General features: G+C 40.2%; 54 protein-coding genes (1 of these 54 running past the window's edge). 20 read left to right on the top strand and 34 right to left on the bottom strand.

Features of this window, described 5'->3' with window-relative positions; genetic code table 11:
• Positions 1-396, top strand: partial view of a response regulator gene (locus QQK09_RS04365; RefSeq protein WP_284202907.1) — the final stretch only. 1,239 nt of this gene lie to the left of the window's left edge; the window shows 396 of its 1,635 coding nt (coding positions 1,240-1,635); its start codon lies off the left edge, out of view; it ends in the stop codon at positions 394-396.
• On the opposite strand, the gene hrpA is transcribed toward QQK09_RS04365, so the two are convergent.
• From hrpA to QQK09_RS04300, 13 genes are all read right to left on the bottom strand, one after another.
• Positions 393-4,283, bottom strand: a complete 3,891-nt coding sequence (gene hrpA / locus QQK09_RS04360) for an ATP-dependent RNA helicase HrpA (RefSeq protein ID WP_431312579.1) — start codon at positions 4,281-4,283, stop codon at positions 393-395. The two genes, QQK09_RS04365 and hrpA, sit on opposite strands and share 4 nt — an antisense overlap.
• Before the next feature lie 111 nt (positions 4,284-4,394).
• On the bottom strand, positions 4,395-4,622 hold the full coding sequence (locus QQK09_RS04355) for a zinc ribbon domain-containing protein (RefSeq protein WP_284202905.1): 228 nt from the start codon (positions 4,620-4,622) through the stop codon (positions 4,395-4,397).
• A gap of 40 nt (positions 4,623-4,662) precedes the next feature.
• Entirely contained in the window at positions 4,663-6,129 is a 1,467-nt protein-coding gene (gene der, locus QQK09_RS04350; protein WP_284202904.1) for a ribosome biogenesis GTPase Der, read from the bottom strand.
• 151 nt (positions 6,130-6,280) lie between these two features.
• A complete protein-coding gene (gene bamB / locus QQK09_RS04345) occupies positions 6,281-7,477 on the bottom strand; it encodes an outer membrane protein assembly factor BamB (RefSeq protein WP_284202903.1) in 1,197 nt (398 codons plus the stop codon).
• Positions 7,478-7,491: 14 nt separating this feature from the next.
• A complete protein-coding gene (locus tag QQK09_RS04340) occupies positions 7,492-8,169 on the bottom strand; it encodes a tetratricopeptide repeat protein (RefSeq protein WP_284202902.1) in 678 nt (225 codons plus the stop codon).
• 27 nt (positions 8,170-8,196) lie between these two features.
• Positions 8,197-9,468, bottom strand: a complete 1,272-nt coding sequence (gene hisS / locus QQK09_RS04335) for a histidine--tRNA ligase (protein ID WP_284202901.1) — start codon at positions 9,466-9,468, stop codon at positions 8,197-8,199.
• Between the two features lie 104 nt (positions 9,469-9,572).
• On the bottom strand, positions 9,573-10,682 hold the full coding sequence (gene ispG / locus QQK09_RS04330) for a flavodoxin-dependent (E)-4-hydroxy-3-methylbut-2-enyl-diphosphate synthase (protein ID WP_284202900.1): 1,110 nt from the start codon (positions 10,680-10,682) through the stop codon (positions 9,573-9,575).
• A gap of 22 nt (positions 10,683-10,704) precedes the next feature.
• On the bottom strand, positions 10,705-11,718 hold the full coding sequence (locus QQK09_RS04325) for a RodZ domain-containing protein (RefSeq protein WP_284202899.1): 1,014 nt from the start codon (positions 11,716-11,718) through the stop codon (positions 10,705-10,707).
• 2 nt (positions 11,719-11,720) lie between these two features.
• Positions 11,721-12,503 carry a type IV pilus biogenesis/stability protein PilW gene (pilW, locus tag QQK09_RS04320; RefSeq protein WP_284202898.1) on the bottom strand — a complete coding sequence of 261 codons (783 nt, stop codon included), beginning with the start codon at positions 12,501-12,503 and terminating at the stop codon, positions 11,721-11,723.
• Positions 12,504-12,621: 118 nt separating this feature from the next.
• Positions 12,622-13,740 carry a dual-specificity RNA methyltransferase RlmN gene (gene rlmN, locus QQK09_RS04315; RefSeq protein ID WP_284202897.1) on the bottom strand — a complete coding sequence of 373 codons (1,119 nt, stop codon included), beginning with the start codon at positions 13,738-13,740 and terminating at the stop codon, positions 12,622-12,624.
• Positions 13,741-13,859: 119 nt separating this feature from the next.
• Entirely contained in the window at positions 13,860-14,090 is a 231-nt protein-coding gene (locus QQK09_RS04310; protein WP_284202896.1) for a FeoC-like transcriptional regulator, read from the bottom strand.
• Between the two features lie 166 nt (positions 14,091-14,256).
• On the bottom strand, positions 14,257-16,542 hold the full coding sequence (feoB, locus tag QQK09_RS04305) for a Fe(2+) transporter permease subunit FeoB (RefSeq protein ID WP_284202895.1): 2,286 nt from the start codon (positions 16,540-16,542) through the stop codon (positions 14,257-14,259).
• Complete coding sequence (locus tag QQK09_RS04300; RefSeq protein WP_284202894.1) at positions 16,539-16,769, bottom strand: FeoA family protein; 231 nt, start codon at positions 16,767-16,769, stop codon at positions 16,539-16,541. Before QQK09_RS04300 ends, feoB begins: the two co-directional genes overlap by 4 nt.
• Positions 16,770-16,947: 178 nt before the next feature.
• On the opposite strand from QQK09_RS04300, the gene yciH reads away from it, so the two are divergent.
• A complete protein-coding gene (gene yciH / locus QQK09_RS04295) occupies positions 16,948-17,274 on the top strand; it encodes a stress response translation initiation inhibitor YciH (protein ID WP_284202893.1) in 327 nt (108 codons plus the stop codon).
• An 11-nt stretch (positions 17,275-17,285) separates the two neighbouring features.
• A complete protein-coding gene (locus QQK09_RS04290) occupies positions 17,286-19,325 on the top strand; it encodes an AsmA family protein (RefSeq protein WP_284202892.1) in 2,040 nt (679 codons plus the stop codon).
• Between the two features lie 95 nt (positions 19,326-19,420).
• Here QQK09_RS04290 and QQK09_RS04285 read toward each other — a convergent pair whose 3' ends face one another.
• Positions 19,421-20,386, bottom strand: a complete 966-nt coding sequence (locus QQK09_RS04285) for a TDT family transporter (RefSeq protein WP_284202891.1) — start codon at positions 20,384-20,386, stop codon at positions 19,421-19,423.
• A 162-nt stretch (positions 20,387-20,548) separates the two neighbouring features.
• Between QQK09_RS04285 and QQK09_RS04280 the strand changes: the two genes are divergently transcribed.
• Positions 20,549-21,439, top strand: coding sequence for a LysR family transcriptional regulator (locus tag QQK09_RS04280; protein ID WP_284202890.1), 891 nt, complete (start codon positions 20,549-20,551; stop codon positions 21,437-21,439).
• Positions 21,440-21,576: 137 nt separating this feature from the next.
• On the opposite strand, the gene QQK09_RS04275 is transcribed toward QQK09_RS04280, so the two are convergent.
• The 6 genes from QQK09_RS04275 to prmB form a co-directional block, all read right to left on the bottom strand.
• Positions 21,577-22,854 carry a carbohydrate porin gene (locus QQK09_RS04275; protein ID WP_284202889.1) on the bottom strand — a complete coding sequence of 426 codons (1,278 nt, stop codon included), beginning with the start codon at positions 22,852-22,854 and terminating at the stop codon, positions 21,577-21,579.
• A 55-nt stretch (positions 22,855-22,909) separates the two neighbouring features.
• The gene (locus tag QQK09_RS04270; RefSeq protein ID WP_284202888.1) at positions 22,910-23,962 is read right to left on the bottom strand and encodes a helix-turn-helix transcriptional regulator; all 1,053 of its coding nucleotides are present in this window, start codon (positions 23,960-23,962) and stop codon (positions 22,910-22,912) included.
• 53 nt (positions 23,963-24,015) lie between these two features.
• Positions 24,016-25,416 (bottom strand): metal-dependent hydrolase family protein, encoded by a 1,401-nt coding sequence (locus tag QQK09_RS04265; protein ID WP_284202887.1) that lies wholly within the window; start codon positions 25,414-25,416, stop codon positions 24,016-24,018.
• Positions 25,417-25,800: 384 nt separating this feature from the next.
• Positions 25,801-26,463, bottom strand: a complete 663-nt coding sequence (locus tag QQK09_RS04260; protein WP_284202886.1) for a DUF3299 domain-containing protein — start codon at positions 26,461-26,463, stop codon at positions 25,801-25,803.
• A 390-nt stretch (positions 26,464-26,853) separates the two neighbouring features.
• Positions 26,854-27,942, bottom strand: coding sequence for a chorismate synthase (gene aroC, locus QQK09_RS04255; RefSeq protein ID WP_284202885.1), 1,089 nt, complete (start codon positions 27,940-27,942; stop codon positions 26,854-26,856).
• Positions 27,943-28,009: 67 nt separating this feature from the next.
• On the bottom strand, positions 28,010-28,921 hold the full coding sequence (gene prmB, locus QQK09_RS04250; RefSeq protein ID WP_284202884.1) for a 50S ribosomal protein L3 N(5)-glutamine methyltransferase: 912 nt from the start codon (positions 28,919-28,921) through the stop codon (positions 28,010-28,012).
• A gap of 54 nt (positions 28,922-28,975) precedes the next feature.
• Here prmB and smrB point away from each other — a divergent pair, with 54 nt between their 5' ends.
• Positions 28,976-29,509, top strand: coding sequence for an endonuclease SmrB (gene smrB / locus QQK09_RS04245; RefSeq protein WP_284202883.1), 534 nt, complete (start codon positions 28,976-28,978; stop codon positions 29,507-29,509).
• 61 nt (positions 29,510-29,570) lie between these two features.
• Here smrB and QQK09_RS04240 read toward each other — a convergent pair whose 3' ends face one another.
• Positions 29,571-30,473, bottom strand: coding sequence for a LysR family transcriptional regulator (locus QQK09_RS04240; protein WP_284202882.1), 903 nt, complete (start codon positions 30,471-30,473; stop codon positions 29,571-29,573).
• Between the two features lie 130 nt (positions 30,474-30,603).
• On the opposite strand from QQK09_RS04240, the gene QQK09_RS04235 reads away from it, so the two are divergent.
• Complete coding sequence (locus QQK09_RS04235) at positions 30,604-31,125, top strand: NADPH-dependent FMN reductase (protein WP_284202881.1); 522 nt, start codon at positions 30,604-30,606, stop codon at positions 31,123-31,125.
• Between the two features lie 153 nt (positions 31,126-31,278).
• Here QQK09_RS04235 and QQK09_RS04230 read toward each other — a convergent pair whose 3' ends face one another.
• The 4 genes from QQK09_RS04230 to QQK09_RS04215 all read right to left on the bottom strand — a co-directional run bounded on the left by QQK09_RS04230 (position 31,279) and on the right by QQK09_RS04215 (position 36,126).
• Positions 31,279-32,421 (bottom strand): DUF1513 domain-containing protein, encoded by a 1,143-nt coding sequence (locus tag QQK09_RS04230; RefSeq protein WP_284202880.1) that lies wholly within the window; start codon positions 32,419-32,421, stop codon positions 31,279-31,281.
• 3 nt (positions 32,422-32,424) lie between these two features.
• Positions 32,425-33,429, bottom strand: a complete 1,005-nt coding sequence (locus QQK09_RS04225) for an imelysin family protein (protein ID WP_284202879.1) — start codon at positions 33,427-33,429, stop codon at positions 32,425-32,427.
• A gap of 8 nt (positions 33,430-33,437) precedes the next feature.
• Positions 33,438-34,820, bottom strand: a complete 1,383-nt coding sequence (locus QQK09_RS04220; protein WP_284202877.1) for a di-heme oxidoreductase family protein — start codon at positions 34,818-34,820, stop codon at positions 33,438-33,440.
• A 61-nt stretch (positions 34,821-34,881) separates the two neighbouring features.
• Positions 34,882-36,126, bottom strand: coding sequence for an imelysin family protein (locus tag QQK09_RS04215; protein ID WP_284202876.1), 1,245 nt, complete (start codon positions 36,124-36,126; stop codon positions 34,882-34,884).
• A gap of 151 nt (positions 36,127-36,277) precedes the next feature.
• Here QQK09_RS04215 and QQK09_RS04210 point away from each other — a divergent pair, with 151 nt between their 5' ends.
• From QQK09_RS04210 to QQK09_RS04195, 4 genes are all read left to right on the top strand, one after another.
• Complete coding sequence (locus tag QQK09_RS04210) at positions 36,278-37,675, top strand: multicopper oxidase family protein (RefSeq protein WP_284202875.1); 1,398 nt, start codon at positions 36,278-36,280, stop codon at positions 37,673-37,675.
• Between the two features lie 65 nt (positions 37,676-37,740).
• A complete protein-coding gene (locus tag QQK09_RS04205) occupies positions 37,741-38,793 on the top strand; it encodes an aldo/keto reductase (RefSeq protein WP_284202874.1) in 1,053 nt (350 codons plus the stop codon).
• A gap of 168 nt (positions 38,794-38,961) precedes the next feature.
• Entirely contained in the window at positions 38,962-40,197 is a 1,236-nt protein-coding gene (gene pepT / locus QQK09_RS04200) for a peptidase T (protein WP_284202873.1), read from the top strand.
• The gene (locus QQK09_RS04195; protein ID WP_284202872.1) at positions 40,194-40,430 is read left to right on the top strand and encodes a DUF3389 domain-containing protein; all 237 of its coding nucleotides are present in this window, start codon (positions 40,194-40,196) and stop codon (positions 40,428-40,430) included. Before pepT ends, QQK09_RS04195 begins: the two co-directional genes overlap by 4 nt.
• 42 nt (positions 40,431-40,472) lie before the next feature.
• Here the strand turns inward: QQK09_RS04195 and QQK09_RS04190 are convergent, their stop codons facing one another.
• Positions 40,473-41,228 (bottom strand): DUF3307 domain-containing protein, encoded by a 756-nt coding sequence (locus QQK09_RS04190; protein WP_284202871.1) that lies wholly within the window; start codon positions 41,226-41,228, stop codon positions 40,473-40,475.
• Entirely contained in the window at positions 41,221-41,871 is a 651-nt protein-coding gene (locus QQK09_RS04185) for a hypothetical protein (RefSeq protein ID WP_284202870.1), read from the bottom strand. The genes QQK09_RS04190 and QQK09_RS04185 overlap by 8 nt, the downstream gene beginning before the upstream one ends.
• Before the next feature lie 189 nt (positions 41,872-42,060).
• On the opposite strand from QQK09_RS04185, the gene QQK09_RS04180 reads away from it, so the two are divergent.
• On the top strand, positions 42,061-43,458 hold the full coding sequence (locus QQK09_RS04180) for an MBL fold metallo-hydrolase (RefSeq protein WP_284202869.1): 1,398 nt from the start codon (positions 42,061-42,063) through the stop codon (positions 43,456-43,458).
• Positions 43,459-43,612: 154 nt separating this feature from the next.
• Here QQK09_RS04180 and QQK09_RS04175 read toward each other — a convergent pair whose 3' ends face one another.
• Positions 43,613-44,212, bottom strand: coding sequence for a GTP cyclohydrolase II (locus QQK09_RS04175; protein WP_284202868.1), 600 nt, complete (start codon positions 44,210-44,212; stop codon positions 43,613-43,615).
• Positions 44,213-44,598: 386 nt separating this feature from the next.
• On the opposite strand from QQK09_RS04175, the gene QQK09_RS04170 reads away from it, so the two are divergent.
• Positions 44,599-45,729: a M14 family metallopeptidase gene (locus tag QQK09_RS04170; RefSeq protein ID WP_284202867.1), complete on the top strand. Its 1,131-nt coding sequence runs from the start codon at positions 44,599-44,601 to the stop codon at positions 45,727-45,729.
• 24 nt (positions 45,730-45,753) lie between these two features.
• Here QQK09_RS04170 and QQK09_RS04165 read toward each other — a convergent pair whose 3' ends face one another.
• From QQK09_RS04165 to QQK09_RS04140, 6 genes are all read right to left on the bottom strand, one after another.
• Positions 45,754-46,122, bottom strand: a complete 369-nt coding sequence (locus QQK09_RS04165; protein WP_284202866.1) for an MmcQ/YjbR family DNA-binding protein — start codon at positions 46,120-46,122, stop codon at positions 45,754-45,756.
• A gap of 39 nt (positions 46,123-46,161) precedes the next feature.
• Positions 46,162-46,734, bottom strand: coding sequence for an SET domain-containing protein (locus QQK09_RS04160; RefSeq protein ID WP_284202865.1), 573 nt, complete (start codon positions 46,732-46,734; stop codon positions 46,162-46,164).
• Positions 46,735-46,783: 49 nt separating this feature from the next.
• On the bottom strand, positions 46,784-47,278 hold the full coding sequence (locus QQK09_RS04155) for a GNAT family N-acetyltransferase (protein WP_284202864.1): 495 nt from the start codon (positions 47,276-47,278) through the stop codon (positions 46,784-46,786).
• A 228-nt stretch (positions 47,279-47,506) separates the two neighbouring features.
• Positions 47,507-47,740 carry a hypothetical protein gene (locus tag QQK09_RS04150; RefSeq protein ID WP_284202863.1) on the bottom strand — a complete coding sequence of 78 codons (234 nt, stop codon included), beginning with the start codon at positions 47,738-47,740 and terminating at the stop codon, positions 47,507-47,509.
• A gap of 319 nt (positions 47,741-48,059) precedes the next feature.
• The gene (gene sixA / locus QQK09_RS04145) at positions 48,060-48,527 is read right to left on the bottom strand and encodes a phosphohistidine phosphatase SixA (protein ID WP_284202862.1); all 468 of its coding nucleotides are present in this window, start codon (positions 48,525-48,527) and stop codon (positions 48,060-48,062) included.
• A gap of 183 nt (positions 48,528-48,710) precedes the next feature.
• Entirely contained in the window at positions 48,711-48,851 is a 141-nt protein-coding gene (locus tag QQK09_RS04140; RefSeq protein WP_284202861.1) for a TIGR02808 family protein, read from the bottom strand.
• Between the two features lie 198 nt (positions 48,852-49,049).
• Between QQK09_RS04140 and QQK09_RS04135 the strand changes: the two genes are divergently transcribed.
• From QQK09_RS04135 to QQK09_RS04100, 8 genes are all read left to right on the top strand, one after another.
• Entirely contained in the window at positions 49,050-50,009 is a 960-nt protein-coding gene (locus QQK09_RS04135) for an AAA family ATPase (RefSeq protein ID WP_284202860.1), read from the top strand.
• Positions 50,010-50,036: 27 nt separating this feature from the next.
• Entirely contained in the window at positions 50,037-50,969 is a 933-nt protein-coding gene (locus QQK09_RS04130) for a DUF58 domain-containing protein (protein WP_284202859.1), read from the top strand.
• On the top strand, positions 50,953-51,438 hold the full coding sequence (locus QQK09_RS04125) for a DUF4381 domain-containing protein (RefSeq protein ID WP_284202858.1): 486 nt from the start codon (positions 50,953-50,955) through the stop codon (positions 51,436-51,438). The genes QQK09_RS04130 and QQK09_RS04125 overlap by 17 nt, the downstream gene beginning before the upstream one ends.
• Positions 51,431-52,414, top strand: coding sequence for a vWA domain-containing protein (locus tag QQK09_RS04120; protein WP_284202857.1), 984 nt, complete (start codon positions 51,431-51,433; stop codon positions 52,412-52,414). The genes QQK09_RS04125 and QQK09_RS04120 overlap by 8 nt, the downstream gene beginning before the upstream one ends.
• Positions 52,404-54,290 carry a vWA domain-containing protein gene (locus QQK09_RS04115; RefSeq protein WP_284202856.1) on the top strand — a complete coding sequence of 629 codons (1,887 nt, stop codon included), beginning with the start codon at positions 52,404-52,406 and terminating at the stop codon, positions 54,288-54,290. The genes QQK09_RS04120 and QQK09_RS04115 overlap by 11 nt, the downstream gene beginning before the upstream one ends.
• Positions 54,290-55,966 (top strand): BatD family protein, encoded by a 1,677-nt coding sequence (locus tag QQK09_RS04110; protein WP_284202855.1) that lies wholly within the window; start codon positions 54,290-54,292, stop codon positions 55,964-55,966. Before QQK09_RS04115 ends, QQK09_RS04110 begins: the two co-directional genes overlap by 1 nt.
• A gap of 334 nt (positions 55,967-56,300) precedes the next feature.
• Positions 56,301-57,314 carry an amino acid ABC transporter substrate-binding protein gene (locus tag QQK09_RS04105; protein WP_284202854.1) on the top strand — a complete coding sequence of 338 codons (1,014 nt, stop codon included), beginning with the start codon at positions 56,301-56,303 and terminating at the stop codon, positions 57,312-57,314.
• 71 nt (positions 57,315-57,385) lie between these two features.
• Complete coding sequence (locus tag QQK09_RS04100; protein WP_284202853.1) at positions 57,386-57,631, top strand: hypothetical protein; 246 nt, start codon at positions 57,386-57,388, stop codon at positions 57,629-57,631.
• Positions 57,632-57,671 lie beyond the last annotated feature (40 nt).

Below are 57,671 nucleotides of genomic sequence, written 5' to 3'. Positions count from 1 at the left end.
CCCTATTTAGCAGAGCTAGAGCAGCGTGATATTATAGATCCAAGCACGCAATTAGCGATTAGGCAAAAAACAGGTAACCGACTTGAACAGCGTATGGATAATTTCAAAGCCTATAATAAGCTTGGCATTCAAGAGTTTGAAGCAAGAAATTATAATTCAGCATTAAAACACTTTAACCGAGCGATCGAATTTGAGCCGTTAAATTCAGGTGCTCTGCTCAACCGCATTCATGTGTATATTTTAATACTCAAACAAAACAGTCGCGATCAACGTAAACAGCATATCATCAACTGTCAAAGTAGCTTTAAGCTACTTAGCAATACTCAGTTACCTCCTGAGCATGCTAAGCGCTATAAAGAGTTACAAGCAGAATTTACAGAGTTTACTGGGCGTTAACCCTTTAACTCGGTTAATTTTTGTTTAACGCGTTTCGCTGAAATCGGATAAGCCGTACCAAGTTGCTGCGCAAACAATGAAACGCGTAACTCCTCGATCATCCAATACACTTCTGCCAATTGCTCATTTTCGTTCTCGTTACTGAGCATGGTTTTACACAACGCTAAATAGCGTTGCTCTAACTCATGCAACTCAATCGTATTTAAGCGGTCTTGATTTGGGCTAACTGGTAATTTTTCTAAACGTTTTTGTAGCGCTTGCAGATAACGTTTCAAATCAGGCAGCTTTTTCTCACCCACCTGACAAGCAAAACCAGGGAAGATTAAACGCTCAAGTTGCGATTTGATATCGCCCTGTGCAACTAACATGGTTAAGTCTATTTTTCCTTTCAGTTTTTTATTCACGCCATGTGCAAGGGTTAACACCTGCTCCACGAGCTGGGTGATTACCAAGGTTCTATCAGCAAGCTCAGCGCGCACTTTCTCTTTTTGTACTTCAAAAGCATTAGCGTCCTGAGGCGTAATTTCAGACTCTAAAATCGAATCTACCGCACAAGCGATACAATCATCAATTAGGTCTTTAACCTGTCCAAAAGGATTAAAATAGAGACCTAATTTCGCTTTGTTAGGTAAACTTTGTTGTAGGTACTTAATCGGCGAAGGCACATTCAACAGCACTAAGCGACGTAAACCATTTTGATTAGCTCGTTGCGCTTTCGCTTCGCTATCAAACAGTTCAATGGCAACACTTTTATTTTTATCGACCAATGCTGGGTAGGCTTTAACTTCATATCCACCGTGATCTTTCTTGAAAGAAACTGGTAATTTACCAAAATTCCATTCCAACAAATCTGTTTTTTCGATGCCCTGCTTAGACACTTTAGAAAGTGTTTGCTTCACAGCCCCTTTGAGATCATGTTGTAACTGTAAAATATCCGTACCAACAGCAACCACTTTTTTATTATCATCAATAACATTAAACTTGATACGCAAGTGTGTCGGTAAAGATGAAACATCCCATGATTTATCAGGAATTCTAACCCCTGTCATGCGTAAAAGTTGTTTCTCAAAAGCTTCATAAAGCGGTACTTTTAATGGCTCTAGATTAGCCATCGCCGCTTGGGCATAGTTTGGTGCAGGCACAAAATTACGGCGAATAGGTTTCGGTAGTGTTTTAATCAGTGCAATTAATAACTCTTCACGTAACGCAGGAATTTGCCATTCAAAACCGTCTGGTTTTATTTGGTTCAGTAGGGCTAATGGCACATTCACTGTCACACCATCTTGTGCAGTGCCCGGCTCAAAGGCATAGCTCAGTTGCAGTTTAAAGTCGCCCTGCTGCCAATAATCAGGATAAGCATTCTCAGTCACGTGAGTCGCATCATGCGCCATTACATCATCGCGTTGATAATTTAACAGATCCGGCTGTTTTTTCTTCTCACGATTCCACCAACTATCAAACTGTTTAGCGCTACATACATTTTGTGGTACCTGTTCATCATAAAAAGTAAACAGGGTTTCGTCATCCACTAAAATATCGCGGCGGCGAGACTTATGTTCAAGTTCTTCAATATCATTTAACAGTGCTTGGTTATCTTTAAAAAATTGATGGCGAGTATTAAACTCCCCCTCTACCAATGCATGACGAATAAACAGTTCACGACATAAAATCGGATCGATATTGGTATAAGTCACTTTACGCTTGGTCACAATCGGCAAACCGTATAAGGTCTGATTTTCAAAGGCGCCAACGACGCCTGACTTTTTCTGCCAATGCGGCTCTGCATAACTACGTTTGATCAGGTGTTGCGCTTGCTGCTCTACCCATTCAGGCTTAATACGCGCACTGATTCGACCAAACAGCTTTGAAGTTTCAACCAACTCAGCAAACATGCCCCACTTTGGCTGTTTTTTAAATAAACCAGAACCCGGGAACATAAAGAACTTACTGTTACGCGCGCCTAAATAGTGTTGCTCTTTATCTTTAAAACCGATGTGTGAGAGTAGACCAGCTAATAACGCCTGGTGAATACTGTCAAAATCCGGCTCTTTTTGATTTACTTTAATATCAAGTTCATCAATCACTTGTTTGATCTGTGCGTAGATATCTTGCCATTCACGCACACGCATATAGGCCAAAAACTCTTTTTGACACATCTTTCTAAACTGATTACTTGAAAGTGCATTACGCTGCTCTTTGATATAACCCCACAGGTTAACAAAGGCCATGTAATCGGAATCTTTATCATAGAAACGGCGGTGTTTCTCATCACTCGCTTGCTGTTTTTCCATTGGGCGTTCGCGTGGGTCTTGAATACTCAACGCAGCACTGATCACCATCACTTCATGCACACAGTCATGTTCTTGCGCAGCTAATATCATACGTGCTAAACGTGGATCTACTGGCAGTTTTGCTAACTGACGACCAAGCGGGGTTAGCTTATTACGTGCATCCGTCGCCTGTAAATTTACCGCGCCTAACTCTTCGAGCAAGCTTAAACCATCTTTAATATTTCTATCTTCAGGGGGTTGCACAAAGGGGAATTGGTTTAACTCACCGAGTCCAAGTGCCAACATCTGCAGAATAACTGACGAGAGATTAGTACGTAGAATTTCAGGGTCGGTAAACTCTGGACGTGAGATAAAGTCATCTTCGCCATATAAACGGATACAAACACCCGCACTAACACGTCCACAACGGCCCATACGCTGATTTGCACTTGCTTGCGATATAGGTTCAATTGGTAGACGTTGTACTTTTGTACGGTAACTATAACGGCTAATTCGCACTGTACCTGTATCGATAACATATTTGATACCAGGAATCGTCAGCGAGGTTTCTGCTACATTGGTCGCCAGTACAATACGTTGCCCACGATGGGATTGGAAAATACGATTTTGTTCTGCACCACTTAAGCGTGCAAACAGCGGTAATACTTCGGTATCACGTAAATTACGTTTAGTTAACGCCTCTGCGGTATCGCGGATTTCACGTTCACCATTCATAAAGATAAGAATATCACCACGACCTAGACGCTGCAGTTCCTCAACGGCGTTGAAGATACCCTCGATTTGATCCCCGCCAGCATACTCTTCCAGTGGGCGATATAGTGTTTCAACGGGGAAAGTACGCCCCGACACTTCAATTATCGGTGCATTTTTACCGTTTCTATCGGCAAAGTGAGTAGCAAAACGTTCAGGATCAATGGTTGCTGAGGTGATAATGACTTTTAAGTCAGGACGACGCGGTAACAGGCGCTTTAAATAACCTAAAAGGAAATCGATATTGAGACTACGCTCATGCGCTTCATCGATAATAATGGTGTCATACTTTGTTAAAAATCGATCGTTCTGAATTTCCGCTAATAAAATACCATCGGTCATCAATTTGATGTAAGAGTTGTCGCTGACTTTATCGGTAAAACGAACACGATAACCAACAACCCCACCGAGCTCTGAATCAAGCTCTTCAGCGATACGATTAGCAACCGTGCTCGCTGCAATACGTCTTGGTTGTGTATGCCCGATCAAACCACTGACGCCTCGCCCAAGTTCTAAACATATTTTAGGGATCTGAGTGGTTTTACCCGAGCCTGTTTCACCCGCAATAATGATCACTTGGTTTTCTAAAATAGCTTTGGCTATCTCATCTTTCTTTTGGCTAACGGGTAGATCAGGATATTCAATGTCAGGTCGGTTATCAAAGCGCCACTGACGTTTATCCATTGAAGCTTGGATATCACAGGCGATTTTAACCAAATTTAATTCTGCTTTTTCAGCATCTTTGATTTTACTGTTATTTGCTAAGCGACGTGAAAACTTAAATTGATCTTTAATGAGTACTTCGGGAAGATGTTTTTTAAGGGCGTTTACGGAGAGCGTCAAAATAGTTACCTAGCAAGAATCAAAAAACAGATCCTAGCAAGTGCAACAAAAAAGCGCAACGAGTTGCCTCGTTGCGCTTAGTAAAACTGACTTAAAGTTTAATAGGAACTGAAATTAGCCATCATTTTGTAATGTATAAACAGCAGATGACTTACTTTTCATCTCATTACATTCGTTGCACCAAAAACTGACTGCGCCACAGGCTTTAAGACGTTCAATCTCATCACCGCATGTACTGCATGTAATATGTAATTTAAAATCACTTTTACAGCTTTCACAATGGCGCTTTAATTCACCACTACGCACTAATTCATGTTCACATTTTGGACATTGCAATTCCATACTAAACCTCTTCTATCAATAACATTGCTATTGCTAACAATTATTTTTTCTTATGATGACCCATCATACGCTTACGTTTGTGCAATTGATTTGGCGTCAACTTCTGACGACGACCTTCAAATGGGTTACTACCTTCACGGAACTCGATACGAATCGGTGTACCCATGATTTGTAATGAACGACGGAAGTAGTTCATTAAGTAACGCTTATATGAATCAGGTAATTTTTTAACTTGGTTACCATGAATCACGATCAACGGTGGATTGTAACCACCGGCATGTGCATAACGTAATTTAACACGACGATTTTGAACCATCGGTGGATTATGATCGTCTGTTGCCATGGTCATAATACGCGTTAGCATAGAAGTCGAAATACGCTTAGTTGATGAGTCGTATGCTTCTTCAACCGATTCGTATAAATGGCCAACACCTGTACCGTGCAATGCTGAGATAAAGTGAATTTTAGCAAAATCGATGAAACCAAGACGACGATCTAGTTCGCTTTTAACACGCTCTTTATCGTAATCGGTCATACCATCCCATTTGTTAACTGCAATCACTAATGAACGGCCTGCATTTAGGGTATAACCTAATAAACACAGATCTTGCTCAGCGATACCATCACGTGCATCGATAACTAATAAAACAGTATTACTGTCTTCGATCGCTTTTAGCGTTTTGATTACTGAGAATTTTTCAACGGTTTCGTTTACTTTTTTACGCTTACGAACACCAGCGGTGTCAATAAGGACATATTCTCTGTCATCACGCGTCATCGGAATGTAGATACTGTCACGTGTCGTTCCCGGCTGATCGTAAACAACAACACGTTCTTCACCAAGAATACGGTTAGTTAGTGTTGATTTACCTACGTTTGGTTTACCGATGATAGCAAGTTTAATTGGTAATGCAGCAAGACGCTCTTGCTCTTTTAACAGTTTCTCTTCGTCATCTTCGATGTATTCTTGGCCAAGCTCAAATTCATCATCATCTTCATCGCTTTCAACAGTTGGTTCAAAAAAACCATCGAGTGCAGTATCGATCATCTGACGCACACCTTTACCGTGTGCTGCAGCGATATGATAAACTTCACCTAGACCTAGGCCATAAAATTCAGCACAAGCACTATCTGCGTCGATACCATCTGTTTTATTTGCAACAAGGAATACTTTCTTTTCTTGCTTACGTAGATGTTCTGCGATTGCTTGGTCGGCAACCATCATGCCTACACGTGCATCAACCATGAATAGAACTGCATCAGCTTCATCAATTGCAAGCAAAGATTGCCCAGCCATTACAGCGTCTAAGCCCTCTTCATCACCAGTGATACCACCTGTATCGATAACAATGAACTCATCTTCATCGATTTTTGCTTGTCCATATTTACGGTCACGAGTTAGACCTGGAAAATCCGCCACTAACGCATCTCGTGTGCGTGTTAAACGGTTAAAAAGAGTGGATTTACCCACATTTGGGCGACCCACTAAGGCGATCACTGGTAACATAAATTGTGTATCCTATAAAACTAAAAAAGCCCCTCGTCAAAAAAGGCGAGGAGCTATTATACTTGCTAAGCGCAATATTACTATTGCTTAATTATTTCGTCACGACTTAAACACTTTTGAAGTGACTTTTATTCAAAAAATATCTTAAATGCTACTTGTTGATTGATGGTTTTTCAATTGCAACCAAGTCACCACTGCGTGTTTGTAAATACAAATATTGGCGTGCTTCGAAAGGTTGCATATATATGCCATCAGAATCGAGTTCTTGCTGCGCAACAAATTCCCCCGTATCACGATCTACCCAATGCAGATATCCTTCGCCATCACCCACAACAATATACTCATTAGCCACCGTCACACCGGTCACATTACGATAAGCAAGTTGCTTATTAGCCCAAATTTCTTCACCGCTAGTTCTATCAACTGCATATAAATAACCACGATAATCGGTTAGATAAAGAGAACTGCCCGATAAAGCAATATCACTATAACCCGAGTATTTTCGTTCCCAAAGTTGCTGACCTTTTAGCAGATCAATCGCCACTAAGTTACCGTTATAAGCTAAGACGTAAATAATACCGTTGCGTATCACTGGTTTCATGTCAGCATCAACGATACGATCTAACTCAGTTGCACCGTAAGGGCGCGCGACAGGAAGTTGCCAAAGTGGCTGACCAGACTCTAAAAGCGCAGCGGCAACAAAACCATCAGCACGACCATAAATAATGCCACCTTGAGAGATTGACGGGGTCGCACTGCCACGAAGCGTTAAATTAGGTTGCTTGTTATTTAGCGTCCATTCTTGTTCGCCATTTTCACTATCTAGTGCAATCAACTCACCACGACTAGTATGAACAACAACAAGCCCATTTGAATAAACCGGACTAGCAATCACTTCACCAGAGACTTTAACTAACCAAATCAGCTCACCGTTACTTTTATCAATCGCTAAAACTTGCGCATTTTCAGTACCAATATACAGCGTATCAACCGCTAAATGTATACCACCAGAAAAGCGTGCCGAACGATTAAGCTTATTGCTTTCATGATCACTAAAATCGTTAGACCAAAGGAGCTTGCCACCTTTTACAGAAAAAGCTTTGACTTTACCATCACGTGAAGCAACATAAACAGCCTCATCATCTGCTGTAGGTTGTAGCTGTGAATAATATTTATCAACACCATTACCGATACTTTGCTGCCAAGCAATTTTCGGTTGGTAAGTGGCTTCAAAAGCAGGGAGCTCCGACATAGTAACAACATCTTCTTCGCTTGAGAAAAGCGAACACCCCGTTAATAACAGAGTTGATGTTGCTAATAGGACAAGCTGTTTAAGGCTTTTCTTCATTATTATCTCAACTATTAATTAACGTCTAACACTGGCTCAGTTGCTTCGTTTTGAGCCGCTAACGCAAGATCATCAAATTGCAGTTGCAGAATAGGATCAATACGCCCATTACTTGCATCAATTGCACTTTGGAATGCAACACGTGCATTATTAGTGTCACCCTGTTTTAGATAAACAGTGCCTTTCACTTGCTCAGCTTTAGCAATAAAGCCTTCTTCAGTGATCATCGTTAATGTGGTTAACGCTTGTGCATATTCACCTAACTCCACTTCAACACGCGCTAAACGTAAATTGATAAGAGGATTAAGTGGCGCATATTTATTTTGGTCTTGTAACTGCGTTAACTGTGTTTTCGCTAATTCAAAATCTTGCTTTGCAACGGCTTCTTTAGCTAATAATAAAGAGGCTAATACTGCATAGTTGCTGCTGCTATTACCATCGATAAATGCTTGAACGTTCGTCGTATCAGCATCCGCGCCCTGTGCTTCAAATTGCACAAGCATATCGCTGTAAGCTTGTGATGCTTTCTCTTGTCCTTCAACAACAGAATCATTATAAAAACGCCAGCCCCAAAGGCCCGCTAAACCAACAACAGCACCGATAACTAATGTATTGCCGTTATCTTTCCACCACTGTTTAATCGCATCAACTTGTTGCTCTTCTGTTTCATAACCTTCAATAATATCAACCACAAATACTTCCTTAATAAATTATTTTTCTTATAAATAAGTAGGTAATACAGCAATCAGCTGATCCATTGCAACTGTTTGTTGCTCAGCTTTACCTTGTAAATCTTTAATTGTGACACAGTTATCTTGAAGCTCTGTTTCACCAATAATCAGCGCAACCTTTGCACCACTTTTATCTGCACGTTTCATCTGCTTTTTGAAATTACCCGCGCCACAATGATGCATCATTTTCACATTAGGTAATTCACTGCGGATAAGTTCAGCCATTTTAAAGCCAGCAATATCAGTATCTTCACCAACTAGCACGCTGTAAACATCAACATCCGCTTTAACGTCACTATTAAGCTCAAGTTCATTCAGCATTAATACGATACGTTCCATGCCCATCGCGAAGCCCACAGCAGGTGTTGCTTTACCGCCAAGTTGCTCAACTAAACCATCGTAACGACCGCCTGCACAGATTGTACCTTGTGCGCCGAGACTCGATGTAACCCACTCAAATACCGTACGGTTATAATAATCAAGACCACGTACTAAACGCTCGTTAATCACATATTGAATGCCTGCAGCATCAAGATATTGTTGCAGTTTTGCAAAATGAGCAACTGATTCGTCATCAAGATGTTCAGAAAGTTTCGGTGCATCAACTAAAACAGCTTGTACATCCGGGTTTTTACTGTCTAAAACACGTAATGGATTGGTTTTCATACGACGCTTACTATCAGCATCTAACTTATCTTCATGTAGTTCTAGATAGCTTACTAATGCTTCTTTGTATAAAGCACGTGCTTCATTCGAACCTAATGAATTTAATTGCAACTCAACATGTGAGTCTATTCCAAGCGCTTTCCATAAACGTGCTGATAATAAGATAACTTCAGCATCGATATCAGGCGTTGCAATACCAAATGTTTCAATCGCAAATTGATTGAATTGACGGTAGCGCCCTTTTTGAGGACGTTCATGGCGAAACATCGGCCCCATGTACCACATACGGCGTTCTTGGTTATATAACAAACCGTGTTCATTGCCAGCACGCACACAAGAAGCTGTTCCTTCTGGTCGCAGTGTTAAACTGTCACCGTTATCATCAAAGGTGTACATCTCTTTTTCAACAATATCCGTTACTTCACCAATTGAACGCTTGAATAGCGCCGTGCTTTCTACGATTGGCATACGGATCTCAGAGTAACCATAGCTGCTAACTACGTCTCTTAATAATGATTCTAATTTTTGCCAAACAGGTGTTTGCTCAGGAAGGGTATCGTTCATGCCACGAATAGCTTGTATCTTTTTTGCCACGATGAATTCTCAATGCTGTTAATAATAAAAAAATAAGTAACTATTATACTCAAAAAGCCCGTAATGTGTACCATAACGGGCTTTCTAAAATGATAAGTTGCTGATTAAACTTTCAAGATTATGTTGCTCGGATCGTCACGGCTAACGCGCGCGCGTATTTTAGCTTCTAACTGATCGATCACATTGTCATTATCAAAGCGTTCTTTCTGACGTTTCCCATCTTCATAGAAGCCGCTCTTAGTTTTACCACCAGTGATGCCAATATCTGAAATTAATGCTTCACCCGGGCCATTAACCACACAGCCAATAATCGATACATCTACCGGAGTGATAATATCTTCTAAACGCTCTTCTAATGCATTAACCGTTGCAATGACATCAAACTCTTGCCGAGAACAGGTCGGACAAGCGATGAAGTTAATACCACGACTACGAATTCGCAGTGATTTTAAAATATCAAAACCCACTTTTATCTCTTCAACAGGATCAGCGGCTAATGAAACACGTAACGTATCACCAATACCTTGCGAAAGAAGCATGCCCATACCCACAGCAGATTTAACACTACCACTGCGTAGGCCGCCCGCTTCAGTAATTCCTAAATGCAAAGGTTGAATAATCTGTTTAGCAAGCAGTTGATAGGATTCAACCGCAAGTAATGCATCGGAAGCTTTAACACTAACTTTAAATTGTTCAAAGTTAAGCCTGTCTAAAATATCAACGTGACGAAGTGCTGAATCCACTAACGCTTGTGCTGTAGGTTCACCATACTTTTCTTGAATATCTGCTTCGAGTGAACCGCCGTTTACACCAATTCGGATGGGGATGTTATTGTGGCGAGCACAATCAACGACGCTACGAATACGTTGCTCATTACCGATATTACCTGGGTTAATACGCAAACAATCGACACCATACTCTGCGACTTTTAAAGCGATACGGTAATCAAAGTGGATATCAGCAATCAATGGGATATTAGTTTGCAGTTTGATCTCTCTGAATGCTTCAGCAGCATTCATCGTTGGTACCGACACACGTACGATATCAGCGCCAACAGCCTCTAGGCGTTTTATTTGCGCAACAGTGGCAGCAACATCAGTAGTTAATGTGTTAGTCATTGATTGCACTGTAATAGGTGCATCACCACCAACGGGTACATTACCCACCATAATCTGTTTCGAAACTCGACGAATAATTGAAGAGGTATGACTCATATAAAAGCGACTCGTTGTAAAATTAAGAGAGTGGCACGCTAAATTGTGCGCTACGTCCGGGTGTAAATTCACCTTCGATAATTTGATCTTGGTATTGTATCTCGACAACACTTGGATCACCTAATTTTAGCTTGAATGGCGCAACACCAGCTAAAGATAGAACACGACCATTTTGGTATAAACCAAAAGCAATACGCTTACCCGTTGCATCAAATACTTCAGTCCAACAGTCCGCAGTAAAAGCCAAAGATAATGTTTCTAAATTTACTTGCGCGGTTTGTACTGCTTGCTCTGCGCTATTATCTATGACCGCAGAGTTGCTGACATCAGTACTCTCAACCGGTGCTTCAGGTATTGAGTTATTAACCTCATCCATCTGTTTTTCTGTTTCAGGTACGATTACCGGTTCAGGTGTCGTGATTACAGTTGTTGGCGCAACGCCCGATTCAAGTAAATTGCTTTCGCTAACTGTTGTTGGTGCTTCAACAATATTATTGCTCACCTCTGGTGTAGGATTTTCACTGCTCAACTCACCTTTTGCGATCAATACATTGCTATTTTGATCGGCAGGTTGCTGCACAACAGACTCTGACACAGGGGGTGTTTGTTCAGTGGAATTAAATAACTGTTTTTGAAACACGTAGATAACTGCGACAACCAACACCACAAAGAACAAAAACAGTGGCAACGCTTTCGAGCGTTTCTTGGTATGGGGGATAATTAAATCCGAAGGCGGGAGTGTTTTTGCCTTTTTTTGAACACTGGCTAGTTGCTGATATTCAACAAATAGCTCTAGGGTATTAAGCCCCACTAACTTTGCATAGTTAGCAAGGTAACCACGCAGGTAAATAACAGGATACTTTTTGGTTTCTAGTATCTGCGTTAAATTATCTTCAAAGTCACGCACAGTAGAAGGAGCGAAATTAAGTTGTTCTGCGACCTCATCAACTGATAATGAAGCTGCGATACGTGCATCTTTTAATGCTTGCCCTAATGGCACAATAATCTCGGTCGGTATATTGCTCTCGGTTTTCATTGTTAATAATACTCATGGTTTAGATAGTCTAATGCGCGCTGTGAATCTGGGAACTGTTCCAATAGTTGCCCAGCATATTTACTCAAACTTGCTCCTTTCTGAGTCGCATAACTTAGTCGAATCCATTGCCATAAGCTTTCTGCGCTAGTTTTACTCTGTTTTTGATAATTAAAAAGATTTAAACGCGCAGCACTGTAATCCTGTTTATCTATATTAAGTTTCGCTAAAGAGAGGTTAATATAAGATTTATTAGGGTTATGTGAAAGTGCATATTGATAATAAAAAATTGCTTTTTCAGTCGCCATTGCCTGCTCAGCACAAACGGCAGCGTTCTCATAGGTATTAGCAACACCGGTATAAGTAGTTTGGTCGACCGCCTTTAAAAAGGCTTTTTCAGCTTCTTCATAACGCGTTAACGAACAAAGAAAGGTACCGTAGTTATTATACGTATCGGCATTTTTAGAATCAATTCGCAGTGATTTTTTATAGTATTCTTCTGCCGTCTCATTTTCATTTACGCGCTGATAATAATAAGCAAAGATACGTAACACATTCGCACTATTAGGTTGATACTCTAGTGCCTTATCTAGGTTCTGTTTCGCTGACTGCATATCGTCTTTACGAAGGTAAACTAATGCCAGCTTAATGCGTGTTTCAGAAGCCCCTTTTGGATCAAACTGGGTGGCGATTCCCGAACCACTATTTTTAGTGGTTACCGATGATTCACTGGAAACACATCCACCTAAAAATAGAGCTGATGCAAGAACAACAAAAAATAAGCGCATATTTGCCTTAAAAAATGTAAAAAAGTAGTCCAACATTGTGACCTAAATGATACGCTTTTTCATGCTATTTAATACGGTTATCCTACTTCGATCGGCATCAACAATATTTTTTTTACATTTAAGCTTCAGTAATGCTTATATTTTCACCTTGTTGACGTTTTTTTATCACACGTTTTGTTCTGTCAATCACATCGCCAACTAACTGCCCACATGCAGCATCAATATCATCACCACGTGTTTTACGTACAATCACGGTAAAACCGTATTCCATCAATACCTTATTGAAACGATCAACACGACTATTACTTGGTTTTTCATAATCATTACCCGGGAATGGGTTAAATGGAATCAAGTTAATTTTACACGGTGTATTCTTCAATAACTGTGCTAATTCATGTGCTTGATCCGTTGAATCATTAAAGTGATCTAGCAGTAAATATTCAATCGTTACCTTGCCACGATTTGCTTTTGATTTTCCGATGTAACGTTCTACACCAGCAAGAAAATCAGCAATATTATATTTATCGTTAATTGGCATCATTTGCGAACGTAAAGCATCATTTGGCGCATGCAGAGAGATCGCTAATGCGACATCAATCTTATCACCTAAAATATCTAACGCAGGTACAACACCTGATGTAGAAAGTGTTACACGACGTTTAGAAAGTGCATAACCAAAATCATCTAACATTAGCTCCATTGCAGGAATGACATTGTTCAGATTTAAAAGCGGTTCACCCATCCCCATCATCACAACGTTAGTAATTGGACGTTTACCCTGTTCGCCCATCACGCCAACAATTTTAGCAGCACGCCATACTTGACCAATAATTTCAGAAACGGTTAGGTTACGGTTAAAGCCTTGTTGAGCAGTCGAACAGAAGTTACATGCAAGCGCACAGCCTACTTGAGATGAAACACACAATGTTGCGCGATCTTTCTCTGGAATATATACGGTTTCAATATCTTGATTACCAACCGTCATTACCCATTTAATAGTACCATCGCTGCTGCGTTGCTCTACTTTTACTTCTGGTGCAACAATTTCAGCACGCTGCTTTAATTTTTCGCGCAATTTCTTATTAATGTTATCCATCTTATCGAAGTCGTCACAACCAAAATGGTAAACCCATTTCATCACCTGCTCAGCACGGAACGCTTTCTCGCCTAACTCAACAAAAAACGCACGTAACGATTCACGGTTTAGATCTAATAGGTTTACTTTTTTAATACTCATAGGAGCCTCGATAGTACAAATTGCTAAAAAGGAGGGATTTTACAAGATTTGTTGAAGATAGCTACTCATAAAAACAGCTGCTTTTTAAACCTAAACGGGTAGTAGCTGCTGTTTTATATTTAAACAATTGTTATCGAGGCTATTTGTTGTCTTGCAGGACAACTGTAATAGATAATCGGCGTAAGGTTTTCACCGCGTTGATGCACCGTTTTGTGTATTTTACTGCGTTTCAAAAGCGGCGCGAGCAATGTATCTAATCCCTCTTTGCGCAGATGAAAGTGTGTTAGTAGTGCAGATTCTTCAATCCGCCCTGTTTGTTTCACGTATTCATAAATTGATTGAAGAATCATACAAGGTCCACTTGTGCTAGGAGTCAGCACTTTTTATACAAATATTTTTTGAACTTCGAAGCTCGCCACTCATAGCTCAAAGTTTCAACATTAGTTTCGGACTTCGGGCTAAGAGCAGCGAACTACAGATACTTTTTGTTTAAGCAACTCAGGCTAACAGCTTGCCTTAAGCCAAACTAACGGCCAGTACATTACCACGACGTCTCAACAGGTATATCACGATAGCGACAATCAACAACGAAGCAGCGACATAGAGCATATGGCTATTCGGCTGTATCGAAAAAGTAGCTATTTGGTAATAGGAAACTGAAACGATATAAGCAACAGCAGTTGTCCAGATCGCGATAAATTTAGCCCATTGCCCACCTACCTCACGTACGATTGCGCCCATTGCAGCAGCACAAGGTGCGTACAGAAGAATAAAGAGAAGATAAGCAAACGCAGCTTCGGGGGTAACAAAAGCATCTTGAATATTTTTGAAAATCGTTAAATCAACACCTTGATCTTCAGCAACGCCCTCTAAGTCGGCTAAATCGCCAACATCTAACCCTAACGGATCACTGACACTAATACCCATCAAGTTTTCAGGAATAGTTGCTACGGCTTCATTTAGTTTTTCAAGCAGGGTTAAATCGGCTTCATCACCCGCTTGTTGCGTTGAATAAAGGTTATTCAACGTACCAACCACAGCCTCTTTAGCAAATAACCCGGTCACAATACCCACGGTTGCAGGCCAGTTTTCTTGAGTGACACCAAGAGGTGATAATACAGGCGTGACAATTTGAGCGCCTTTACTCAGTAGCGAGTCCGCGCTGTCTTGATGACCAAAACTACCGTCTAACCCAATTGAATTAACCACGTTTAGTAGTGTGACAACAATAACAATCGTTTGCCCTGCACCAAATAGGAAACCTTTTAGTTTCTGCCAAGTTTTCATTAAAATATTACGTAGCGTTGGTAATTCGTAATCAGGTAACTCTAGGAATAGATTTTCACTTTTACCCGGTAATAACGTTCGGCTTAATACAAACCCCGTTAATACGGCCACAGCGATACCAATCAAGTACAAAAGAAAAACAATATTTTGGCCGCTATCAGGAAAGAATGCACTCGCAAACAAGGCATATACAGGTAACCGCGCACCACAGGACATAAATGGCGACATTACTACCGTTAATAGACGTTCACGCTCTTTTTCAAGCGTACGTGCAGCCATTACAGCGGGCACGGTACAACCAAATCCGACGATCATTGGTACAAATGACTTTCCTGGTAAACCGATAAATTGCATCGCTTTATCAATCACTAACGCAGCACGTGCTAAATAACCAGAACTTTCAAGTAACGCTAAAAAGAGATACAAACATGCAATTACCGGAATAAAGGTCATCACCGTTTGAATACCATTACCCACGCCGTAAGCTAATACATTAATTAACCAGTCAGGTGCCGATATTGCCGACAATAATTGTGCGCTACCATCAACAAAAATGGCACCGGCGCTAATATCAAAAAAGTCGATAAAGGCGCTACCAATATTGATAGAGAACATAAACATCAGGTACATAACAAACAGGAAGAAAGGAATACCAGTGAAGCGGTTCATCACTAACGCATCAATTTTGTCAGTAATCGAACGGCCGAGTTTACCCTCTGTACGCACTGCTTGCTGTACCGCTTGATAGATAAAGGTGTAACGTGTATCGGCAATCTGTAGATCGATATCAAAGGCATCATCTGCTTCTAGTTGCGCTTTTTTATTTAATATCAGCACTTGATCTGATTCAGAAAGACGGCTTAAAACGGCAACATCACCCTCTAATAACTTAATTGCAAGTGCTCTATTTTCAAGATGGTTTGTTTGTTGACCTAATAACAACGTACTGCTTTCAATTAATGGGCTTAATTGTGAACCGTAGTCAAGCGTAAGCGGAGAAGTCAGTGTTTGCTGAGCAAAACCAGTTAACTGTTCAGTTAACTTAATAACAGACTGTTTATCATGTGCTGACAGAGTAACGACCGGACAACCTAGTTGTTTCGCTAAGGTTTTTTCACTGATAACCAATTGCTTTTTAGCCGCAATATCCATCTTATTGATAACAGCAACAACGGGTAAACCTAACTCTTTTAATTGTGCAGTTAAATACAGGCTGCGCTCTAGACAACTCGCATCGATAACATTAATAATCAGGTCTGGACTATTTTGCATAATATAATCAAATGCAACACGTTCATCTAACGAACTGCCATCAGCATCAGAATCAAGACTATATATCCCGGGTAAATCGATAATACGTACTTCAGTATTATCCTCTAAGTTAAAGTAACCGGTCTTCTTTTCAACTGTCACGCCACTCCAGTTACCAACATTCTGATTTGCACCGGTTAACATATTAAATAGGCTGGTTTTTCCTGAATTAGGGTTGCCAATGGTCGCTATTGATAAACTCATACGATTAGCTCCACCTTAATCTTCCCAATGACCGCTTTACGCAACGCGATACTACTATTGGCACAACGAATCACAACCGGGTCACCCATTGGTGCTAAACGCAGTAGTTCAACCTTTGCTTTTGGTAGAAAACCTAAATTGAGTAATTTCTTACGCATCACAGGTTCCATTTGCTGCATATTCACTATCGTGGCACTTTGCCCTGCACTTAGATCCGATAAAACCATCTGTTTATACCTTTATTTAATGTCGTAATGGTAACGCCAATAACAATCACTCTCATTTAGGAGTGATATTAATGTAAAAAACAAGCCTAAACAATGTTTTTGATCAATCTTAAATGACTCTCTGCTAAACTTAGCAAATGCGCTAAATCTCATAATTTTTATTAAATAAGGAAAAAACATGGACTTAAGTGGACTTAATCTAGTTTACTCAACAGATGGTGGCAAAATTGAACAACCTAAAGAAAAAAAAATAGCCCCTGAAAGTGATGGCATCATCCGTTTACATCGCGAAACGAAAGGGCGTAAAGGCAAAGGCGTAACACTCATTAAAGGGTTACAACTTGATGAGAAGGCGCTTAAAGCACTCGCTAAAGATATTAAGAAACGTACGGGCACCGGTGGTGCTGTAAAAGATTTTGTTATCGAAATTCAAGGCGAACAACGCGAAATAATCAAAACCTTATTAGAGAAAAAAGGTTACACCGTAAAATTAGCTGGCAGTTAAAGGACTAAAAAATGAAACTCTTAATTAAATTATCTATCGCAGTAATTGTTTTAGTGTTTGCAGGTATCGTACTGTTATTAGTACTGGTTAATCCAAACGATTATAAACCACAGATCGAAGCACAAGTGAAGCAAAGCATTAACCGTGATTTGCACATTAAAGGTGATATCGGCTGGACTTTCTTCCCACAACTCGGGTTTAGTAGTGGTCAAATTGAGTTAGATAATTTACAGGGTTTCGATAAGCCTCATCTGGTTAAGGTGAATGAAGCTGCCATTGGTATCAATATCTTGCCGTTATTAAAAGGACAAATTTCACTCGGTGAATTAATCCTTGATGGCTTTGAAGTGACGCTACTTACCGCCAAAGATGGCAGCTCAAATATGGATAACATGGGGCCAACTGAAAAGAGCAGTGCAACTGACTCAACAACTGAAGAGATAACCTCTCCTGCATCAGACAGTGAAGCGAGTTCGTTCTTTGATATGAGCAAAACAGAGCTTGCTGGTATCAGCATCAACAATGCGATTATCGAAATTGAAGATCTGCAAACGGGTAGCTATCAAAAGATTGCTATTAACGAGATCAAGCTAGGCCAATTCGCACTTAACAAAGAAACACCACTTAGCATCAATACAAAATTGATTATTGATGATTTACAAGCGCAGATAACCTTAAGCACAATGCTCTTGGTCAATACTGACCTGAGCGAAATCAGCCTTAAAGCGTTACAGCTAGATACCGACGTTTCGACTGACGCCCTCCCTAATGGAGGTCTAAAAAGCACGTTAAAAACCGACATTATCTATCTTGCTAACAGCAAAAAAGTCACCCTTGATGGTGTTGATATTAATACGGTTATCAGCGGCGATAACCTACCGAATAAAAAAGTTACAACGCAACTCAACGCAGACATTAACTATCAACTCAATAACCAACTCGCGTCTATCAACAATCTTAAACTAATGATTGACCAACTAACACTTGATGGTGAACTTAGCGTGCAGACAGGGCAACTAACAAAAGTGCGTTATGCCTTAGTTGCTAATGAGTGGGACCTTAACCCTTACTTACCAAAAACAGAACAAAGCACCAGCTCAACAAGCGACCAGAAAACAGGTACCAATGAAAAGAGCGCCGAGCAAGAAGTTGAACCCGACCTAAGTTTCTTAAACGGGTTAGATATTGATGGTACGCTTAAAATTGCAGGTTTAATGGTTGAAAAAATTAAAATTGGTGAAATCAACAAACACCTAATTATTAATAAAGGTAAAGCACAACTCAAACCACTCACCGCTCAGCTTTATGATGGATTGTTGACCCTTAACGGCAATATTGATGCTAGTAAAGGACTTAATAAGTACCAAGTTTCTACGCAACTAAAAGGCGTGCAATTACGCCCTCTTCTCACCGATGCCGCTGAAGTGGATCTATTAAGTGGTAATACTAACTTCAACTTTAACGGTAAGGGACAAGGACTGACGACGTCTAAAATCAAACAGGGGATTACAGGTAAAGGTAATTTCTCGCTGCTTGATGGTGAATTATACGGCGTGAATATCCCACAAGAGATACGCACTATAAAAGCCAAGCTAAAAGGTCAAAGCGCCCCAAGTAGTGATAGCATTAAGAAAACCGATTTTGCTTCATTAAAAGGTGATTTCAGTATCGCGAAAGGCTTGGTTAATAATCAAAAATTATTAATGCTATCACCTGTCATGCGTTTAGATGGTTCTGGTTTAGTACATATTATTGAGGAGACGTTAGATTACAAACTGAGCATAACCCCGCTTTCTAAAAGTACTGAAGATACCGATTATGTTGACTTAACAGGCATCACTATTCCGATGTTAATAAAAGGAAGCTTTACTGATCCGAGCATCTCCCTAGATACCGACGGAGCATTAAAAGAACACCTCAAAACACAACTCGATGCCGAGAAACAACGCTTGAACCAAAAAGCACAGGAAGCCCTTAAAGGTGAACTCGATTCAGAGTCCATTAAAAAAGAGGGAAAACGCCTTGAAGATAAACTTAAAAGCTTCTTTTAAATTTATCTAATCAGTAACTCAATCATCCCATGGCAAACAGAGCGTTTATCTCTCTGTTTGCCATTTAATATAATCACATCAATGCAGCCACAAGCTCAACAACTCTTAGGTTGCTTGAAATACTCAAGATAACGCGCACAGACATACAAGACCATTCCAGTCGCAAAGAATAACTCCATATAAGCGATATATTGTACAGTCTTAACTAACCATTCATGACTCCCACTTTGCTGTAAAAATTGACTCACTTTAAACATTGCTGTTGCGCCCATTACTAAAGGGAAAGTAAACGCAGCATAAGCAGGCGTAAATGGCAGACGTAATAATGGCTTAAAACAGTAATACACAAACAGCGTCATGCTCAACGCAAGCAACGATAGCAAAATGACACTCAGGTAATTAGGCTCCTCTATGGCAGCTAAATAACCCACCAAAAGTAGACTTGCAGGTGTTGCAAAAATAGCCAGTGTTGGTTGTTCAGGTGGCGTCAGTTTCTTATATCTGAAGCAGCGATAAATTAAAATCGGCAGCATTAATGCATAAACCACAAAACCAAATTGTAATGAAATGGTAGCGATCTTCTGCAATTCAGTACCCAAAGTCCCTTGAGGCAAAGAGATAGTGGCAACAGCAATGCCAATCGGCGGGATAAACCAACTTGGTAATAGGTGCTCAAATTTAACGTTTTGTATGCGGTAATAGATAAACATAATGAAGAAAAACAGATGAAAAATAATGGCGATTAACCATAACCCTACTGCAACTTGATGGTTAAAATAATTTACACTGCTTGCAATCACCATCGTTGTCATTGCAAAAGTAGGCACCATAGATCCCTTCATATAGTGTGCGATATCTTCTTTCAGCACCGAAGGGTTCAATAAAAATTTTAGCGATAAGATAGCCAATAATAGCGAGGCTATTAATGCCCCCGTTATTTGTACTGTTCCATGGAATGCACCTATATTTTCCCAACTCCACCCTAAACTCGCGATCGCAAGTGCAAGACCAGCGAGTGCGGTTGGCACCATTGTAAAAAACTCACCTATTTTATCTCTCATAATCGCTACCTTATTAAACAGAGCAGGATTATATTCAATAAACAGTGTTAAAAACACCTTAAAGCATTTAACCTACCGTTAACCTCGGATTAACGGGAAACGATTGATTCAATTTTGTATGCCCATTTATGGATAGAAATAACGCTAACATATTGAGAAAAAATGAATATTACACTTAAGCAGTTACAGGTCTTTATTTGCATCACTCAAGAAAAAACCATGACAGCAGCGGCAGAAAAGCTTTTTTTAAGTAAACCCGCCGTGAGCATGAGTTTAGCTGAACTTGAAAAACAGCTTGGCCACCCACTTTTTGAGCGAAAAAATAACCGTTTGTTTATTAACGAACTCGGTAAACAACTGTTACCTCTCGCCGATGAACAGATTGAACGCAGCAAACTAATTGGCACACTGTTCAGTGACAGCAATCAACTCAATGGCAAACTAGCTATTGGCGCCAGTAATACCCTAGGTAACCATCTATTACCCTTTCTGATATCTGATTTTAGAAAACAGTTTAATCAGAGCAATCAATCATTATTAGTTGATAATAGCCAAACGATTAGTGAGCAAATAAAAGAGTATGAGCTGGATATCGGTTTGGTTGAAGCGAACCTATTTGATAGCCAATTAACCTCGGTAAAATGGTTACAAGATGAAATGGTGATTGTATGTTGTAACAACCACCCTCTTAGTAATAAAAAGTATTTAAACATCGAAGACTTGGAAAACCAGCAGTGGATTTTACGCGAAGAGGGATCCGGCACCCGTGCATTTTTTATTAATCATATTGGCCGTAAATTAAGCCATTACCAAATTTCATTAGAATTAAAAAGTACCGAAGCGATTATTAACAGTACCAGCGCAGGCTTAGGTTTAGCATGTATTTCCAAGGTAGCAGCACGCCATGCCCTAGCAGATAAGCGTCTTAAACTACTTACCTTTAACCTTGATATGCACCGAGATTACTGGCTTATCTGGCAAAAAGATCGCTACCAAAGCCCGCTACTAAAAACCTTTATCGATTTTGCAAAACAATGGAAACTGCCTTTTTAAATACAAAAAGACACAATATACTACCACAAAGAGTCGAGTAAAAAGAGAGTTAAACATCAACTTACTTTGCTACCTTTTTACAAACAAGAACAATATTCTGCTACAGAAGTAGTATTTCTCCCCGCTATATCGATTAACTATATTTTAGCGTTTAACCGAAGCCCTAAAAGCCAAGTACTATCTTCAGTAAAGTTTAAAGATGGATTTTTTATGTACTGAATATCTGGTGTGATATTGAAGTATTTACCCAGAGCAATATTGTAATATAACTCCATGATGTATTGATTCTCATCTTTGAATAAACCGCCAAAATCAACATGCTTATTGTTTGCTTGAGACCAATTTACAGCAACCCCTAAATTATTTTTTGCAGAGCCTAGACCGAAGTACCCCAACCCGGCAGAAACAGAAGCCTTGGTTAAGCTTGCATCTCCCTTTGAAAAACCACCTCGTATAAAGGGCATTATTTGTGGCGTTGCAAAATAGCTTGCAGAAAAATTTAGTCCTTTGCTGTCTTTTGTACCATGCCTGTATGAAGTCCCGTCTTCTTGAGTCGTTGCATCCAAGTGCCATGCGGTAACATGCACATTGTCAGTATAAATGCGATCCGCTGATGCAGTGAAACCAAGTTCTAACGTCGTAAATAGCTCATGTTTATTAAACAAACTATCAAAACCAGACAATGGGTCATCGGAGTAACCAGCTCCATCTGAAGCCGAAGCAATAAGATAAAAGTTATCAGTGAACAGATGCCCCACCGCCAATGATAATATGCCATCATCAGGTAATGCCATTGAACCTGCACCAGTCGAAAAAGCCAGATTAGTAAAACCAGACCAAGGGCTTGCTAACGCATAAGCATCAACATAATCCGTTACATCTACCCATCCAGCAATAACAGTGGTCTTTCCGCTGTTAAATTTTTGCTTCCAATGCAGTAAAGTTAAACGCCCCCCTTGGTCATTATAAGCAGCACCATTCATGCCAGCCATATTGATACCACCATATAAACCATGCCATTTAGGAGCCGTTTCGGTATATGCATCACGGTATTCTAACTTCCATGATAACCCGCCAGCATTTCCTGACTGACGACCAATGATCTCCCATGAGCCATAAAAACGTGCAACACCAGAGGCAGATGACGTTTCAGTTCCCAAAAAGGCTGAGGAATTATCTTGGTTTGGATCGGTTGCATACACTCCGATCACGTTATAATCTAATCCAAATGTAAAGTGATGATTTTCTTTTAATACTTCTAGCCATGATTTTTGTTGCACTTTTTTATTATCTTCAATGGTGTTTTCAACGCTATCTGGACCACCAAATCTGGGTGATGCATGTGTCATAGTCACGCTACTTAAAATACAAAAAACACTGATAGAGAGTAATGCTTGAGATGGTTTAAAATGCATAATAAATTCCATTTAAATTGTGAATAGCAAGTACGAGTGAAAGATTATTTCCTCACTAAGACATTAATTTAATCTTTGATGTCCGTTCTTTACATTGATTGGTTAGTCGATAGTGGCTCGGTGTTTCACCAGAAAGTCTTTTGAATGCACGCGAGAAGTGTGATAGATCGGAATATCCTAGCTGCACACCGATGGTAGTGATCGTAATATCGCTGTGTTGTAGATAATACTTCGCCTCTTGCAGTTGCACTTCTTCTAAAACGCTGGTGTAGTTAGTACCTAGTTCATCTAAACGCCGTTGAAAAGTACGTACACTCATTCCGATAATGCTAGCAGCTTTAGTAATCGCTAACTTCCCTTCATTCAAGTAGGGAGGCAAAGCAACAATTAATGAACCGACAAAATCAGTAGGTGCATCTTTTTCTCGTGTTGGTTTTATCCAACCATAATGATGCTTAAAGGGAGCATTGAATAAGTCTTGCGGAATAGATATCGCACAACCTCCACGGTCGCGATAAACCTTTATTAATCGAATATTAGGGTTGTCGCACAGTATTAATTGTGTAAATGCACCTACATCAGAACTTTGAATCGCAAGTTCTTCAGGCAACCAATTTTTATCAGTTAATGCACGTATCAATTCAATCAAATAAGCGGTCGAAAATAACTCTGCATACAAATACCAAGGCTCATCACTCCATTTTTTACGACGTACTAGCCAAGTTTTATCGACGTTTTTTTCAATTGACAACTCAACTTGTGTTGATTCATTCTTAATTATTTCTATAAACTCTTCGAGTAGTTGTTGTAGATTTTTAGCTTCACTTATTTTCTCAAGCATCGCAGGAATAAATAACTGACGACAAGCGAGCCAGCATATTTTTTGGTAAGAAACTAAACCGCAGGCTTCTACTATTTCACTGAGTAATAAGCGCACTGGAATTTCTGGAATATAAGGATGATGAGTATTCAGTACTTTATCCGGTAACCCCACTTTTTCTATAATCAGATAGATATCTGCCTCAATCATTTGTAGCATTTCAATAAACTTTTTAACTTGAGCTGTTTTAATCAAACCAATAGGTCGGTTATATTGTTGTTTCGGCATATTTTTTAGTTGCTCAAAAAAGGCGTAATCATACGCCTCATTTACATTGAAATTTACAGCGTGTTTTTGTAAATAACACCATCCTTCATGATAATACGCATCGTTTCAATGCCATCACGGGCAGGTGCATCAAACCACTTTTCATTACCACCGATCACGGTGATATCTTCCAGAGGATTCCCATCAATTAATAATAAATCTGCATAAGCGCCTTTAACAACGACGCCTAATTTACCTTGGAAGTATGGGTCTAATACTTCACCCGATAATTTCACCATTTCACCATTAGTAGAAGTCATTGATTTTAAAGCATAGAAGTTACCGAGAAACTGAGCTGTTAAGTAGATAGAGTGATCAGTTTGTTGCTCACAGGTAGGAACATCACCTACACAATCAACTTGGAAGCCCAGGTTAGGTTGGTATTCATTAACATTTTTCAGATAGTCTTCAAACGCAGCCTGTGCAGTTTCTGCTTTACGCGAAGCGGCTGGACTTGAGCTAATCGCTTCAATCTGTGTTAAATATGGAGAAAATGCGGTCATATTAGTGGTCATGAACGCGCCTTTCTTTTTCATTAGGTCATTTACCTCTTTATCAAACATGAATGCATGCTCAAGTGTTTTTACACCTGCATTTAAATTACGCATTAATGACTTTTTGCTGTAGGCATGTGACATTACGTAAGATCCGTAGGCATCAGCGACTTCTACTGCTGCTTCTAATTCAGCTTGCGAGTATGCATCTAACTGCCAAGGGTCAAAAGCAGATGCAACACCACCACTCGACATCACTTTAATTTGTGTCGCACCTTGCATAAAGTTTTGACGCCCACATGCTTTGATATCACCAATACTATCAGCGGTACAGGTCACCCCTAAACGTGCCCCCGCAGTTTGCGGGCCATTAAATGTTTCATTGGGTGTGGTAAAGTTACGAAAATCAGCATGTGAACCCGTTGGACCAATAAACGCACCAGCACTGTAAATTCGAGGCCCCATGACAACACCTGCATCAATTGATTTACGTAAACCAGCCCCCATCCCACCTGCATCCCGCCACGTCGTAAAACCTGACATTAATGCTGATTTTGCACGCGCAGTTGAACGAATAGCGAGCTCTTCCCAATTACGGTTATTTTCAATATCCGCAAGTCCTGTACCATTCATTTGTAAATGACCATGACCTTCAATTAAACCCGGCATTAAAGTACGACCGCCACCATTAATCACCACCGCTTTGCTATTTATAATAATATCGGTTGTTGAAATAGATTTAATAAGGTTATCTTCTACAAGCACATTAGAATTTTTATAGAGCTTATTATCAATACCGTTAAAGATGTTTACATTCTTAAATAACACCTGCTGCACCGCTTTTTCTGCACCTGATACCGATATGGTTGTAAAAGCAGTTGCAACAAAAAGTGCTAGCGTACATTGCTTGAATATCTTCATTATTATATTCCCTATTAAATTACAGCAAGTTAAACAATTATTTAACATTTGATTATGGTGAAGTGTAGCTAAAAGAACAGGATCTACTTGCCATTTCATGCCAAAAATTATTTTTATAACAAAAATACTCTAGGCATCAAAAAATAATGAGGTTTAGTAAGAGAAGCGATACAACAACAGACTAGGTTAACATCCACCACTCAATTTTTAATAACCATCTCATGGAAATACTAATGGTCTTATTACTGTAACGAGTGATTTTATTTACCCCACGCTAATAGTCACATTTACCTGCATAAAGGTACAATTAATCACTAGATTTAAGGGTATAAGGAGCGAAAAGAAAACCGTGAAAACGACATAACCACGGTTTCCCATTAACATTTAACGAGTGCCGATAAACGGTTCAACCAAAGCATTGTCTACGCGATAGGACAGATCAATATTCTTTTGGCCATCAACTAAATAAAGGTCTTTCGCTTGGGCTGTCGTACGTAATATGCCAGAGATTTTAATTGGCATATAGAGGGAATTCGCCTTAATGGCGTTTTCGGCTTTAACTAAAATCAACTGATTTGGAGATGGTACGGGCTCATGCGAGCAAGCACCAATAGTTGGCACTAATAAAAACTCAGTAACCAATTCACCGTCAAACTCAAGTGGTAGCATATAACCAGCAATTTCAATATTTGTATCAATTAACAATTTATTCGTTGCCATAGCAGCTTGTTGGCGCTTTTTCATAATAATGAAGCGTTGCTCAAACATATAGGCAATATCTATCTTTTCATTTTCTAGCATTACCTTTGCATCTTCAGCTTCTTTTTGCATTGCCTCCGTCACTTTTTCTGGTGATTGCTTTTTAATGCCAGTGATTCGAGCGTAGAGAGATAAGTTATAAAGCTGTTCGCCTGTTAACTCTTTAAAAGGGTCATGGTAAGGGGCTACTTTTCCTTGCAGATCTGACCATCCAATATTCGTCACGTTGCTAGCTTGTGCAACTGATATCAAACTAAATAATAAAGGGAGTAATAGTCGTTTTTTCATATTGTTATCCTAACAGTCAATCTTGCTATTGTAGTCCAAATGCTTACACGTATTTTCTATTTATACCTTACAAAATAATAGTGATGATTATAAATTTCGCATTACCATTTCATGCCAATTGTGAGCTTTAATTAAACCTAATACCCATGAAATCCCTATCAACTCCTCGTTTAGTTCATTAAGTTAACGATTTATTCTAATTGAAAAATTGAAAACGAAGTTCGAAAAGAATTTAACCTACAAGAATGACTAAGTATAGTTAGATTGTTATAACACTATTCCATTAGGGTAAATTATCAACGTTGCAGCTTAATATATAAAAAAGCCCCACACTGAATCATCTTCAATGCGGGGCTAAATAGAAAAGGTTTAACTGTTCGTGACAGTAATTTACTTAATCTTTGGTGTATTCGTCTGAACGTGTAAGTTCTGCGCACGATGACGTAATAGATGATCCAGTAACGTAATAGCCATTTGCGCTTCAGCAATTGGCACAGCACGGATGCCGACACAGGGATCATGACGACCTTTAGTGATCATCTCAGTCGCTTCACCATCAGTGGTAATAGTACGACCGGGAATCGTTAAGCTTGAAGTTGGCTTGAGTGCAATCGAGGCAATAATATCTTGCCCAGTTGAGATACCACCCAGAACGCCACCAGCATGGTTTGATAAAAACCCTTCTGGCGTCATCTCATCACGGTGCTCTGTACCCTTTTGGTTCGCAACGGCAAAACCATCACCAAATTCCACGCCTTTAACCGCATTAATACTCATCAAAGAGTGTGCAAGTTCAGCGTCTAAACGATCAAATACCGGCTCACCAAGACCAACAGGAATACCAGAAGCAACAACAGTGACTTTAGCACCCACTGAGTTGCCCTCTTTGATTAACGCTTTCATGTAATCTTCAAGTGCAGGTATTTTGCTCGTATCAGGGAAGAAAAACGGATTATTTTCCACTTCATTCCAATCAATGAGATCTGGCGTAATATCACCTAATTGGCTTAAGTAACCACGGATTTCAACACCTAATAGTTCTTTAAGGTATTTTTTAGCAATCGCACCAGCAGCAACTCGCATTGCTGTTTCACGTGCAGAAGAACGACCACCACCACGGTAATCGCGGTGTCCATATTTCTGATGGTAAGTATAATCAGCATGACCAGGACGGAATAGATCCTTAATTGCAGAATAATCCTTTGAGCGTTGGTCAGTATTTTCGATTAACAGACCAATACTACAACCCGTTGTTTTTCCTTCAAAGACACCCGAAAGAATTTTAACCTGATCGCCCTCTTGACGCATTGTGGTATAACGAGATTGCCCTGGACGACGACGATCTAAATCGTGTTGTAAATCTGCTTCACAGATTTCAAGGCCTGGTGGAATACCATCTACAATACAGCCTAATGCTGCACCGTGGCTCTCACCAAAGGTTGTCACTTTAAAAAGTTGACCAATACTACTTCCTGCCATTATGTTTTATCCCTAATTTGTAAAGCACCTGATTTTTTATAGGTGCTTATTATTCTAAATAGCGTGATTACAATTCAATTTTATCTAATTGTGCTTTGGTTAATACAAACACACCATGACCGCCTGATTTAAATTCAATCCATTCGAATGGAATTTCAGGGTAACTTTCTTGCAGGTGTACTTGTGAATTACCCACTTCAACAAACAATAATCCATTATCGTTAAGCATATCAGCCGCTTGATTTAACATTTTACGTACTAAATCAAGGCCATCAAAGCCACATGCAAGGCCTAATTCTGGCTCATGTTTAAACTCTTCAGGTAAGTTTGCCATATCTTCTTGGTCAACATAAGGAGGATTTGACACAATCAGGTCATATTTTTCATTCTCGATGCCAGAAAATAGATCCGACTGCATCGGAATAACCTGTTGTTCTAAACCATGTCCTTGAATGTTAATCTCTGCAACGTCTAACGCATCGTCAGAGATATCAACCGCATCAACATACGCATCAGGGAAAGCATAAGCACAGGCAATCGCAATACACGCACTACCAGTACAAAGGTCTAAAATACGCTCAGGCTGCTCTGTTAACCAAGGTTTAAAGCCATCATTAATCAGCTCTGCGAAGGGAGAACGTGGCACTAAGGTACGTTCATCAACATAAAACTCAAGACCAGCAAACCATGCGGTATTGGTTAAATAAGCCACTGGAATACGTAATTCAATACGTTTAGCGATCAAGTCCACCAGCATTTCGCGTTCACTACGTAATAAACGAGCTTGTAGCATTTCAGCACCACCAAATAGCGGTAGGTTTAATGATGGTAAAATAAGCTGCATTGCATCGTCTAATGCATTGTCAGCGCCATGGCCATAAAAAAGCCCGGCTTGATTAAACTGGGTAGTAGCAAAACGTAACATATCTTGGATAGTCAGCAGTTCAGTTACTGCTTCTTCACGAAAATTCGATTCCAATTTTTTCTCCAACTAAGTTAAACTGCGTTTTCAAAATAGAGAGTTGGAAAAACCATGACAAATAATAACAGTGACGATGATTTTTCGCTATTTAGCGCAGAGTTTTCAGGTATTAAAAAGTTAAAGCAGGATACCATAAAACTGCCGCCTAAAAACATGAAGAAAAAGCAGGTTATTCAAGAAAAGATAGCGGCAAATTTCGAAACCGACCATTTCTCCGACGGTTTTGAGCCAATGCTCAGTGAAGATGGCCCAGTACGTTATCTTCGTCAAGATGCACAAAAGTATCTGGTAAAGCAGTTACGCCGTGGCGACTTTGCGCCAGAGATCATTCTTGACCTGCATGGATTAAATCAAGTAGAAGCCAAACGTGAGTTAGGCGGCTTGATCGCTTGCTGTAAAAAAGAGGGTTTATATTGCTGTAGTGTTTTACATGGCGTGGGTACTTACGTACTTAAAAAGCAGGTTCCGTTGTGGCTTGCACAACATCCTGACATTTTAGCCTTTCACCAAGCGCCACTCGAATTTGGTGGGCATGGCGCATTGCTGGTGTTAGTCGAACTTGAAGATTGGCAGATGAAACGTTAATTTGAAAAATAGCGTTATATTAAAAAACCATTGTTTAGCAATAAACAATGGTAAAGCGAACCTAGTCACCTAACTCTTGCAGCACAAAATCAATAAAACTACGTACCTTAGCCGACATATGCTTACGACTTGGATAGACCATATAGATACCTATTGACTGTTTAGGCCAATCGGGAAAAACGTCAATCAGTTTGCCCGTTACTAATTCATCTTTTAAGGCAAAACGCGGCACCGCAAATATACCCTGTCCTGCAACGCCTAAGTCTATCTCTAGTCTAGAGTTATTAGTTAGTACATGACTTTCAAGGTGTACCTGAATCTGTTTGCCATCATTATCCTGAAATCCCCATATATTGGGCTGCTTTAAATTACTGTAACTGATTATTTTATGTCGCGTAAGATCGAAAGGATGAGCTGGCATACCATGTTTAGTAATGTAGTCTGGCGAAGCGAGTATTAACATTTCTGATTGCGAGATTCTACGGCTAATCAGTGAAGAGTCTTCTAAATGTGCAGCCGCTCTAATGACAATATCAAAACCATCCGAGACAAGGTCAACCTTCCTGTCATTGAGATCTAATTCAAGTTGGATCTTCGGGTATTTTTCAGTGAATAGACTTAACTTTGGGCTCAAATTCGATAAACCATAGGCCATCGGGCAGCTGATCCGCAGCAAACCATGGGGTTCTCCTTGCTTACCAATAATGGCATTTTCAGCTTGCTCTGCATCCTCTATTATCTGGCAACAGCGCTGAAAATAGAGTTCACCCTCTGGTGTTAAGCTCAGTGAACGGGTCGTCCGATGCAATAAACGTACGCCTAAACGTGCTTCTAATTTATTGATCTCTTTACTGATATAAGAGGTTGAATGGCCACTCAGATCTGCAGCCAGAGTAAAACTGCCCGCACTGACCACTTGCACAAAGGTCACCAACCCATCGAGTAGTTTTCCGTTAATCGCCATCACAAATCCTTTTATCTAACAGATATTACAAGTCATTTGGAAACAATCAATCCTCAAAAATGGGATTAATTAACATATGAAAATAATTTAAAGTGTATCCACCCAATAAGATAAAAGATAGGAAATGATCATGAAAGTACTCGCATTCGCAGCAAGCAGCAGCAAAAACTCGATAAATAAACAGCTAGCTAACTACGCAGCAAAACAGATCAAAGATGCACAGGTAGAACTACTCGATATCAATGACTATGAGATGCCACTGTTTAGTGAAGATCGTGAAAAAGAGCTTGGCCAACCGGCACTTGCAAAAGCCTTTTATGAGAAATTGGGTGACGCAGATGTTATCGTTATCTCCTTTGCAGAGCACAATGGTTCTTATACGGCGGCTTACAAAAACCTTTTTGATTGGACATCACGCATCGATATGAAGCTATTCCAGAACAAACCGGTGATCATGCTTGCCACCTCTCCAGGTCCTGGTGGTGCAGCAACGGTATTAGCTGCCGCACAGGGTTCTGCCCCCTATTTTGCAGCGGATGTAAAAGCAGCAATTTCAGTGCCTAGCTTTTACGATAACTTTGATTTAGAAAACGGACAATTAACCGATAAAGCATTGACGGATAAGATAGCGGACGCAATTTCTCAACTTTAGTATGTTTGCTTTTATTCACATTTAATGTGAAGAGGTTAAATAAGTTATATTTACCCCTTCACAATGAGCGCAAGAACCAATACAGCAGCGTTAATAAAAGATAGCTTCAATACTCCTGTTTTAGAGGGTATTTTTTATGACATGCTCCACTCATTAACCTAACCATATTGCCATATGATTATCCCAATGCCATTGCGTTAGCTGCATGTTATTAACAATACCCTGCTCCCCGTTGCCAGTCGTTAAAGCAACCTTTTGCTGGTAAAAAGAAGCACCACAGACATCTGTTAAGGGCTTTATTTTTTGCAGCTTTTTATCGCTAATATCCCACACTGCATAACAGTTACCACGAGGAGAGGTCGCTACTATCTTCTGTTCACTAATCGCGATGCTGCCAATATAGTCATCAAAGCGTAACCACGTTTCTTCATTCGCAATTAATGGGCTAACTTGCCTTTTTCCTAATTGGTGATGATAAATAAGCGCAGGTAACTCATCTAGAGATTGTGTTGCTAACCCCTGATTTTCAGGATATTGAGCTTCAATACTTTGATTATCTATTGATTGATATTGGCACGCAAAAACCACCAAACCATCTTGATTAACCGCTAGATGGCGGATACTCAGAAGATGATCATCCAGTGTTAATGTTTGCTTAACCTCGCCAGTCATTTTATCGATATACAGTAGAGCAGGCTGCATCGTATCTAAATTTATTTTTTCTCGTCCACGTGTTTTAATGCCACCCAATGCCAAAATAAGATGCTGATTATCTGGGTGCATGACAATTTCGTGCCCACCAAGACCAAATCCACTAAATTCAGCAATTTTTTTTATTTTATCGTTAAGCTGATAAACAGCGATGGAAGTTTGTGAAGAATCAGTATCAGCTTCGCAAACATACAATAACCCCTGTTGGTCAAAACAACCATGACCCAAAAAGTGTTCCCCCGATTCAATTTGATATTCATTAATCACGCTTCCTGTTAATGGATTAAATTGAATAAAGTAGTTATCAGGTCGGCGAGCAAAAACCACCGCTTGCTGATGAGTATTATCAATAGCAATGCCATGCCCACGGGAGGGTAAAGCGAAATGGTTTAAGGTATTACCCTGCAAGTCACACCCCACCAGATAGTATTGGTCTTGCTTTTTCGCACAGCCATAAATAATTGCCTGACTGGGATTGCTAAGCGAGGGGTTATTATTAGCGTAACTGTTAGTAGGAATAATCCCCGCTAACAACAACTGGCCAGAAAGACGCAGAAAGTCACGCCTCAACATAGTTCGAGACATCTACTAATCACCATCTGTTGCGTTAAAGCCAACAATAATATTTAAAGCGATAGGCAACTCTTCTTGAAGTTGATAACTGAGCTTATCCATCGACATTTTACTGTGATACAGATTTTTTAAACCCGGTTGATCACTAAGTAGCTTTTTCAAACTCGCTTCGATAGGCCAATTATTTAATAATGTGGTAAAAGTATCCTCGATACTGCTGGCTAAATAAGTTTCATTTTCCTGTAACAACAGCGGTTTTACTGCCTTTAAAAAATACTCTTGTAGAGACTGATAGCTCATTTTAAGCTGCAACATTGAACTTTCTGAGCGCCAAGCTTCTGCTTGATAGGGACGGTAATGTTCATTGCCCATAGGCAATGCAAACTTTTTATTGATGAAACTCAACTGATGAGAAAGTTCTGCAACAAGCCCAAGCTCAATTGCTTTTTGTTGCTTTTCTATTTTACTTTGTTGCAATAATGCAGGTGCATACTGATCAGACCAAATATCTGTAATTTTTTGGCTATTCTCAGCGAGATGCTCTGCGATCGCAGTCGTTAATAGACAATTCTCAGCATTCAATTGCTGTTCAAAAATCAACAATTCTAATGCGCCTAATCCACGTACAGCAACACTTTGCTCACTAATCTGTTGTGCATCCCAGCTCTTTTGCTGTGATTGTAATAGTTGTGCTATTTTTCGCCCGGTGATGTTCTTTTTATCAGGCCAAAATTGTATAGACCAAGCAAGATCAAGGTCATTAATAGGACCTTTGGTTACCCCTTGCATCGGCATCCATGCTTGCATCGTTTCTACCCATTTTTGTTGGATTTCATTCTGAACAACAGAAAAATCAGCAACGTTACAATAACCATTAATCGCACTTTCTAACACTTGACTACGCTGATTAAAAAATTGACTTTGCGTTATTTTTAACGCGTTAACTTCTTTAACGACATTAAACTCACTGCTCATTACAGGCATTGCAATCAAGCAGCTCAATACTATTATTTTTTTCATTTTTAGACCTATAAGGAGTTAAGAAATTTGAGCAACGCTTGACGTTCACTGTCATTAAACGCGAGTACTTTTTGTTTTGCTTGTTCAGCCTCTCCACCATGCCAAACAATCGCCTCTAATATATTTCGAGCTCGCCCATCATGGAGTAAAAAGGTATGCCCGTTGACCTCTTTCTGGTATCCCAGTCCCCATAAGGGAGCAGTACGCCACTCTTGCCCATTTGCTAAAAACTCTGGACGATGATCCGCAAGACCCATTCCCATATCATGCAATAAAAGGTCCGTATAGGGCGTTATTTTCTGCTCAGATAACGCTAATCGGTCAGGACGTTTTTCAGTGGTATAACTCTCGACATGACAAGCATTACAATTTGCTTGTTCAAAAAGCTTTTTACCAGCGACAACTTGTGGATTATTAATATCACGGCGTGCAGGGACGGCAAGGTGTTGACTATAAAATTCAACAAAATCAAGGATGTTATCACTGACTTCATGTGTTCCACCGTGCGCGGCTTGTTTACAATCACTCTGTTTTTCTGTGCAGTCATCACTTAAAAAAAGTCGAGAGGTCAGGCCTAAATCCCCAGCAAAAGCGGCTGCATTTTGTTGCATCAGTGTGGGCTGGCCCGCTTTCCAACCAAAACGACCAATGCGGGTTTGTTGCTTTTCAATGTCCCACACATAATTGATTTTACCGCTGATACCATCATTGTTGGTATCGTCAGGGTCGGCATTATTTAATAAATCTTGTGCACTGATGGTCTCTAATAAGCCCAAACCTATCATGGCAGGTGCAACGCGAGCTGAGAGCATTACATCTTGATGCATTGGACCATAATTTAGATCACTCACGCTGAGCGTCGGTGTACGTAATTCAATTTCAAAGCCATCTTCAAAAGCGACATGATGGTAGCTGTAATCTATCTGTACTTGTCCTTCAGGTTGAATCCCTTGAATTGCCATATCTTGCAATTGGCCACCATAAGTAGGATCGCCAATACTGCCCTGCTTAATTAATGCTTGCTGTTGCTCTGACGTCGTTGCTGGAATGCTCAAACGAATTAACATAGTAATCGCATTTTGATCGCCGGCCTCTTTGCCTTTACCACGTCCATCTTTAACGTGGCAACCTTGGCAGGCGTTGGTATTCATGATTGGACCCAGTCCATCACGTGCATCGGTGCTTGCGGGAGCGCTTACCCAGGGATTACGGAAAAAACTGTTACCAACACTAAAATCGAGACGTTTCATCAACTCAAGGTTACTGGCAGGCATAGAATAGGCATTACTACCTGTTTGTCGACTGGTTGTCCCGCCACCTGATTTAACAGACTCAGCAGAGACGAAGGTACTTATTAAGAGGAAAAGGAAAGATAGGAAATATTGATTCATGTTATAAAGCTCAAAAAAAAAAGGCGGAAAACCGCCTATTAGTTGTACTTATTGATAAAACTTAAAACTCGTGATCAGCGGTGTCTGAGTTTAGGCTTGTGATACCAAGCGTTGCAGCTGCTTTTTCGATTTCAGCAGTTTGTAGCACTAAACTTTTAATTGATGCGGTTACCAATGCATTACCACTTTTATTACCCGTTGCGATCAGCTGATCAAAGGCAATCCCTTTTTCAGCAGAGCTAACTAATGTATGCACTTGGCTGTCAGCGGCACTGACTGCCGTTGAGGTTTTCTTCGCGACCATCTTGTCTGTGTTAGTCACTAAGTCATTCAGGCTTGGCCCAGTTACTTTTGTACCATCTATACGTGCGTAGCTACCAAACCAAACATTACTGATCCCTTTTTGGTTATAGTAATGTGAGTTATGCGTATTATCAGAGAAACAATCATGTTCATCTTCTGGAGAATTAGCCTCTAACGCTACTTTCATACGTTCTCCCGCCAGCTCACCAAGAGACAGAGACCCCATACCAAAGAGCATGATACGTAAGCCTTCTTTAGGTGCTTTTGCAGTTAGTTCACTACGATAGTTGTCACCTTTATCAGCCCATTGCGTTTGCATCCAAGCAAGGTCGCTGACCAATAACGTAGAAGTTGCTTGTAGATATTCAGCACGGCGCTCACAGTTACCATTAGTACATTCTTTGCCTTGAACAAAATCAGTATAAGGACGTTCACCTGCACCCGCATTAGTACCATTTAAATCTTGTCCCCATAATAGGAACTCAATAGCATGATAACCCGTTGCAACATTCGCTTCCGAGCCTGCAAGCTCATTTAAGTTGGCAAGTAGTTCAGGGGTAATTTCACTGACATCAAGCTTATTTGTACCAACTTGTAACTCTTTGTTGGCAATAATATTTGCCGTTGCACCCGCATTACCTAACTCATGGTGGTATGCACCCGGTTTAACATAGTCGATCATGCCTTCATCGAGAGGCCATGCGTTTAACTGACCTTCCCAGTCATCCACAACGACATTACCAAAACGGAAAACTTCACTTTGCTGATAAGGAACACGAGATGCGAGCCAAGCCGCTTTTGCTGACTTTAGATTTTTTTCTGACGGTGAAGCAATTAAGTTTTTAATCGCTATATCAAGTTGCTCTGCTGTCTTACCTGCATCTTGATATACAGCAAGTGCGATATCTGCATAATGATTTACAACCTCTTTAGGCTGAACTGCAAATGCACTTTGGCTAACAAATGCGCTACTAATTAATAATGCTAAGGCACTTCTTCTCATCTTGATCTTCCCTGTATCTACAACGCGAGTAATTGTTAATGGTTATCATTAACCTTGTCAAGCAATTGTAAAACGAAATGATAATGGTTTGCAATACTATTTATATTTAATTTGTTATAGTTTGCCTTGTTATTATTTTCAAGGATGATTTATGCCACTTTCTCGCCGCCGCTTTCTCACTAGCGCCTTACTTCTACCTGCTAGCGCTTTACTTCCTCGCATTAGTCTCGCTAGCCCTGAAGCAGGCTTTGACTATGTGTTAACTGCACAACAAGCAACGCTTAATATTACAGCTGAGGGTGCCACTGATGGTTTTGGTTTTGATGGACAATTTCCAGCCCCTGTTTTACATGCAACCCAAGGGAAAAAAATCCGTATTAAGTTTATCAACTTACTGACACAGCCAACCACTATTCATTGGCATGGTTTACGTATTCCTATTGAGATGGATGGTGTGCCCTTTTTGAGTCAGCCTCCTATTAAACCGGGAGAGTTTTATATCTATGAGTTTACCCCACCAGATGCAGGTACTTTTTGGTATCACCCCCATGTGAATAGCCTAGAGCAACTTGGTAAAGGTTTAGTCGGTGCATTCATTGTTAACGAACCAAAAAAACAACGGCAACAATTGGCCTTTGATCAAGATATTCCGCTACTACTCAAAAATTGGCACCTTGATGACCAAGGGCAATGGTTACCTTTATCGACACCAAGACAATCTGCACGCATGGGTACACCAGGCCGTATTGAAACAATTAATGGCTTACAGGCTCCACAAATAAAAGTAAAAGCGGGTTCGCTAGTACGCCTGCGATTTTTGAATGTCGACAACACAGTGATGTACCGTATTGTGCTACCTAAAGGTCTTGATGCAAAAGTGATTGCCATTGATGGTAATGCGGTCAGTACTCCCTTTACCTTAAAGGAAGCCTGGGCAATGGGTCCGGGCATGCGCTTAGATATCGCTTTTATTGCGCCATCGGCAGCAGAACAAGTCATTGAAATTAAAAATCGTCAAGGAAAGCTTAACTTCAACTTTTTCACTTTAATAACCGAAGGTGAAGCTTCACAACAAGCAAAGATAATTCCAACGCTACCTGCTTCCGTGATTCCTGTTCCAGACCTAAAAAATGCAAAAAAAATCAACTTTACCTTTGAATGGGAGGGAGCAATCACTCCTGCAGATAAGCTTTTAAAAGGTAAACATGATTTTTGGATTATTAATAAAAGAGCATGGGAGGGGATGAATAAACAGAGTATTCCAGCGCCTTTAGTAAAACTAGAACTCGGTAAAAGTTATATTTTTAATTTACGTAATGTAACTCAATACCACCATCCTATTCACCTACATGGACACACATGGACAGTATTAAAGTCCAATAAGCGTGATATCCATCCGCAGGAGTACCACACAGATACGGTTTTATTAGGTAAAAATGAAACCGTGCAAGTGGCTTTTGTCGCAGATAATCCCGGGCGTTGGATGTATCATTGTCATGTCATTGAGCACATGAAAACTGGTTTGATGGGATACATTGAAGTCAGTTAATATCGTAGGTAGTATTAGTTATCTAATCAGCATCACCTTCAAAACAAATTAATAATGAGGTACATATGCAATTTTCAACACTGGGTTCAAGTGGTTTATCGGTTTCACGTGTCTGCTTAGGCAGCATGACATGGGGATTACAAAATAATCAACAACAAGCTAACGAGCAGATTGAATATGCACTTGCACAGGGCATTAATTTTATCGATACAGCTGAGATGTATGCGGTTCCCCCCTCGCCTGAAACCTACGGTAAAACCGAGGAGATTATAGGTAATTGGTTGGCAGCAAACCCAACACGCCGTAAAGATATCGTACTCGCGAGTAAAATCGCAGGTCCCGGCGTACCTTGGGTACGTGATGGTGGCCCGATCACTGGTGATGAAGTAGTTAAAGCAGTTGATGCCTCGCTAAAGCGCCTGCAAACAGACTATATTGACCTGTTTCAGTTACATTGGCCAAATCGTCCACACCCACACTTTAATAAACACAGCCCTAACCTGCTTAAATTCAGTCAAGAAAGTGCAGCAGACAACAGTGCGCAGATGTTAGATATTCTACAAGGGTTAGATCGCTGCGTTAAAGCGGGAAAAATTCGTTTCTGCGGACTTTCTGATGATACACCTTGGGGCATTAATACCTATTTAAAACTCAGTGAAGAGCATGACTTACCACGTATGGTTTCTATTCAAAATGAGTTTAACCTTTTACACACTAAAGATTGGCCCTACCTGATTGAAAACTGTGTTCATGAAGATATCGCTTACTTACCTTGGTCACCACTGGCGGGCGGTATGCTCAGTGGGAAATATCAAAATGGTGCACGCCCAGAAGGTTCTCGCTGGACGATTAGTCAACGTAATGGATTGTTCAGAGATACCGGAACAGCACACCAAGCGATTGCAGCTTATGCAGAGATTGCACAGCAACAGGGTATGACTGCCGCACAACTGGCACTGGCGTGGTGCGACCAAGTTGATGGTGTGACCTCGACCATTATTGGCGCTACCAAGATGGAACAGCTAAAAGAAGATATAAACGCCTTTGCACAACCACTTAGTGAGCAGGCATTAATCGATATTGACGCCATACAGAAAAGTTTCCCTGCACCATTCTAAACACTCAAAAAGGGTAAACTGCTGTTTGCCCTTTTTACATTCCCCAAAAAATCACTTTCTTAACATCACAATTATAATCTAAACTCTCTGCAACCTGATTTAACACAATATAATGATTGCTAGTATAAGCAAAAATGACATTCCCCAAATAACAGAAGAGTCTCTCCTATGAATAATCTTGTGCAACGCTTCCTTAACTATGTTTCTGTTGATACCCAATCTGACGAAAGCTCGACTAATTGCCCGAGCAGCGGCGGACAATTCAAACTTGCCGAACTTATCAAAGAGGAGTTAATCGCGCTTGGTCTTAGCGATGTAAGACTTGATAAGCATGGTTACTTAAGCGCTAAATTACCTACCAACATTGATTATAACGTACCCGCAATTGGTTTTATTGCGCACATGGATACAGCGCCTGATGCCTCGGGTAAAGATGTACAACCACAAATAGTTGAAAATTACCAAGGCGGAGATATCCCCCTAGGCAGTAGTGGTGAGGTTTTATCACCTAAGCAATTCCCAGACTTAGATGGTTTACACGGTCAAACATTGATCACCACCGATGGCACCACGCTGTTAGGAGCAGACAATAAAGCCGGTATCGCTGAAATCATTACCGCCGTTGCTACCTTGATTGCTAATCCCGACATTAAACATGGTGAAATCTGTATCGGTTTTACACCCGATGAAGAGATTGGCCGTGGTGCGGATCTGTTTGATGTTAAAAACTTCGGCGCACAGTGGGCTTATACCATTGATGGTGGCCCTGTGGGAGAGCTTGAATATGAGAACTTCAATGCATCCAATGCAGCAGTAACCTGTTCAGGCGTAAATGTGCACCCGGGCACGGCAAAAGGTAAAATGATTAACTCAATGACCATTGCTGCACAATTTATTGCCAAAATGCCAACGCAGGAAACACCTGAAGCTACCGAAGGTTACCAAGGTTTTTTCCATCTCACCAATATGGACGCCTCTGTTGCAGAAACAAAACTCAATTATATCATTCGTGATTTTGACGCTGAGCAGCAACTGTCACGCGTTAAATTTATCAAACGTGTTGCCGAAGAACTCAATCAAAACCTCACCCAAGGCAGTGTTAAAATTGAAGTAACAGAAAATTATCGTAATATGCGCGAACAGGTAGAGCCGTTCCCACACATTATTGATTATGCACAACAAGCGATGCTAGCCTGTAATGTAAAACCCAATATAAAACCGATCCGTGGTGGGACTGATGGCGCTCGTTTATCTTTCATGGGTCTGCCCTGCCCTAATATTTTTACCGGTGGTTATAACTTCCATGGTATCCATGAATTTATCAGTGTGGACGGGATGCACAAAGCGGTCGAAGTGATTGTTAAACTGGCGGAAGTAACTGCTGAATCAGAGAAAAAAGCATGATAATTACTTTCTCTCAGGGTAAAGTGATTGCTAACCAACGTGAAGTAATGATTAAACTCGAGGGTGATGCTCGCATTACCCTGCAAGCACAAGTGGACGAACTGGAACTGATCGGCGCAGCCAATGTTATCACTGCTGTAGGGAGTGGCCTAAGCTGGTCGCTTCGTCTTGATGATGGTGAACAGTTACAAAATTTATCGACTGAAACAGGTATTGCGATTAAACATCGTTAATCACGACTTTATTAGGCATTTGAACAACTAAATGCCTTTTCATCACTTGATATTCACAGCTAACATAAGGGATATTAACGTGCCCACAAGTGTTGTTATCACTACCGACAGCAAAGAGCCAATCAACACATATTCTGTCATACTTCGGTCATCTGATTTATTCAATTCACCAAATCGAAATATAGACTTAGCGGCTAATACAAAACCGACCGCTACGTAGCTCCCCATAAGTGTAAAGGTTAGTATTAACAGCCTCTCTAAGTAACCTATCAGCTCACCACCAGCAACAAGACCACTAATACGATTTTTATCTGTACATGATATTGGATACTTTTTTAATACACTACCAATTACAATCGAAGTAGGCTTAAGAATGAGTAAGTAAGCAAAAACCACCATAACAACATCTGAGAATTTCTCATGTGCAAGCACTGCATCAACCGTTACCCCATCAGCTATGTGAAAAGCAATCACAGCTAGCACCGATATGTGTAAAGCCTGATCAATCATAAAATAGGAAAACTTATCGCCATTCGGTGTGATCACCTTCCACAGGTCGATAATAAAATGAGTTACTGCGACGATAATTACCAAGCAAACAGTTGAACGCCATCCAAGACCTAATACTAACGCAGGAACTAATAACCCAATCCCGTGTAGTAATGAGTGCAGATATAATTCAGGTGAACGGTAGGTGTTCGCTTTCTTTGCTTGCGCACAGTGGTTTGATTGAAGGTAAAAGTCACAGACGATATGAATTAGTAAGAAAGCGATTAAGGTACTAAAAAAATCAAACATATTTTAGCCCCGCTACTTGGTTTATAAAGTGACTATTAAGCTCACTGATTAGTGACCAACCGGATGCTTTAAGTGACTTACTGACAGTGGCAATAGCAACATCAAGCTTTTCTGCTAGCTCGCCAATCGGTAAATTTTGATTGGCTTTCAACATCGGAAGCATCACTTCGCATTGGCGCGAGGTCAATTCAGTTAGCTGTCTATCGAGGTATTTAAACAGTAACGCAAACTGCTCATTGAGCTCGAGGTGGTCTGAGTTAAAGGCCAACCTTTCACTTTTTAACGCTTTTAGCCCACGCCCAGAAAGGATGAATGCTTCCCCCATCGATTCAGAGACCGATTCACGTAAATCGGCATTAGATGCAATCGCAAAACTAATGCGGCTATCAAACTCTTTACCAAGGGATTTTATGCCAATCCTATAAATAATGGTGTATTTCAGAGCACTTTCAATATCATGTATTACGGACTGAAATTCATCACCACGCTCAATACTATGTGCATTTGATGAATTCTCGCTAGTAATCCATTTCTGAATATCTTTGATTCGTTTGAGTAATTGTTCAAACTCTGCAGAGCTTAATTTGGTTGAGTTGACAATATCACCACTGATCACTGCGATAAGATTATAGATAGGCTTCACACTAAAACTCCTTTTTGTACTCATACACAAATTTAACCGTTTTAGGCTAAAAAAGCAAATTTAGCCACTTATGGCTAAAAAACAAAGTTTAGCTATAAATGGCTAAATAAAACTTAACCAACACTCGATGCTAATACTTCCCCACCTATACAGTGCTATAGTTAAATTAACATCACGAGGGGGTTGCTTATGGCTTTTATTCAATCATTTGGTGCCACAGAGACGGTCACTGGATCCTGCCATTTTTTACAACTTAACAATGGACCTAATATATTGGTCGATTGTGGCTACTTTCAAGGTAAAAATGAGCATCTCACTGCTGACCCGTTTGCTTTTAATCCCAAAGATGTTGATATTGTTTTATTGACCCATGCCCATTTAGACCATATCGGACGCCTGCCCAAACTGGTTAAAGAGGGCTTTAATGGTAAAGTTGTCGCGCTACGCTCCACCATGGATTTAGCAGAGGTAATTTTATTTGATAGCGCTAAAATTGCCGAAGAAGATTACAAAAGCGCACTGAAAAAAGCACGCCGTTCAGGCAATGAAAAACATGTTGCCCTGCCGATTTATAGCACTGATGATGCGCAAGCTGTGTTTGATCTGATCATTCAATACGCAAGCTACAATAAACCCATTCAGCTAACACCAACCGTTGAGGTTACCTTTCGTAATGCGGGACATATTCTTGGCTCAGCAACCATTCAGTTAACGTTTACAGAACAAGGAGCTACTAAAACGGTGGTGTTTAGTGGAGACCTTGGTGGTCGTAGCGATATGATCATGCCAGCCCCCGCTTTTATTAAAAAAGCAGACGCACTGTATATTGAATCAACCTATGGAGATCGTGATCATCGACCTCTACAAGAGACGATCGATGAGTGTAAACAGCTTATTATCGATACCTTAACAAACCAAGGTAACGTATTGATTCCATCCTTTGCTATTGAGCGTACACAGGAGATATTACTACTGCTTAAGCAGATGTATTACGATAATGAATTACCTGCTTGTAAAGTCTTTCTCGACTCGCCAATGGCGATCCGTGCGACGCAAATCTATAACAACTACCCGCTTGAGCTAAACAGTAACGCAAATAAACAGCTACAACGAGATGGATCAGTATTTGAATTCGCTTATCTGCAATATGCCCTGAAAGAGAAAGACTCGATGCGCATTAATGAACAGGAGAGCGGTTGTATTATTATCGCCGGAAGTGGCATGTGTACAGGCGGACGTATTCTGCACCATTTTAAACACCGTTTATGGGATAAAAACAATGCGGTTATCTTTATTGGTTATCAAGTACAAGGCACTTTAGGACGGCAGTTAGTCGACGGCGCTGAGTCTATTCAGCTATATCATGAAACGATTAATGTGAATGCCAAAATACATATGCTCAACGGATTTTCCGCACATGCAGGGCAAAGTGATCTATTAGCTTGGATCAACGAGTTTGAACAACTTGGTAAACTTTATTTAGTGCATGGAGAAGCTAGCGTACAAGCCGAGTTTAAAAAAGTCATTAGAGATCAGCTGCATAAACCGGTACATATCGTTAAATACGCTGAAAAAATTCATATTTAAACCTTATAAAGTAACCTCGTGATGGTGCCGCTCAATACAATACGAGGTTATTTCCTAACCAATATATTCCTTTCCAAATGCGCACAACCGCTAGCTCTAAAATGAGCAGTCATAAAAATGCTGCAAGCGCGGCACATTATGATGCACAATAAAATTAACTAAACTTCAGATCATGACCTGCATCTTTTGCTTTTGCTTTAAGGTAGGAATCATTGTCCTCTTTAAGATGAGTCGATGTGCTGATCACTTTTTCAATTTCTATACCGCATTCCTGTAACGCTTTCACTTTCAGAGGGTTATTGGTGAACAGTTTCAAACGATGTATATTTAATGCGCTAAGCATTTGCCCTGCTTCCTCATATTCTCTCAGGTCATCCGCAAAGCCTAATTGATTATTGGCTTGGTAAGTACTCAAACCTTCAGATTGCAGCTTATAAGCTTCAATTTTGTTATATAACCCAATGCCACGCCCTTCTTGACGCAGGTATAGAATCACCCCCCCTTCTTTAGCCATCAGATTGATCGCTTCATCAAGCTGCTCGCCACAATCACATCGAGAAGAGTGAAAAACATCACCCGTTAAACATTCAGAATGGATACGCACTAGTGGCGATGGCTGCTTTTGATCGGCATTATTAAAGATAATAGCAATGTGTTCTTTTTCTGACGATAAATTAGTGAATGAAGCAATCTCTGCCGGAACTTTACTTTTTGCTCCAACTTTAAGTGTAATCTTAGTTTTTACTTCAACCATTCAGAACTCTCTCTTATGCAATTGATTATTAAAATATTTAATAGTGAATTTAAGGAATATACAGATAATATTTGTGAGATTCAAAGATACAGTTACTGATGCTAAAGGTTAATCGTAGTTAAAACGCTCAACTAAGCTAGGATTAGTTGCATCAAGGATACGATAAAGCCTAACATAGCTAAAAAAACAATACGCAAAGAAACCAATCTGCGCTGACATTTCACCCGGTCACAGTACTTTCTAAGCGTATTAACATGACTAATTTTTATTCATAAACAGTAAGTTATTGAACGGCTGTATTGTTAATGCCTATCATTAAGCATAGGCTAGCTGAGCAATAACAATAATCATATCTAGCAGCCGATATATAAAGAGAGGATGTAACAATGCGCATAAGTTCAAATTTTGATGGCGGTAATATTGAAGTCATCAACACAGAAGATAGTAATAATATTCAGCTAGCGATTCGCCCTGATGTCGGTGATGAATTTTTTCAGTGGTTTAATTTTAAACTCGATGGCATTGTTGGCAATGTTTACACACTCAATATTATTAATGCCGGACAATCTTCTTACCCTGAAGGCTGGGAGAATTATCAAGCGGTCGCGAGTTATGATCGTCAACACTGGTTTAGATTGCCAACACAATATCAAGATGGCTGCTTAACCATTCATGCCGAATTAGAATGCGATCAAATTCAAATTGCCTATTTCGCACCTTATAGCTACGAACGTCATCAAGATCTGCTCGCCAGTGTGCAACAGCACTCATTAGTGACACTTGAACACCTTGGTTTAACACTCGATAACCGCGACCTTACCTTAGTTAAAGTCGGTGATGGCGATCCACAAAAAGAAAATATTTGGATCACCGCGCGTCAGCATCCAGGCGAAACGATGGCTGAATGGTTGGTTGATGGGTTACTGCATAATTTATTAGATAGCGATTGTCCAAGCGCCAAAGCTTTATTAGATAAAGCCAATTTCTATATTGTGCCGAATATGAATCCAGATGGCAGTGTGCGTGGGCACCTACGCACTAATGCTGCGGGCACAAACTTAAACCGCGAATGGCAAACACCCTCATTAGATAAAAGCCCTGAAGTTTTTTATGTCGTTGAGAAAATGAAGCAAACAGGTGTTGATTTTTATTACGATGTACATGGTGATGAAGCACTGCCTTATATCTTCTTAGCGGGTTGCGAAGGCATTCCAAGCTATACGCAGGCACTGGCAGAAAAACAACAAAAGTTTATCGATGCATTACTGTTGGTCAGCCCCGACTTTCAAGACAGTGTTGGCTATGATAAAGATCTACCTAAACAAGCTAACTTGAACATCGCGACCAACTGGGTAAGTGAAACATTCAACTGTTTAGCTAATACCCTAGAGATGCCATTTAAAGATAACGCGCAATTACCTGATGCCTTTATGGGCTGGTCACCTGAGCGTTGTATCTATTTTGGAGAATCCTCATTGATTGCAATGAATGCAGTGATTGAAGCTAAAGATAAATAAACTAAGCCCTACATTAGGGCTTAATCATTCAGGCTGATTAAGTCCTAATTGCTTTTGTTTTACCTTTGTTAACCCAAGTGAAACTAAACGGTGAGATTCTGTTAGGTAATAGCGTAACGCCTCATCAAGGGAGTCATCTTCCACAATATGCTGAATCCACTTCATACCTCGACTTGCAAAATAGGGAGCCGGTCGATAGCCCTCTGAAGCCTTTAAGAATTCGAAATTATTGGGTGATGTTTTGAAGGTAAACGCAGGCAGCTTATCTGGCCCCCAACCACCCACAGCAAATACTTTGCCGCCGACCTTCCAAACATCCGCACCACCCCACTGTTTCACATAAGTTGTTGCGGGTAACGCGCCACAAAATTGATTAAATTGTTGATCATTCATTTTATCTCCCTATAGCGCTGGATACTCAACTTAATTAGTTTAGCGAGTACGACGAGACTGTATCAACGCATAAATAACAAAGCACAATGAAACTAATTGTTGCGCCATCAAGATAGGTTTATCTTGCAATAACATCAACGCAGCCATGCTCAGGTTCATCAACATAAAGAATAGCCAACCCACAGGATTATTTTTTGCAAGCGCATAACTGCCCAACAGAAACCCCATCATCACGCCAATCTCTAGCAGCTGAGAAACAGAAACAATGCCGCCATGAGTGACCATGCTATAAATAAGTCCAAAAGCAAGTGAACCGTATGTACTGCAAGCAACAAGGCGATTAAACCACCTATTATGCTTTTTATTATCGTAATAGGTATTATACAAGCCTAGCAACATGGCAGGAATTGCGCCCGCTTCAATCGAGGCTGCAATCCAGTTCTGATGACCAATTAAAATAGCGACCCAAGCTGGCACCCCTAAAATATAGATAATCCACGCTTTAATTTTAATGCTTCTTTTAATCTCGGCAGGTTTAGCCTCCGCGACGGAAAATAGTACTTTGTTAATCAGGTAAAAACCACCGCCCCAAATTTGTAATATAAAATCCATTTACATACCCTATTTAAGCGACTACATGTTTCGTAAGTGACCATTAAAATTAGACACTTTCCAACTCAGTTTTATAAAGCTTGAAACCACGCGCTTGGTAGTTAAGCAGTGCTGATTGATGATCTAAGGAACAAGTATGCACCCACACTCGTTTGGTATTGGGTATTGCCCAGGCGTTTTTAATTGCTTGAGATAACATGTAACCACCAAAACCTTTGCCAATAAAGTGAGGTGCTAAGCCAAAATAAACGACCTCTGTATTGCCATTATCATCACTTTTTAATTCAAAATAACCTGCAATGGTACCTTGGTAATAAGCAACCCACGTACGCAGATTCGGTGAACTCACGTATTGCTGCCAGTGTTCATCTGAAAGTAACAATTTATCGTGCCACTGCCATTGCTCGCCGATCAATTGATAAAGAAATTTATTGAGTCTAAATTCATCAATCTCAGCTTCAACAATCTGTAATCCTAAGGCATCTTTTTTCTCATTTAGTTGCTCAGGTGAACTCATTTCTAAATAAAATATCGTCACACTCATAAAAATCCCTACTTACAATACAGAATAAATTAGTCATTCAAATCAGTTACTTTATATAGATAACTAACGAATTCAATAAAAACATGAAATTTACAAGTTGATATGAATCATAGTGCGAGCCTATTTCGGAATATGACGTTGGGAAGAAATGATGCGTTGTAAATTAAGAAATAGCAGGCAAGTGAGGTATAAATTCCCACGAAATGATGGGAACGATTCATCGGTGCCTTAGGTTTTATCCTCATCTAGCGTTAACAACTTAGGTTGCTGTTTTTTTTGTGGTCTGTTTATAGCGACCTTAATTTTATTGAGTAAACTAATAAACAATACAGCCACCATTAACGATAAAGAAACAGAGCTAATAAAAACAAATGTCATTAGTCCCATCACGCTAAAAGTGATTAAGCGAATAAAGGTAACAAGATCGGAAATGATACTTGCTCCCCATTTTTTATATTTCATATTATTCCCATTACTGATAGAGCACTAAAATGTCTCTGGAGATGTAATGCTAAGATAGCAATATGACGTTAGACAGAAGATGGACAACACATTACCAAAAGTTAATGTTGTTATAGCAAAGGAATTAATACAAAGCTTCAAGGCGAGACGATTTAAGAATATTTTATTATTGAGGAGAATAGATAAGGTTAAGTATGATGATATGCACAGAGGCTATCACCATATTTTCTAACGGCAGTTAATTTAATATTTATAACCGGGTAATTTTTCAAATGAACAGCTACCGGCTATCTTTAGAATTCAATTGTATTGATATAAATTACAGTTGTGAAACACGCGTCAAACTATGCAATACACCAAACCCACTCTCATCTAATTCTAGGTACCCCACTGCTGAAGTAGCAAAAGCAGGAACGCCTGCAGCGGGTGCTAATTCACCGACAATATAACCAACAAGCGGGAGGTGAGAAACAATCAATAACGACTTAATACCCATCGCTTGCAATGCTAAAATTTCATTTACCGATTTTCTTGCACTACCACTGGGTGTTAACGATTTAACAATTTGCACATTGGCTGTTTCAGGGAAAAATGGGCGAACTGACTCCCACGTTTGCTGAGCACGTAAGTAAGGACTAACCATTACCGCATCAAATACAACTTCTTGATCTGCTAAACTGCTCGCCATACGTTCCGACTCGCTACGCCCAATCTGTGTGAGTGCTCGCTCAGAATCAGAATTAGCCATCATTTCCGCTTGCCCATGACGCATAATATATATCTGCATTTATTCTCTCCAGTCATTAATCAACCGCTCACTAAATTAAGATTATTAACATTAAAACGCCTAACATCTATTCAAAATAGAGAATAAAAAAGCGTTGAGTGTTATCTATAGGGATAAAAAAAGCTTTCTAAAATCAATTAGAAAGCTTAGCAACCTTTTTATCAAGAGAGTAGTATTTTTATGCTAATCTTCGACAGGGGTTTTACCTGTCATTTTTAAAATGCCTGCTGCAACAACAAAAACACCTACAAACCCGCCTATAAATATAACAGGCATCGCGGCATAACCTAATGTGTGCCAAATAATCGACTCTAATGCACTCATCTTATATTCCTTTTAATCGTTAAAATAAAAATATCATGCCTAATGATACGTATAGAATGAAAAAAAAACATGCTTGAAATCATAAATTTTTGTATAGGCAACAAATTTAAGGAACTTTCTTGACATGAGAGTGACTGTTACTGTTCAATAATAACATTCAGCATTAACGTTAAAATAAATATTAAGAAGAATAATAATATGGCAAAACAACAGCTTGATGCGCTTCGCATCTATCTCAATAAAATGATTCTTGGCCAAAGTGAACTGGTTGATGGTTTATTAATTGCTTTATTAGCCGATGGACATATTTTAGTAGAAAGCCCCCCAGGTTTGGCAAAAACGCGTGCCATCAACGCACTTTCCGATGGCATTGAAGGAGATTTCCACCGTATTCAGTTCACTCCCGACTTATTGCCTTCTGATTTAACTGGTACAGATATCTTCCGCCAAGAAACGGGCGAATTTATTTTTGAAAAAGGGCCGCTATTCCATAACCTGATATTAGCCGACGAAATAAACCGCGCCCCTGCTAAAGTACAATCTGCACTATTAGAGGCGATGGCCGAGCATCAAATTACCGTTGGTAAAACGACCTATAAATTACCCGAGCTATTTTTAGTGATGGCAACACAAAACCCGCTTGAGCAAGAGGGAACCTACCCACTTCCAGAGGCACAGTTAGACCGTTTCATTATGCATTTAGAGCTTGATTACCCCGATGCTGAGACAGAAAAACAGATTTTAGCACTTAATCAAAAAGAGATTTTAAAGCAGAAAGTGGCAGAGGTAACACCGCTACTCAATGAACAAATATTTGAGATTCGTGAACAAATAATGAAAGTCAATATTGCGCCACATCTCGAGCAATACTTAATTGATTTGATTATCGCTACGCGTCAACCTGAACGTTATGGTGCACAGCTTAAAGAGTGGATTAGCTACGGAGCAAGTCCACGTGCGACATTAGCATTGATGCGTACCGCGAAAGCTCGCGCTTGGCTTGATAATCGAGATTATGTAATGCCCGATGATATTATTCAGAATCTATATCCGGTATTACGCCATCGTCTTATCTTAAGTTATGAGGCTGAAGCGCAAGGGATTAACGCAAACCGTGTTATTAAAGAGATCATCAATCAAGTGGCATTACCTGCGTAGTCAATTCTGTTTAACAAGGTCTTCTTAATGAGTATCGCACTATTTGATAATACCCCCTATCAAACCGGGGTAGATGTGCACCTGAACGAGCTGCTTAGTTATAAGCAGCAAGAGAAGTTGCAACTTCAACCGACCGCTAAAGCCGCCTATCAACAGTTGGCGGGTAATTACCTGGCAAAAATTAAAGGCCGTGGTATGGAGTTTGCTGAAGTACGTCATTACCAAGCGGGTGATGATGTACGCACCATCGATTGGTCGGTCACAGCCCGCACCGGTAAAGCACACACTAAACTTTTTCATGAAGAGAAAGAACGCCCTGTATTTATTCTGTTAGACCTTTCTGACAGCATGATTTTTGGGAGCCAGTTTGTGTTTAAATCGGTGCAAGCCTGTCACCTTGCTTCATTATTAAGTTGGCAAGCCAAACAACGTGGCGATCGTCTCGGCGGCATCATTTTTAATCAGCAACAAGTCAGCGAACTAAAACCACGTGGTCGCAGTAAAGGACTGATGCGTTTTTTGCACCAAAGCCAACAACTGTGTATGAAACAGCCCTTTAAAAGCAGTAATAATGAACAATCTTTATTACTTCAACTTAAACGTTTATCACGCTTAGTGCAGACAGGTAGTCAGATTCATCTGATCAGTGACTTTTCGCAATTAGATGAAAGTTGCCAGAAGTTATTGACCCTGATTAACCGCCATAATCAAATAAACGCATGGCAGGTGAGTGATCCGCTAGAGCAACATTTACCCAAGAATGCATTGAAAGCACAGCTGCAAGTAAATAGTTTACAGGGGAGCGGTTATTTCAGAGCAGGAGGCGCCGCAGACTATCAAGATGCAGCCACACTTCGCCAACAAAAAATAGATAACACTTTTATTAAGCAGGGTATCCCCCTCTATAAAGTATGTGCATCAATGCCATTAATGGAGCAATTTCATGTCCCCGCTCGCTAATCAAGATCCGCTTGCACAGCTTAACGATATTATCGGACCATCAACCCCAAGTTGGTTTCCACCCGCACCGATCTATTGGCTGCTTTTATGTGTGACGATAATTGTGCTTGGTGTTAGCTATTATTTTTTAAAAAAATATCATCAGCAACAAAAAATCAAACAGTCTCATCTGCTTAAACTTGCACAACTCAAGCAACAACAGATTGATTTCATCAGCTTGAATCAACTTCTTAAAGGCTGTGCACTGACCTACTTTCCACGCAGTGATGTCGCTTCATTGCACGGTGAAGCGTGGTTTGATTTTTTACAAAAACACAGTGATGTGACACTTTTCGACAGCAAGCAAGCGTTTATCAAGCGTCTCTATCAAAACGCTAACCAACCGGCCAGTGAAACTGATTTCATTGACGCTAAAAAGTGGATAAGCACATTGCCGAAACAGATTAAAAAGGCACAAAAAGATGTTTGAATTTACCTATCTTTGGATGTTCCTGCTATTACCTTTACCCCTATTAGCACGTTATTTTCTCAAAGCACAAAAGCGTAGCTATACCCAGGTATGGATCCCACTGGCCCAGGGAATCAGTGAGCAGCAATCAGAAACACAAAACAGCTACTTAAGCGCCATGATTCCTTGGCTAGTTTGGTGTTTACTGCTTTGCGCACTTGCTAAACCAATCTGGTTTGGTGAGCCGATTCGCTTGCAACAGGAGAGCCGCGATATGATTGTCGCATTAGATCTCTCAGGCAGTATGCAGGAAGTGGACATGCCGCTGAATGGCAAAACCGTTGATCGGTTAACCTTGGTTAAAAACCTACTTAATGATTTTATTGAGCTACGTCATGGGGATCGATTAGGGCTAATTTTATTTGCGGATCACGCATACCTTCAAACGCCCCTTACCTTTGATTTAAATACCATCAAACAGATGGTGGAAGAAACAGAGCTTGGATTAGTGGGCAGACAAACAGCGATTGGCGAATCAATTGGTTTGGCGATTAAACGTTTTGTAGAAAATAAAAATGAACAACGCGTGCTGATTCTACTCACCGATGGAGCAAATACCGCAGGCGTGATTGACCCAATACAAGCAGCTAAACAAGCCGCTAAAAACAATATCACCATCTATACCGTCGGTATTGGTGCCGATGTGATGTTACGTAAAAACTTTTTTGGTACGCAACGCGTTAATCCTTCGGCTGAACTCGATGAGAAAGCATTAACTGAAATTGCTAAACTCACCGGAGGGCAATACTTCCGAGCTAGAAATCAAGATGAGTTACAAGCTATCTATCAGCAATTAAATAACTTAGAGCCGATTGAAAGTGATTTTTTAGAGTTCCGTCCTGAGAAGAATCTCTTCTATTGGCCACTTTCATTAGCCACATTAATCCTACTTATTTTTGCATTCTATTTAAAACTAAGGGGGCGTTATGCTGCCTGAAATATCCATTATGCCATTCGAATTTTTACGCCCTATTTGGTTATTAGGGCTTATCGTAGTAATTGTATTATCCCTATTGCGTTATAAGAAAAATAGCAGCAGCAACCAACAAAGCTTGATCGCCCCTCACCTCAGCGGCAACATCGTCAGTAAAGGAGCACAAAACGGCAAGCGGCAATTTACGTTTAGTTTAATGGCGGCCATTGCTTGTATCGCACTAGCAGGACCCACTTGGCGTAGCATCGACATGCCCGTATATGAGATGGAGAAAGCACAGGTTATCGCTTTTGATCTCAGCTATTCAATGTTTGCCACCGATATCAAACCCAATCGCCTATCACAAGCAAGGTTTAAAGCCATTGATCTTGTGAAGCATTGGAGTGAAGGTGAAAAAGCACTGATTGCTTATGCCGGTGATGCGTTTACTGTCACCCCACTCACCCGAGATGGTAATGCCATTATTAATCATATACCGAGCCTTTCACCGGATATTATGCCCGTACGTGGTTCACGTGCAGATCTGGCCTTAGATAAAGCGATTGAGTTGTTACAAAACGCGGGTTATAACCAAGGACATATCGTCTTCATCAGCGACAATATAGCCCCGCAACAATCGCAACAGATGATAGACAAATTAAAGGGGACAAATTGGGTAGTTTCTGTTTTAGCCGTAGCAACCGAACAAGGCGCACCGATACAACTTTCCGATGGCTCGTTACTAAAAAGTGATAATGGCGAAATAATTGTACCCAAACTCGATGCCAAACCGCTTTATGATCTTAGCCGCGCTGGAGAGGGTTTATACCTAACCAGTCGTACCAATAGCAGCGATATAGAACAACTCGGCAGCTTCTTTGATGATCAGCAGACGCGTAAAAATGAATCTGAACAAGCGGGTGCGGATCAGTTTGCTATTGATGATGGTTATTGGATGAGCTTTTTATTGTTACCGCTGTTTTTATTATTGTTTAGAAAAGGGACTTTTTTTGCCCTACTGCTCGTCATTTCAATCCCTTTTACTAGCCCCACTTTAGAAGCGTCGGAAAGCTCAATTTGGAACAATGACCAACAAAATGGTTATAAAGCCTACCAGAGTGAGGATTATCAAAGTGCCAGTGAATTTTATACTACCCCGCTAGAACAAGGCAGTGCACTGTATAAAGATAAGCAATATGAACAGGCTTTAAGCGCGTTTACCGAAGCGGTAAGTCAACAACCAGAGAACGCCAGTGCCTTTTATAATCAAGGCAATAGTTATGCGCAATTACAGCAACTAGACAAAGCGATTGAGGCTTATGATAAGGCATTAACAATTGATCCAAATCTGCAGCAAGCGCAACAAAATAAAACACTGCTTGAGCAACTCAAAGAACAACAGGAGCAGGAGCAACAAGATCAGAAAAATGATCAAAGCAATGAACAAGATTCACAGCAGGATCAACAGCAGAGCGAAGATCAACAGTCGCAGGAGTCTGACTCTGAACAGAAAAGTGACGATCAGCAATCCCAGGATTCAGAATCTGAGCAGCAACAAAGTGAAGATCAACAATCTCAGGAGTCTGAATCTGAACAGCAACAAAGTGAAGATCAACAATCGCAGGAATCTGAATCTGAGCAGCAGCAAAGCGAAGAACAGCAAGCTCAGGCTGAATCACAATCAGAACCTATAGAAGATCAATCAACTGAACAACAGGCTGCACAGCTTACAGAAACCGATCAAGCAGTTAATCAAGAGTTAGAGGAATTACCTAACTGGCTGAAAAACATGCCAGATGATCCTTCTATTTTATTACGCCGTAAGATGCAAGTTGAGTATCAAAAGCGTGCGAAATCTCAACCTGTTCAGCAACAACCAAGCAACGGAGCTATCTGGTAATGAAATCTAAATTCTCTCTTTTAGGACTACTGTTAATCACATTATTAACTAGTTTCCCCCTCTTCGCAGCACCACAAGTCAGCGCGACGGTGAGTGATAACCAAGTTGTCAAAGGTGACTTGTTTATTCTTACCATCAGCGTTAATGATAGTGACGATGATTATCAACTTGATACACGCCCATTAGAGCAATCTTTTACCGTTTACCGCCCATCGCAAAGTAAACGTAGTGAATATATTAATGGTGACTTTAGCCAGCAGACGACATGGCAAGTAAGATTACAAGCCAGGGAGCTAGGAAAATTAACCATTCCCTCACTAAAAATTGGCGATCTAAGCACACAAGCAATCGATATCAATGTCGTTGAAGCGGCGCAAATGCCACTAAGTGCTGAACAACAGCGCATCGTATTTATGGAAAATAGCATCGATAAACAGGACGTTTATATTGGTCAATCCTTCATTTTAACGACTAAGTTATACATTTCTAAAAACAGCAACCAACTAGACTTAGCTGCGCCTCAACTTGAAGGTGCAGAGGTATCAGTGTTTGGTGAAGATAACAATAACCAAACGGTGCGTAATGGCATTCGCTACAATACCATCACCCGCCAATACAAAATCATACCGACAACCGCAGGAACCTTTGATATCGACTCACCATTACTCACCGGCACGTTACGTAAAGTAGTTGCTGTCAGCGAGTGGCAAAACAAAGTGATTGCTGACCCTATTAATGTGCGTGGCGAGCGTTTAAGTATCAATGTCAAAGCAAAACCGGAGGATTACCAAGGAGAGTGGCTAGTCAGTGATGACTTACGTTTGCTTGAAGATAATGACCTAAGCGCACAAAGCTATAAAGTCGGAGAACCTATTACACGTAGTATTACCCTGCAGATTGCTTCTATCGATAAAGATAAGCTGCCGAATATCAAGCTAAACTATCCTAAATCATTGCGTGTTTATCCAGATCAAGACCAGTTAGATGAGGGGCAAGCAAATGGGCTTACTTATGCAGTGCGTACTATTCGCCACGCGATTATTGCTGATACTGAAGGTGATCTAATACTGCCAGAGATAACACTTAACTGGTTTAACAGCCAAACTAATCAGCAGGAGACCGCCACCTTACCAGCACAAACGCTAACTATCTTACCCGCAGATAAACAAGCTGCTATTACTCCAATACAACAATCTAGCAATCAGCAGGCTCAACCAACCATTATTGTTGATGATAGTGCACTTATCTACTGGCAACTCGCTGTCGCAGTATTGCTTTTCATTATGTTATTGATGGTTTTGTATCACCTTTCATTCAGACGTTTACAAGCAAATAACCAAAAACAACAAACGCTTAAAGTTGCTCCACTGAATCATCATTATTTAACGCTACAAAATAGTTTTAATAAAAACAGTGCAACAGCAACTTACAGCGCCCTATTAAGCTTCGCACAACAGCAGTTTCCGATGATCAAAAGTGTCAGTGAATTTGCGGATAAAACAGCACTTGACCAAGACAATAAACAACAGTTAAAAGATGAAATTCAATGGTTACAAGTGTGTTGTAGTGATCCTAGCCAGCACTGGGATGCTCAAAAATTAGCGATGTTAATACAAAAACATGAGACTACAAAAACGAATAAAACAACTCAAGATCCAATGAATTTAAACCCATAAAAGCACAAAAAAGGACGGTTTTGCACTACAAATGCAAACCGTCCTAATTACTTTTTCTTCTTATATATCAAGCCAGAAAGCAACAATTGCGTAACAATTTGGCAACAAAACTCTTTTGAAAAAATAAGACTGAAACAACAAATCACTGAAATTACTCTAATTTTTTGTGACAAACTTCAACAATCCAATCACAAACTACGCACTTCTGCGCATTCCTTTAATATTTATCTATGCTTATCATGTTGAAACAGTAAGCAATATCTTACTAGAAAGTATCGTAACACTATGTAAATAACCTCATGAATTAAAAGAAAATTTAAATAAGGAACATTTAATGAAACTAACAAAAATTGCATTGCTACTTGGAGTAACAGCCATAGTACCAAATCTTGCATCAGCAGGAACTTTAGAAGATGTAGTTAAGAAAGGCACATTAAACTGTGGTGTTTCTACTGGTATTCCAGGTTTCTCTGCAACAGATTCGAAAGGTGTTTGGAAAGGTCTTGATGTGGATCTATGTCGTGCCGTTGCCAGTGCCGTATTGGGCGATGCAGATAAAGTTAAATATATCCCGCTAACAGCAAAAGAGCGTTTTACTGCATTACAAAGTGGTGAAGTTGATGTGCTTTCTCGTACAACAACATGGACAGCAACGCGCGATACTTCATTAGGACTTAATTTTGCTGGTGTTAACTATTATGACGGTCAAGGCTTTCTAGTCACGAAAGAGCTAGGCGTAACTTCAGCGAAAGAGCTAGACGGTGCTACATTCTGTATTCAAGCAGGTACCACGTCAGAGCTTAACCTAACAGATTACTTCAAAGCCAATAAGATGGAGTATAAAGGTGTTACTTATGATACATCGGGTCAAACTATCGATGGTTTCAAAAAAGGTCGTTGTGACGCTGTTACCTCTGATGCATCACAATTATATGGTTTAAGACAAAAAATGGATGATCCATCATCAACCATCGTTTTACCAGAAATCATCTCTAAAGAACCACTAGGTCCTGTTGTACGTCAAGGTGATGATGTTTGGTTTAATATCGTTAAATGGACAATGTTTGCAACACTTGAAGCTGAAGAGCTAGGTGTAACACAAGCTAACGTTGATGCGATGATGAAATCTGAAAACCCAAGTATTAAACGTCTGCTAGGTACGTCTGGCACTGCGGGCGAAAACTTAGGTCTAAAATCAGACTGGGCTTATAAGATTGTTAAAAATGTAGGTAACTACGGTGAATCATTTGATAAACACGTAGGTAAAGACTCACCACTTGCGATTGATCGTGGTTTGAATAACCTGTGGAACAAAGGCGGCTTGATGTACTCAATGCCAGTTCGTTAATCTCTTTATTCACTTTTGATACCTAGGGGGCACTGCCCCCTTTTATATTTTACTCCTCTCTAGGCCAGATTATGAATAAAACTAAACTCCCTGAGCCCACTAGTAATGGTTTTTTAAATAATCCACAAAATCGCGCAATAATCTATCAAGTTGCGGCGTTATTATTTGTGGTTTTCCTTGCCTATTACTTCACCAACAATATGTTCGAAAATGTTGAAAAACGCGGTATTACAACCGGTTTTGCCTTTTTAGATAATATTGCTGGTTTTGGTATTAGCCAAACATTATATTCTGGTCAAGTCCAACCGGACACCTGACTTTGTAAATTTTCATAGTTAATCGGCGTTAAGTCGCCGA

The sequence above is a fragment of the Psychromonas marina genome (genome assembly GCF_030161115.1).
Taxonomy (GTDB): Bacteria; Pseudomonadota; Gammaproteobacteria; order Enterobacterales; family Psychromonadaceae; genus Psychromonas; species Psychromonas marina.
The sequence above is the reverse complement of the archived record's forward strand: the minus strand, read 5'-3'. Positions and strand labels throughout refer to the sequence as shown.

What these genes read in the sequence shown, in the direction of transcription:
- QQK09_RS04355 (WP_284202905.1), bottom strand. Translation starts at nt 4,622, where the DNA reads ATGGAATTGCAATGTCCAAAATGTGAACATGAATTAGTGCGTAGTGGT.
- der (WP_284202904.1), bottom strand. Translation starts at nt 6,129, where the DNA reads ATGTTACCAGTGATCGCCTTAGTGGGTCGCCCAAATGTGGGTAAATCC.
- bamB (WP_284202903.1), bottom strand. Translation starts at nt 7,477, where the DNA reads ATGAAGAAAAGCCTTAAACAGCTTGTCCTATTAGCAACATCAACTCTG.
- ispG (WP_284202900.1), bottom strand. Translation starts at nt 10,682, where the DNA reads ATGAGTCATACCTCTTCAATTATTCGTCGAGTTTCGAAACAGATTATG.
- QQK09_RS04325 (WP_284202899.1), bottom strand. Translation starts at nt 11,718, where the DNA reads ATGAAAACCGAGAGCAATATACCGACCGAGATTATTGTGCCATTAGGG.
- pilW (WP_284202898.1), bottom strand. Translation starts at nt 12,503, where the DNA reads ATGCGCTTATTTTTTGTTGTTCTTGCATCAGCTCTATTTTTAGGTGGA.
- rlmN (WP_284202897.1), bottom strand. Translation starts at nt 13,740, where the DNA reads ATGAGTATTAAAAAAGTAAACCTATTAGATCTAAACCGTGAATCGTTA.
- QQK09_RS04310 (WP_284202896.1), bottom strand. Translation starts at nt 14,090, where the DNA reads ATGATTCTTCAATCAATTTATGAATACGTGAAACAAACAGGGCGGATT.
- feoB (WP_284202895.1), bottom strand. Translation starts at nt 16,542, where the DNA reads ATGAGTTTATCAATAGCGACCATTGGCAACCCTAATTCAGGAAAAACC.
- QQK09_RS04300 (WP_284202894.1), bottom strand. Translation starts at nt 16,769, where the DNA reads ATGGTTTTATCGGATCTAAGTGCAGGGCAAAGTGCCACGATAGTGAAT.
- yciH (WP_284202893.1), top strand. Translation starts at nt 16,948, where the DNA reads ATGGACTTAAGTGGACTTAATCTAGTTTACTCAACAGATGGTGGCAAA.
- QQK09_RS04290 (WP_284202892.1), top strand. Translation starts at nt 17,286, where the DNA reads ATGAAACTCTTAATTAAATTATCTATCGCAGTAATTGTTTTAGTGTTT.
- QQK09_RS04285 (WP_284202891.1), bottom strand. Translation starts at nt 20,386, where the DNA reads ATGAGAGATAAAATAGGTGAGTTTTTTACAATGGTGCCAACCGCACTC.
- QQK09_RS04280 (WP_284202890.1), top strand. Translation starts at nt 20,549, where the DNA reads ATGAATATTACACTTAAGCAGTTACAGGTCTTTATTTGCATCACTCAA.
- QQK09_RS04275 (WP_284202889.1), bottom strand. Translation starts at nt 22,854, where the DNA reads ATGCATTTTAAACCATCTCAAGCATTACTCTCTATCAGTGTTTTTTGT.
- QQK09_RS04270 (WP_284202888.1), bottom strand. Translation starts at nt 23,962, where the DNA reads ATGCCGAAACAACAATATAACCGACCTATTGGTTTGATTAAAACAGCT.
- QQK09_RS04265 (WP_284202887.1), bottom strand. Translation starts at nt 25,416, where the DNA reads ATGAAGATATTCAAGCAATGTACGCTAGCACTTTTTGTTGCAACTGCT.
- QQK09_RS04260 (WP_284202886.1), bottom strand. Translation starts at nt 26,463, where the DNA reads ATGAAAAAACGACTATTACTCCCTTTATTATTTAGTTTGATATCAGTT.
- aroC (WP_284202885.1), bottom strand. Translation starts at nt 27,942, where the DNA reads ATGGCAGGAAGTAGTATTGGTCAACTTTTTAAAGTGACAACCTTTGGT.
- smrB (WP_284202883.1), top strand. Translation starts at nt 28,976, where the DNA reads ATGACAAATAATAACAGTGACGATGATTTTTCGCTATTTAGCGCAGAG.
- QQK09_RS04240 (WP_284202882.1), bottom strand. Translation starts at nt 30,473, where the DNA reads ATGGCGATTAACGGAAAACTACTCGATGGGTTGGTGACCTTTGTGCAA.
- QQK09_RS04235 (WP_284202881.1), top strand. Translation starts at nt 30,604, where the DNA reads ATGAAAGTACTCGCATTCGCAGCAAGCAGCAGCAAAAACTCGATAAAT.
- QQK09_RS04230 (WP_284202880.1), bottom strand. Translation starts at nt 32,421, where the DNA reads ATGTCTCGAACTATGTTGAGGCGTGACTTTCTGCGTCTTTCTGGCCAG.
- QQK09_RS04225 (WP_284202879.1), bottom strand. Translation starts at nt 33,429, where the DNA reads ATGAAAAAAATAATAGTATTGAGCTGCTTGATTGCAATGCCTGTAATG.
- QQK09_RS04220 (WP_284202877.1), bottom strand. Translation starts at nt 34,820, where the DNA reads ATGAATCAATATTTCCTATCTTTCCTTTTCCTCTTAATAAGTACCTTC.
- QQK09_RS04215 (WP_284202876.1), bottom strand. Translation starts at nt 36,126, where the DNA reads ATGAGAAGAAGTGCCTTAGCATTATTAATTAGTAGCGCATTTGTTAGC.
- QQK09_RS04210 (WP_284202875.1), top strand. Translation starts at nt 36,278, where the DNA reads ATGCCACTTTCTCGCCGCCGCTTTCTCACTAGCGCCTTACTTCTACCT.
- QQK09_RS04205 (WP_284202874.1), top strand. Translation starts at nt 37,741, where the DNA reads ATGCAATTTTCAACACTGGGTTCAAGTGGTTTATCGGTTTCACGTGTC.
- pepT (WP_284202873.1), top strand. Translation starts at nt 38,962, where the DNA reads ATGAATAATCTTGTGCAACGCTTCCTTAACTATGTTTCTGTTGATACC.
- QQK09_RS04195 (WP_284202872.1), top strand. Translation starts at nt 40,194, where the DNA reads ATGATAATTACTTTCTCTCAGGGTAAAGTGATTGCTAACCAACGTGAA.
- QQK09_RS04190 (WP_284202871.1), bottom strand. Translation starts at nt 41,228, where the DNA reads ATGTTTGATTTTTTTAGTACCTTAATCGCTTTCTTACTAATTCATATC.
- QQK09_RS04180 (WP_284202869.1), top strand. Translation starts at nt 42,061, where the DNA reads ATGGCTTTTATTCAATCATTTGGTGCCACAGAGACGGTCACTGGATCC.
- QQK09_RS04175 (WP_284202868.1), bottom strand. Translation starts at nt 44,212, where the DNA reads ATGGTTGAAGTAAAAACTAAGATTACACTTAAAGTTGGAGCAAAAAGT.
- QQK09_RS04170 (WP_284202867.1), top strand. Translation starts at nt 44,599, where the DNA reads ATGCGCATAAGTTCAAATTTTGATGGCGGTAATATTGAAGTCATCAAC.
- QQK09_RS04165 (WP_284202866.1), bottom strand. Translation starts at nt 46,122, where the DNA reads ATGAATGATCAACAATTTAATCAATTTTGTGGCGCGTTACCCGCAACA.
- QQK09_RS04160 (WP_284202865.1), bottom strand. Translation starts at nt 46,734, where the DNA reads ATGGATTTTATATTACAAATTTGGGGCGGTGGTTTTTACCTGATTAAC.
- QQK09_RS04155 (WP_284202864.1), bottom strand. Translation starts at nt 47,278, where the DNA reads ATGAGTGTGACGATATTTTATTTAGAAATGAGTTCACCTGAGCAACTA.
- QQK09_RS04150 (WP_284202863.1), bottom strand. Translation starts at nt 47,740, where the DNA reads ATGAAATATAAAAAATGGGGAGCAAGTATCATTTCCGATCTTGTTACC.
- sixA (WP_284202862.1), bottom strand. Translation starts at nt 48,527, where the DNA reads ATGCAGATATATATTATGCGTCATGGGCAAGCGGAAATGATGGCTAAT.
- QQK09_RS04140 (WP_284202861.1), bottom strand. Translation starts at nt 48,851, where the DNA reads ATGAGTGCATTAGAGTCGATTATTTGGCACACATTAGGTTATGCCGCG.
- QQK09_RS04135 (WP_284202860.1), top strand. Translation starts at nt 49,050, where the DNA reads ATGGCAAAACAACAGCTTGATGCGCTTCGCATCTATCTCAATAAAATG.
- QQK09_RS04130 (WP_284202859.1), top strand. Translation starts at nt 50,037, where the DNA reads ATGAGTATCGCACTATTTGATAATACCCCCTATCAAACCGGGGTAGAT.
- QQK09_RS04125 (WP_284202858.1), top strand. Translation starts at nt 50,953, where the DNA reads ATGTCCCCGCTCGCTAATCAAGATCCGCTTGCACAGCTTAACGATATT.
- QQK09_RS04120 (WP_284202857.1), top strand. Translation starts at nt 51,431, where the DNA reads ATGTTTGAATTTACCTATCTTTGGATGTTCCTGCTATTACCTTTACCC.
- QQK09_RS04115 (WP_284202856.1), top strand. Translation starts at nt 52,404, where the DNA reads ATGCTGCCTGAAATATCCATTATGCCATTCGAATTTTTACGCCCTATT.
- QQK09_RS04110 (WP_284202855.1), top strand. Translation starts at nt 54,290, where the DNA reads ATGAAATCTAAATTCTCTCTTTTAGGACTACTGTTAATCACATTATTA.
- QQK09_RS04105 (WP_284202854.1), top strand. Translation starts at nt 56,301, where the DNA reads ATGAAACTAACAAAAATTGCATTGCTACTTGGAGTAACAGCCATAGTA.
- QQK09_RS04100 (WP_284202853.1), top strand. Translation starts at nt 57,386, where the DNA reads ATGAATAAAACTAAACTCCCTGAGCCCACTAGTAATGGTTTTTTAAAT.